Here is a 57,671-nt window from a genome sequence, read left to right as displayed (position 1 = left end):
CGGCTGCAGCAGTTTGTTCTGCACGCCGGAAGGGTCGAAACGCTTGCCCCTTCCGGCGGCCAGCAGGATGCCGACCAGCGGCATCCGCCTAGGCCGAGGCCAGGTCGAACGGCAGCTTGCGCAAACGCTTGCCGGTCAACTTGAACAGGGCGTTGGCGTAGGCCGGCGCCAGCGGCGGCAGGCCCGGTTCACCCATGCCGGTCGGCGCGTCGACCGACGGCACGATGTGCACCGCCACCTGCGGCATGTCCGGCATGCGCGCGACCGGGTAGTCGCTGAAGTTCTGCTGCTCGACCACGCCGTCCTTGAAGGTGATGGCGGCACCCGGCAAGGTGGTGCCGACCGCCATCAGCACCGCGCCCTGCACCTGCGCCTCGATGGTCAGCGGGTTGACGGCCAGATTGCAGTGCACGCCGGCGGTCACGCTGTGCAGCTTGGGCACGCCGTTCTTCACCGAGGCGGTGACCACGTAGGCCACCACGCTGTTGAACGACTCGTGCAGCGCGACACCCCAGGCCTGCCCCTTCGGCAGCACCTTCTTGCCGTAGCCGGACTTGGCCACCGCCAGGTCGAGCGCGGCCAGGTGGCGCTTGGCCTTCTCGCCCATCAGTTGGCGGCGGTAGGCCACCGGGTCCATCTTGGCGGCGTGGGCCGCCTCGTCGATCAGCGTCTCCATCACAAAGGCGGTGTGGGTCGAGCCGACCGAGCGCCACCACAGCACCGGGACGTTGGCCTTGACGTTGTGGACCGACAGGTTCATCGGCACTTGGTAGGGCTCGCCCATGCCCTCGACCATGGTCGAATCGACGCCGTTCTTCACCATCATCGGCTCGAACGGCGTGCCGGTGATGATGGACTGGCCGACGATGGTGTGGTTCCAGGCGACGATGTGGCCCTTGTCGTCCAGCCCCAGTTCGGCGCGGTGCACATGCGACGGCCGGTAGTAGCCGCCCTTGATGTCGTCCTCGCGGCTCCACATCACCTTCAGCGGGCCGGATTTGCCGCTGGCCTTCCAGGCCTTGGCGATATGGGTCGCCTCGACCAGATAATCCGAGGTGGGCACGGCGCGGCGGCCGAAACCGCCACCGGCCATCATCGTGTTGAGCACCACCTGCTCAACCTTGAGGCCGGCGGTGGCGGCGATGGCGCCCTGGTCGATGGTCTGGAACTGCGTGCCGGCCCACACCGTGCAGCCGTCGGCGCGCAGGTCGATGACGCAGTTGAGCGGCTCCATCGGCGCGTGCGCCAAATACGGAAACTCGTAGACGGCGGTGATCCTGGTCGGCGCCGCCGCCAGCTTGGAGGTATCGGCCTGTTTGACCGGCAGGCCGGGCTTTTGCGCCAGCGCCTTGTACTCGGCCAGTTGCTGGTCGCTGCTGATCTTCTCCACCGCGCTGCTATCCCACTCGACCACCAGGGCGTCGCGGCCCTGCTTGGCCGGCCAGTAGCCGTCGGCGATCACCGCCAAGCCACTGCCGCCGCGATCGGTGGCCACTTCCAGCACCTCGATCACGCCCTTGATGGCCTTGGCCTTGCTGGCGTCGAACTTGGCGACCTTGGCGCCGAACACCGGCGGCCGCGCCACCAGCACCACCTTGCTGTCGGGCGCCTTGAAGTCGATGCCGAACTGCTGCTTGCCGGTCGACTTGAGGCGGGCATCGAGCCGCTTGACCGGCTTGCCGATGATGCGGAAGTCCTTGGCGTCCTTCAGCTTGACGCTGGTCGGAACCGGCTGCTTCATGGCGGCGTCGGCCAGCGCGCCGAAGTTGGACTTCTGCCCGGCCGGGCCGCTCAGCACACCCTTGGCGACCGTGACCTGCCCCGGCGCGACCTGCCATTGCTCGGCGGCGGCCGCCACCAGCATGGCGCGCGCCTTGGCGCCGATTTCGCGGTACTGCGTGAAGGAGTGGTTGATGGTGCCCGAGCCGCCGGTCATCTGGATGCCGAAAGCCGGGTCCTTGTACTGCTCGCCGGCCGGCGCCAGCGCGCCGCGCATCTGCGCCCAGTCGGCGTCGAGCTCCTCGGCGATCAACATCGGCAAGGCGGTGTGCACGCCCTGGCCGAACTCAAGCCGGTTGACCTGCACGGTGATGCTGTTGTCCGCCGCGATGTGCAGGAAGGCGTTCGGCTGGAACACCGTCTTGGCGGCCTGCGCGTTGGCGAACTTGTTCGCGCCGGGGATGACGAAGCCCAGCACCAGACCACCGCCGAGCACCGCGCCGGCCTTCATGAAGCCGCGCCGCGACAAGCCCGCCGGCGCCGCCACTTCCGTTTGCATCGATTCCTGATTCAGCCATTCAGTGCGCATGTCATTCCCCTTAGGCGATGGTTTTGGCGGCGTCTTTGATGGCGGCGCGGATGCGTTGGTAGGTGCCGCAGCGACAGATGTTGCCGCTCATGGCGTTGTCGATGTCGGCGTCGCTGGGTGCCTTGTTGGAGCGCAGCAGCGCGGTGGCGCTCATCACCTGGCCGCTTTGACAGTAGCCGCATTGCGGCACGTCGTGCTTGACCCAGGCCTCCTGCACCGCCTTGCCGACCTTGTCCGACTCCATCGCCTCGATGGTGGTGATCTTCTGCCCGACGGCGGCCGAGATCGGCGTGATGCAGGAGCGGATCGGCTGGCCGGCCAGGTGCACCGTGCAGGCGCCGCACAGCGCCGCGCCGCAGCCGAATTTGGTGCCGGTCATGTTCAGGTTGTCGCGCAGCGCCCACAGGATGGGCGTGGCCGGGTCGGCGTCGACCTGCATGTTTTTACCGTTGATATTCAGGGTGATCATCTATTTTGCTCCTTGGGGCGGGGTTCTGATTGGAGGAGTGGAAGCCGGAACAGCATGCGACACGCGTACGGCGGCGCGCCTTGAGGCAGCGGGTGAACCCCGCTTTTGTCATGGACCATCGGTGAAGCCAGGTGCGGCAAAGGGACGCGACGGACCGCCGCCGGCGGCCCGCGAAAAACTGGTTTACTGCTTGATCGATTCGAGCTTGGCTTCCAGCGCCTTCAGGTCGATGGCGCCGGGGATGCGGCTGCCGTCGGCGAAGAAGATGGCCGGCGTGCCGTTGATGCGCAACTTGTGGCCCAGCTCGACCACCGCCTCGTTGGGCGTGGCGCCGCAGCTGGCCGGCGCGGCCGGCGCGGCTTTGCCGGTCAACATCCAGTCGTCCCAGGCCTTGTTGCGGTCGGGCGCGCACCAGATGTTCTTCGACTTGACGAAGGAGTCGTCGGACAGGATGTTGTACATGAAGGTGTAGACGGTGACGTTGTTGAGGTCCTTCATGGTGGTCTGGCGGAAGCGCTTGCAATAGCCGCAGTTGGGGTCCTCGAAAACGGCGATGACGCGCTTGCCATCGCCCTTGACGGTCTTCAGCGCGTGCTGCAACGGCAGGTCGGAGAATTTGATCTGGTTGATCTCATCGAGGCGCTTCTTGGTCAGGTCGACCGAGTTGACGGCGTCGTAGACGTGGCCGGAGAACAGATAGGTGGCGCTCTTATCGGTGTAGAGGATCTCGCCGTTGAAGCGAATCTCGTACAGGCCGCCGTAGGGCGTTTCCTTGACCGAGTCGACCTTGACGCCGTCGCCCAGGCGCGGCTCGATCAGTTTTTTGATGGTTTCCTCGACCGGCGTTTCGGCGCCGACGCAGGACGCGACCAGCGCGGACAATAACAATAGGGCGATCTTGCTCTTTCTCATACCATCTCCGATGACTACTACACGACGGGCGCCGGCAAAGGCCGGCGCGCGCTGGATTACGATGAATGCCGGCCACGCCGGAGCTGATCGGTTCAGCCCTGCTTGCCGAGGGCGTGCGAGATCAGCCGCCGCTTGAGCATGGGCAGTTTATCCAACAAGTTTAATCCGAAATTGCGAACCACGCGCAGCGGCTCCAAATCGGTGCCGAACAAACGCGCCAAGCCGTCGGTGGCCAGCTGCATCAACAGCACGTCCTCCTTGCGCGCGCGGGCATAGCGGGCCAGCACGCGTTGGTCGCCGATGCCGCGCTGCGCCTCGCGTTCGACGATCGTGCGCACCAGCTGCTCGACGTCGGCGAAGCCCAGGTTCATGCCGTGGCCGGCCAGCGGATGGACCACGTGGGCGGCGTCGCCGACCAGGGCCACGCGCGGCGCCACCATGCTGTGCGGGCGCATCAGGCGCAGCGGGAAGTCGCGCACCAGCTCCGGCTGCAGCGGCGTCAGCTGGCCCAGCTTGGCGGCGGCGAACGGCGCCAGGCGGGCCGCCAGCTGCGTGGCCGACTCGGCGCGCAGCGTGGCGGCCAGCGCCTCGGGCGCCGACCAGACCAGCGAGACCATATTACCCGGCAGCGGCAGCAGGGCGACAACGCCCTCGGCGCCGGTGAACCACTGCTGCGCCGCGCCGTGGTGCGGCCGCTCGCAGTGGAAATTCGAGACCACGGCGGACTGGCCGTAGGAGCGGTAGTCCATGCCGATGTCGCACTGGCCGCGCACCCAGGACTGGGCGCCGTCGGCGCCGACCACCAGCGCGGCCTGGATGGCCGCGCCGTCGTCCAGGTGCACGGTGGCGCTGTCGGCGTCGCGCACCAAACCGGTGGCGCGGCCCTGCACCAGCGTCACGTTCTGGGCGAAGCGCAGCGCGGCGTCGAGCGCCTGGTTCAGATTGCGGTCCTCGACGATCCAGGCCAGCGTGCCGGTGTGGGCGCCGTAGGCGTCGAAGCCGAGGGCGCCGGCCTGGGCGCCGTCGCCGTTGACCAGCATGGCGTCGACCGGGGCGACGCGGGCGGCGTCGAGCGCGCCCCACACCTTGAGGGCGGACAGCAAATGGAAGGCGGTGTGGTTGAGGGCGAAGACGCGCACGTCCCAGCCGAGCTCAGCGGGAGCGGAAGCCGCAGCCGCCGACGGGGCCGGCGCCGTTGAAGGACACAGCAGGGTGACACTCTGCCCGGCCTGGGCGAATCCGAGTGCCGCCGTCTTGGCGATGGCGCCGTTGCCGACGATACAAATATCACTCTGGATGAAGCGCCGCATGGAGGGGGAGGATGGACTGTTCATCCGGCCATTATAGCCCTTGTAGCCCGGGAGAATCGACCGCGCCGGCATGGCGGCGCCACGGCCGGCGCCGACGCCCCGCCCCGGCGGTATAAATAGTTTCCACAGTTCCTTGCAATTTCTTTCCGGCCTGCTATAATTCTGCTCCTTGGCCTGGTAGCTCAGTTGGTAGAGCAGAGGATTGAAAATCCTTGTGTCGGTGGTTCGATTCCGCCCCGGGCCACCAAGAACACGCATCACGCAACGCCCACTCATGCAAGTGGGCGTTGTCGTTTCCGGACCTCGCAGTTCTCGGCTGCGGCCTATTCCTGCTACACGGCACGCGCGCCCGCCCCGCCGGCCCCATCCCCAGCGCTGGGGCGTATGCACAAAAAATCATCCCATATCTAGCCGAGCGCTATACACCACCGCAACAGATGCCTTCAAAATGAGTGGCGGCATTGAGCGGACCGATACAAATTCCTCCGTGTTAGTATCAATCTCCCAACGCCAGCCCCTGCGGCGCCCCGCTAGCCGAGCACGACCGGCCGAGCCGGCCAGAATGTCGCAGCAAAAACGCCACCCCATCGCGGGTGGCGTTTTTTTGACGTGGATTTGTTTCCCCAAATGTGAAATATTTTGCAAAAAGTGACAGTTGGTGAGAGTTGAAGCTGGTTAATATAGGCAGAATGGCAATGCTACAGTTTTGCTACTTAATCGGCTTGCGCTGGCCTTTTACACGTGTAAAAAAGCTGCCGAAGCCACTTCATGAAGGCAATGTATGAAATTGAAAGCACTGACTGCTCTGTTGGGTTCCGCTCTGATTTTTGCCAGCCAAGCCTATGCCGGTCCACTGACCGTCGTGGGAGACAAGTACTACAAGAATGGCCAGCCCTTCCACGGCGTGGGGGTCAATTACTTCAATGCCTTCACGCGGAACAATCTGAACTACCAAGATGGCATAAACGAACTGAGTAGAAACAATATTCCGTTCTTCCGCATGAACACGATCGGCTTCTGGCCGAACGATCTGAGGACTGTTTTGAACGACAGCAAGGACGGACTCAAACCGGAAGTGTTGAGGCGCCTGGACGATTTCATGGACTACGCGAAGAATAAGAACGTCGGCGTGGTGATGAACCTGTTCTTCAACTGGACCGGCTTCTCCGACCTTCAGGGAGAGCGCATGCCTGCCTGGGGCAAGGCGGACAGCGCTACCCGCAAGGCCATGGTCAGCATCACGACGCAGCTGGTGAAGCGCTACGAGGGCCATCCTGCGTTGTGGGGCTGGGAATTCGCCAATGAGGGCAGCAGTTTCATCGATCTGAAGGACACCAACCACGTCTACAAGCCGGTTAGTGTCCCGGAGGGCTCACTGCCCCCAGATTCGCCAGATCCGAAAAAGCCAGGCGCATTGCTGGACAAGATCGTCAGGGACGATTATTTGCGGGCCTTGGCGGCTTTCGCGGAAACGGTGGAGAAGTTCGACACGCACAATCCCATCTTCAGCGGCAATAATGTGCCGCGCTACTGCGCCTACAATCTCGTCTTCGGCAAGCCCGCGAGCTGGACGCCGGATACGGAGACAGAGTTCGGCCTCTACCTTTCCAGCAATGAGCCGGCGCCGCTGAAGACATTGACCATGCACTTGTACATAGATCCCGACCCGGACAAACCGGAAGATATAAAACTGTACTTCGGTAAGCACGCGGGTAGTTATAGCCAGGTGCTGGCCGCCGCCATGGCGCAGTCCAAGCGCGAACAGCGCGCCTTCTTCCTTGGCGAGTTTGGCGCCAACGAGAAAGGCAAGCTGATGACTGCGCGCGAGAAGTTCGACGAGGTCACGACGGCCATCCTGGACAACCGCGTGCGCCTGTCCGCGCTGTGGGTCTATGATTTCAGCTATCAGGACTCGACGTTCAATGTGACAGGCGCCAACTATCGCAGCTATCAGTTGGCGAAAGTGCGTGACATGAACACCACGATGAGCGCCTGGGTGGACGCGCCTTAATTTTCCCGGCGCCAGCCCGGCGCGGGCGCAGCGGCGCCAGGTCATCTTCGCCCCCGCCATTGCGCCGCACCAAAGAACGACGGCCCGGTCGAGTATTCGTCCGGGCCGTCAAAGCGCACATGGGTTATTCACGCCCGCGGGCGTGGCCGGCCTACTTCTAGCCCCGCGCGGCGCGGCGCTCGGCTTGACAGGCGTCGAGCTGGCTGCGCAGCTCCTTGATCTCGGCGGCGAAATTGTCGCGCGCGGTGACGGCGCCGACCAATTCCATCTCGGCCGTGAGGCGGGCGTCGGACTCCGCCGCCGAAGCCGCCACATTGCGTTCGATCTGCGAGCGCAGATCGGCCAACTGGTTGTCCTTGCCGTCGATGGCCAGGCGGTCCTTGGCCTTGCCGACCAGGGCGTCGGTGGCCACGTTGCGGGCGTCGCGCAGCTCGGCGGTCAGCCGCGTGATGCTTTCGGCGCGCTCCTCCAGGGTCGCCAGGGCCTCGTCGCGGGCCTCGGTCAGGCTGGCCACCTGTTCCAGCAGGTCCGCCACGTCGTTCTGCGATTGTTCCAGCGCATCCTGGCTGCCGGCGCCGGAATCCACCGCGAATTGCTGGGCCCAGCTGCCCAGCGCGGCGGCCAGCGTCTCCGGCAGATCCGGGATGGGCACTTCCGTCGGTTTGGCGCTGCTGGCGCGCCACGCCGTCAGGTGCCGATGGACGCTGGCGGGAGCGGCGGCGGCGGCGCCAAACAAGTCGGACACGGCTTCGATGGTCACCCGCTTGCCGTCGTTCTGTAAGCTGTTGGCCGCCGCCGCAACCTCGTCGAATGTGACTTCTTGACCTGCCATTGCTGTCTCCGATAGAGCTAGGGTTGTCATTGTTGCCAATTCGAATATCATCGGCAAGGAAAGATCACACGATACAGGATGATCTTGCCTATCAACAAGGGCACGCTGCCAGAACCGGCGGTGCGGTTGACGGCTGTTGTAAAGACCGCGTTTCAGTCGCCTTGGGCGGTGTCGCCAACCCAGGACGAATAATAACAAAAAGACAAGCCTCGTCGCGCCAGGCGTCGAGGTTTTGCTTGCGCCCGCCGCAATAATGGTTCAATATTGAACCATATCGTTCAGTATTGAACCAAATCCGCACAAGCGATCGGAGCCTCCCCCATGAATCTGTTCGTCAGGCTGTTGTATGTGCTGCTCAGCTCCTTCTTCCGTCCCCGCCTGCCGGTCGGTCCGGCCACCAGCGAACTGTCGCTGCTGACCTTTCCCAACGACTTGGATCTCAATCTGCACGTCAACAACGGCCGCTACCTGACCTTGTGCGACCTGAACCGGGTCGACCTGTTCATCCGCTCCGGCCTGGCGCGCATCATGCTACAGCGCGGCTGGATGCCGATCATCACCGAGCACACCATGAACTACCGCAAGTCGCTCGGCGTGTTCCAGCGCTTCACCGCGACCCTGCACCTGACCCACTGGGACGAGCGGCACTTCTACATGACGCACCACTTCACGATCAAGGACAAAATCATCGCCGAGGGCACCTCGAAGGGCGTCTTGAAGGGCAAGCACGGCGTGGTCGCGCCGGCCGAGGTGATCGCCGCGCTGCTCGAAGCGCAGGCCACGGCGCCGGCGAAATAGCCGGCGGCCCGGGCGGGCGGCTCAGGCGCCCCGCCGGTCCGCCAGGCGCAGCGCCTCCAGCCGCGCGCAGACGCGCTCCATCGTCACGCCCACCGCCGCGATCTCGGCCGGCGAGCTGCCCGTCACCATGGCCGTCACCACCTCCGCCTGGACGCGCATGGCGCGCGCCGCCAGGGCCATGCCCCGCTCGGTCAAAAACAGCCGCTTGGCGCGGGCGTCGGCCGGATCGTCCTCGCGGCGCACCCAATCGCGCGCCGCCATCTGCGTCAACAGCATGCTGACGCCGCTCTTGGTGACGAAGCAGCGCGCCGCCAGTTCGCGCTGGCTCAAGCCGGGCTTGGTCGCCAGCGTGGCCAGCACCTCCAGGTCGCCGATGCGCAGATCGATCGCGGCCAGGCGCGCACCGACCACCATCTCGCACAGGTTGTAGGCGCGGACGGCGGACAGCCAGGTTTGCGTGCCGTGCGGCGAGGAGGCTGGTTTCATGGCGGCTCAAAAAGGCGGATGGGTGGATCGGCGGCGGCATACGGTTCGAATTTGAACCAATTTACCACATCGCACGCCACTCAAGCCAGCCGGCCGGCCTTCGACAAAAAACCACAGCAACACAAACCGATTGCCTGACATCCGGTGACAAATATACAATCCTCGCAGCACAACACGGGCGCACGCCGCCGCGCCGCGGTGTGAACATCCGCAAGCGATTCTAGACCCAGGGCAACAGTTTCCCTGAAAAAATGAGATACTGGGGCCGCGACACCCCTCCTTCCTCACTCGAATTCATGCCATGGACTTAGCTCTCCTGCGCGAGCTGTTCACCCCGCCCGCCGACCCATCGTTGCTGGCCTACGGCACTTACGACCCGGCGCTGGTCGCGCTGTCGCTGCTGGTGGCCATCTTCTCCTCCTGGATGGGACTGCAGATGGCCGGCCAGGCCAGCGCCAGCCGCCAGTTGCGCCCGCTGGTCCTGCTCACCAGCAGCCTGGCGCTGGGCAGCGGCGTCTGGGCCATGCACTTCATCGGCATGCTGGCCTTCGACCTGTGCACCCGCGTCGACTACGACCCGGCCACCACCCTGCTGTCGCTGCTGCCCAGCGTGGTGGCCTCCTTCGTCGCGCTGTCGCTGATCTCGCGCAAGCGCCTGACCGGCTGGGGCCTGTTGGTCGGCGGCGTGCTGGTCGGCGCCGGCATCGGCGCGATGCACTACACCGGCATGGCCGGCATGCGCATGAACCTGGCGCTGCACTACGATCCGTTGATGTTCGGCCTGTCGATCGTGGTGGCGGTGGTGCTGGCCACGCTGGCGCTGTGGGTGCGCTTCGGCCTGCGCGGCCTGCGCGGCCTGAGCGAGGGGCGCGCCCTGCTGGCCGCCGCCACGGTGATGGGCTGCGCCATCGCCGGCATGCACTACACCGGCATGGCGGCGGCGCGCTTCATCGGCCAGGTGCCGGCCGGCGCCAACGGCTCGTCCAACGGCCTGTTCCTGGCGCTGGCGGTGTCGCTGATCACGGTGGCCTTCTCGGTGTTCGTCATGGCCACCAACGGCATGCTGCGCTACCGCCAGTTGTTCCACAGCCTGCGCGAGAGCGAGGCGTGGATGCGCGCCCTGCTCACCACCACCGTCGACGGCGTCGTCACCGTCGACGGCGACGGCGTGATCCACGAGTTCAACGCCTCGGCCGAGCGCATCTTCGGCTGGCAGCGCGGCGAGATCATGGGCCGCAACATCAGCCTGCTGATCGCCGACCCCGAACGCTCCGACCGCAGCGGCCTGCTCAACTACCTGCGCACCAGCGACGCCGGCATCCTCGACAAGGGCAGCGAGGTGCTGGGCAAGCGCAAGGACGGCAGCGTGGTGCCGATCCGCCGCGCGCTGGGCCACGCCCGCCTGGCCGAGCGCGACCTGTTCGTCTGCTTCATCACCGACATCAGCGAGCGGCGCGCCATGGTGCAGGCGCTGCACGACAACGAGCGGCAGTTCCGTTCGCTGATCGGCAACATCCCCGGCATCAGCTACCGCAGCCTGGTCGAGCGCGGCCACCCGCTGCTGTTCATCAGCGACGCCGTCGAGCGCGTCACCGGCCACCCGGCGGCCGACTTCCTCGGCGCCGCGCCGCGCCGCCGCTTCGCCGACTTGATCCACGAGGACGACCGCGCCCGCCTCGACGCGGCGATCGAACACGCCATCGCCAACGACCAGACCTTCCTGGTCGAGTACCGCCTGCGCCACGCCGACGGCGGCATCCGCTGGCTGTGGGAGAACGGCGCGCCGGTGCGCGACGACGCCGGCGCGGCGCGCTGGCTCGACGGCGTGGTGCTCGACATCACCGAGCGGCGCCTGATGGAGGACGAGCTGCGCCTGGCCAAGGAAAAGGCCGAGCAGGCCGCCGCCGCGCGCGCCTCCTTCGTCGCCAACATGAGCCACGAGATCCGCACGCCGATGAACGCCATCCTCGGCTTCACCGACGTGCTGCTCGACGGCGAGCTGGCGCCGGAGCAGCGGCGCCAGCTCGACACGGTGCGCAACGCCGGGCGCGCGCTGCTGCGCCTGCTCAACGAGGTGCTCGACACGGCCAAGCTGGACAAGGGCGCCGTCGAACTCGAACAGAGCGACTTCAGCCTGCTCGGCCTGATCGACGAGCTGGCCTCGACGCTGGGCGCCGGCGCCCGCGCCAAGGGCCTGACCCTGGACCTGCGCTACGACCCGGCGCTGCCGCCGGCGTTGCGCGGCGACGAGCTGCGCATCCGCCAGGTGCTCACCAACCTGCTCGACAACGCCATCAAGTTCACCGCCAGCGGCGGCGTCAGCCTGCACGCCGGACGGCAGGACGGCCAGTTGCACCTGCTGGTGCGCGACACCGGCATCGGCATCGCGCCGCAGCGCCTGGGCGCCATTTTCGACCCGTTCACCCAGGCCGACGCCTCGATGACGCGGCGCTACGGCGGCACCGGCCTGGGCACCACCATCTGCAAGCAGCTGGTCACGCTGATGGGCGGCCGCCTGTGGGCCGACAGCGTCGAGGGCGAGGGCAGCACTTTCCACGTGCTGCTGCCGCTGGTGCCGGCCGAGCTGGGCGTCGAACGCGAGCGGGCCGGCGCGGCGATCGAGCTGCCGCCGCTGCGCGTGCTGGCGGCCGACGACGTGGCGCAGAACCTCGAACTGCTGCACCTGCAACTGAGCCGGCGCGGCCACAGCATGGTCGGCGCCAGCGACGGCGCCATCGCCGTCGCGCTGGCCGCCAAGGAGGACTTCGACGTGATCCTGATGGACATGCAGATGCCGAACATGGACGGGCTCGACGCCACCCGCGCGATCCGCGCGCAAGCCGAGCGCGACGGCCGCCAGCGCGTGCCCATCATCGCCATGACCGCCAGCGTGCTCGACGCGCACCGCCGCGCCAGCGTCAACGCCGGCATGGACGGCTTCGCCGCCAAGCCGGTCGACTGGCCCGGCCTGGCGCAGCAGATCGCCCGCGTGCTCGGCCTGGCGCCGCAGGCCGCCACGGCGGCGCCGGCGGCGCCGGCGCAGGTGCTGAACCAGCGCCTGGGCCTGCGCCGCTGGGCCGAGCAGGAGCCGGCCTACCGGCGCGCCCTGGGCCACTTCGAACAGCACTATGGCGGCGTCGACGCCACGCTGGCGCAGCATCTGCACGACGCCGCCCCGGCGGCGGCGCAAACGCTGGCGCACAAGGTGCGCGGCGTGGCCGCCAACCTGGGCCTGGAGCAGTTGGCGGCCACGCTGGCGCAACTGGAACAGGCCTGCGCCGACGCGGTCGCGGCGAACCCTGCCGCCGACCTGGACGGCGCCACGCCGGACGGCCGGGCGCTGCTGGCCACGCTGGGCGAACAACTGGCCAGCGCGCGCGCCGCCATCGCGCTGCTGCGCCCGGCGCCGGACAACCCGCCGGCCGCCGCCGGCGACGCCGGCGACACCAGCCCGGGCCGGGTCGAACGGGCCCGCCGCGCCGGCACCCTGCTGCGCCAACAGTTGGCCCGTGGCGCCCTCGACGACGGCGCCCTGGCCGAGCTGCGCGCCACCTTGGGCGGCGCCGCCGGCGCCGGCCTGGACGCGCTGCAACGCGCCGTCGACGACTTCGACTTCCAGCTCGCCCAACTCCACCTCGACACTTTGCTGGCCGGCGTCGCGCCGGCCGCCACGGAAGCACCGCCATGAGAAACCCGCAGCTCAAGCCCCTGATCCTGGCCGTCGACGACGAGGCCAACAACCTGCAGCTGCTGCGCCAGATCCTGCAGAACGACTACCGCCTGCTGTTCGCCAAGGATGGCGCGCGCGCCATCGAACTGGCGCGGCAGGAGCAGCCCGACCTGGTGCTGCTCGACGTGATGATGCCCGGCATGAGCGGCTACCAGGCCTGCCGCGCCCTCAAGGCCGACCAGGCGAGCGCCCACATACCGGTCATCTTCGTCACCGCGCTGACCGACACCGAGGACGAGGTCGAAGGCTTCGCCGCCGGCGCCGTCGACTACATCACCAAGCCGGTCAGCCCGGCCATCGTGCGCGCGCGCGTGCGCACCCACCTGACGCTGGTGCACATGGACGAGCTGCGCCAGAGCCGGCTCGACATCGTCCAGCGCCTCGGCCTGGCCGCCGAGTACAAGGACAACGAGACCGGCCTGCACGTGATCCGCATGAGCCACTTCGCCCGCATCCTCGGCGAGGCCTGCGGCATGAACCAGGACGAGGCCGACGAACTGCTGCACGCCGCGCCGATGCACGACGTCGGCAAGATCGGCATCCCCGACCACATCCTGCGCAAGCCCGGCAAGCTCGACGCCGAGGAGTGGGCCATCATGCAGACCCACCCGTCGATCGGCGCCGAGATCATCGGCGAATTCCAGACCGGCCTGCTCGGCCTGGCGCGCCGCATCGCCCTGAACCACCACGAGAAATGGGACGGCAGCGGCTACCCGAACGGCGTGAGCGGCGAGCAGATCCCGCTGGAGGCGCGCATCGTCGCCATCGCCGACGTGTTCGACGCGCTGACCTCGACCCGGCCCTACAAGCTGGCCTGGACGGTGGAGCAGGCGGTCGCCTACCTCGAAGAGCAAAAAGAGCGCCACTTCGACGCCCGCCTGGTCGACCTGTTCCTGAGCCGCCTGCCGCAGATCTGCGAAGTCAAGGAGCGCTGGGCCGAGCACTGAGCGCGCCCCCGCCACCATGACCAATCACCTCTTGCCCCCCGGCCGCGCCGCGCGCCCCGCCGCGCCGCCGCCGCCGACGCGCAGCGACACCGACACCGATACCGATACCGACATCGACACCGGCGCCGATGCCAGCGCCCACGCCGGCGCCATCGACATCGTCTACCTGTGGGTCGACGGCAGCGATCCGCGCTGGCAGGCCAGACGCCGCGCCGCCCTGGCGCGCGCCGACGGCAGCGCGCTGCCGGCGCGCCACGGCGACGTGCAGGGACGCTACCGCGACAACGGCGAGCTGCGCTACAACCTGCGCGCGCTGCAGCGCTTCTTCCCCGGCCACGGCCACGTCTACATCGTCACCGACGGCCAGCGCCCGGCGTGGTTGCGGCCCGGCCCCGGCCTGAGCCTGGTCGACCACCGCGCGCTGCTGCCGGCCGAGGCGCTGCCGGTGTTCGACTCCGGCCACATCGAATCGTATCTGCACCACATCCCCGGCCTGGCCGAGCGCTTCCTCTACCTGAACGACGACGTCTTCCTCGGCGCCCCCTTCGATCCGGCGCTGTGGTTCGGCGCCGCCGGCGTGGCCGTCTACAAGGAGGACGCCACCCTGCCCGACTACGCCGAACCGCAGCCGCACGAGAGCGCGCTGGTCAACGCCTCGCTGCTGTCGCGCCGCTGGCTGTTGCAACGCGACCCCGGCTACCGCCACGTCGCCCGCATCTTCGCCCACTCGCCGCGGCCGATGCTGACCAGCGCGCTGCGCCGGCTTGAGGGCGAGGCGGCGGAGTTGTTCGACCAGGTGCGCAGCACGGTGTTCCGCTCCTGGGCCTCGCCGCCGCTGCTGCCCGACCTGGTGCCGCGCTGGATGCTGCAGACCGGCCTGGCCGTGCTGCGCCAGGCCGACTCGCTGTACGTTTGCAGCGGCGACGCCGACGCCGACGCGCAGTTCGCCGCGCTGGCGGCGCGCTTCGGCCGGCTGCCCTTCTTCTGCATCAACGACACCAGCGACGACGCCGCCGCCGACGCGCCCGAGCTGCTGCGCATCGCCGCCACGCTGGCGGCCCTGCTGCCGACGCCGTCGCAATTCGAGCGTTCCACGCCGCCGCGCCGCAGCGGCCCGGCCTTGCGTTGCGACGCAACAACGGCCGCCGCCGATTAAGAGCAACTCTAAAAACCCATCGTTCAAGGGCAGCTCTAAAACCCCGTCGTTTAAGGGCAGCTCTAAAACCCCGTCGTTCCCGCGAAAGCGGGAACCCATACGCCGCATCCCGTCTAGCGCCGCATGGATTCCCGCCTGCGCGGCGCTCCGCCGATGCGGAACGACGACTTCAGCTCACTCGACGCACCTTTAACCGACCGAACCGCTAGCCTAGCGTTTGGCAAGTTCGTCGCCACAGCGGCATTTTTGATCTGGATCAACGAAATATTTGATCTATCTCACTACACTGAAGCACGATATATTGTCGTCATATTGCCTTCGTTCACCACCACGACCACGGCCGGCCCGCGCCGCGTCGGCCCGCAACGCAAGCCCACCGGCCCCGTCCACGATGCTGCCAGCCTACATTTCCCATCCGGATTGCCTGAAACACACGATGGGCGAGCAACACCCCGAATCGCCCGCGCGCATCGGCGCGATCAACGACATGTTGCTGATCAAGGGCCTGCTCGATTTCATGCAGCCCTTCGACGCCCCGCTGGCGACGGAAAGACAACTCGCCCAGGCCCATTCCAAGCTGCACCTGCACACCATCGCCGCGCTGTCGCCGGTCGACGGCTCGGTGCAGGTCGACCCGGACACCAGCATGAACCCGCACACCCACCGGGCGGCCTTGCGCGCCGCCGGCGCCGCCGTGCTGGCCACCGACCTGGTGCTGACCAAGGGCGCCGGCATCGCCTTCTGCAACGTGCGCCCGCCCGGCCACCACGCCGAGCGCGACGCCGCCGGCGGCTTCTGCTTCTTCAACAACGTCGCCGTCGGCATCCGCCACGCCCTCAATGTGCACGGCCTGGAGCGGGTCGCCCTGATCGACTTCGACGTCCACCACGGCAACGGCAGCGAGGACATCCTGCACCACGACGAGCGCGTGCTGATGTGCTCCATCTTCGAGGACAAGATCTACCCCTTCAGCGGCAACCGGCCGCGCGGCCCCAACATGCTCAACGTGGCGCTGCCGGCGCGCTCGGGCGGTGAACCGATGCGCGCCGCCGTCGGCGAACAATGGCTGCCGGCGCTGGAGCGCTTCCGGCCGCAACTGATCTTCGTCTCGGCCGGCTTCGACGGCCACCGCGACGACGACATGGGCAACCTCGGCCTGGTCGAGGCCGACTACGCCTGGCTCACCCGGCAGATCGTCGCGGTGGCGCAGCGCCACTGCCAGGGCCGCATCGTTTCCTGCCTGGAGGGCGGCTACGAGCTGTCCTCGCTGGCGCGCAGCGCCGCCGCCCACGTCAAGGTTTTGCTGGGACTGGACGACTAGTCCGCCCGGCCCACATTTTTAAAGCGATTCGACGATGGAAATCCACTACCTCAGCCCCCTGTTCTCGCCCAAGTCGATGGTGGTCTTCGCCGGCAAGGCCGACCAGCCCGACAGCCAGAGCGGCTACGGCCGCAGCATCCGCGCCCAGCTCGAACAGGGCGGCTTCGCCGGCCCGGTGACCTTCCTCGACGTCGGCATGAGCGGCACCCTGGCCGACCTGGCGCAATCGCGTGCCGACCTGGCGATCATCGCCCTGCCCAACGAGGAACTGGCCTTCGCGCTGGAGGTGGCCGGGCGCATCCAGTGCCGCGCCGCGCTGGTCATCTCGGCCGGCGTGCCGGCGGCGCTGGCCAAGGAGCTGCACGCCATCGCCCGCAAGCACGACATCCACCTGCTCGGGCCGAACTGCCTGGGCTACCAGCGGCCGCGCCTGAACATCAACGCCAGCGTCGCCGGCCACCTGGCGCAGCCGGGCAGCCTGGCGCTGATCTCGCAGTCCGGCGCGCTGACCGCCGCCATCCTCGACTGGGGCAGCAAGAACGCGGTGGGCTTTTCCACCGTCGTCTCGCTCGGCCCCAACACGGCGGTCGACCTGGCGCAGACGCTGGACTTCCTCGCCACCGATCCGGCCACCCAGTCGATCGTCATCTACATGGAGGGGCTGACCGACGCGCGCCGCTTCCTGTCGGCGCTGCGCGGCGCCGCCAACACCAAGCCGGTGGTGGTGCTCAAGGCCGGCAACGCGGCGGCCGCCTCGCTGGCGGCGCTGACCCACTCCGGCAGCATCGTCGCCAGCGACGAAGTGTTCGACGCGGCGCTGCGCCGCACCGGCGCCGTGCGGGTGAAATCCTTCGTCCAGCTGTTCTCGGCCGCCAAATGCCTGGCCTCGCGCTACCGCCCGGTCGGGCCACGGCTGGCCATCGTCACCAACGGCGGCGGCCCCGGCGTGCTGGCGGCCGACTGGATCGGCGAACTGGGGCTGCAACTGGCCCGCCTGTCCAGCGCCGGCGCGCAGGCGCTGGCGCCGCTGCTGCCGCCCCAGGCCACGCTGAGCAACCTGCTCGACCTGTCCGAGGAAGCCGGCCCGGAACACTTCTGCAGCGCCATCCAGGCCTGCGCCCGCGACGCCCAGGTCGACGGCATCCTGGTGATCTACTCGCCCAAGCTGGGCGGCGACCCGGCCGCCGTGGCCGAGGCGGTGAGCGCCCTCAACGCCGGCCTGGGCAAGCCGCTGCTGACCTGCTGGATGGGCGACGAGAAGGTCGCCGCCGCGCGCCAGATCATCAACGGCGCCGGCCTGGCCACCTTCCGCACGCCGGAGGCGGCGGTCGACGGCTTCAGCAACATCGCCTCCTTCTACCAGAACCAGCAACTGCTGCACCAGACGCCGCCGCCGCTGTCGCAACTGGCCGAGCCGGATCTGGAAGGCGCCCGCCTGCTGATCGAAAGCGTGCTGGCCGAGCGGCGCAAGGTGCTCACCGAGATGGAGTCGAAGGCGCTGCTGGCCGCCTTCCACATCCCCATCACCCAGACCATCCTGGCGCGCAGCGCCAGCGAGGCGATCCTGATCGCCAGCCAGCTGGGCTACCCGGTGGCGCTGAAGATCGACTCGCCCGACATCTCGCACAAGTCCGACGTGCAGGGCGTGGTGCTCAACGTGCTCAACGCCGCCGCCGTGCGCGACGTCTACGCCGACATGATGGTCACCGTGCGCCGGCTCGAACCGGACGCCCGCATCAACGGCGTGACGATCCAGAAGATGGCCGGCAAGCGCAACGGCCGCGAGCTGTACATCGGCGTCGTCACCGACCACCTGTTCGGCCCGGCCATCAGCTTCGGCGCCGGCGGCACCATGATAGAACTGATCAACGACCGCGCCATCGAACTGCCGCCGCTCAACCTGTTCCTGGCGCAGCGCCTGATCGGCCGGGTGCGCGCGGCCGACATGCTGGGCGAGTGGCGCGGCGCGCCGCCGGCCAAGCGGGAGGCGATCGAACACATGCTGCTGCGCGTCTCGGAGATGGTGTGCCAACTGCCGCAGCTGCGCGAGATGGACATCAACCCGCTGATCGTCGACGAACACGGCGCGCTGGTGGTCGACGCCCGCATCGTCGTCGACGCGGCGCCGCCGTCGGCGCACGGCTACGACCACCTGGCCATCCTGCCCTACCCGTCGAACTACACGCAGGACTGGCCGATGCGCGGCGGCGGCCAGTACACGCTGCGCCCGGTGCAGCCGGACGACGCCGCGATGCTGCAGGACTTCGTGCGCGGCCTGTCGGAAAAGTCGCGCTACTACCGCTTCGCCTCGTCGCTGCGCGAGCTGTCGGTGCCGATGCTGGCGCGCTACACGCTGATCGACTACGACCGCGAAATGGCGCTGGTGGCGGTGCAAACCATCCGCACGCCCGGCCCGGACGGCGACTTCGTCGAAACCGACAGCATCATCGGCGTGTCGCGCTACATCGCCAATCCGGACCGCAGCAGCTGCGAATTCTCGCTGGTGGTGGACGACCGTTTCAGCGGCCAGGGCCTGGGCACCCGGCTGATGCTGGCGATCATGGACGTGGCGCGCGACAAGGGCCTGAGCCAGATCGACGGCCTGGTGCTGGTCAAGAACAGCGGCATGCTCAAGCTGATGGCCAGCCTGGGCTTCCACATCGAGTCCTACGAGGAGGACCCGGACTTCCGCATGTGCAGCAAGGCGCTGTGACGGCGGCGCGAGCCGGCGTTTTTCCGTACGGACAGATTCGTCAAAGGCAAGCGAACAAATTCGGCAACAACCATCAGAGACGCTATAATTGTCGATGAAGAGCGCAAAACTAGCTGTCCCGGGGGACCATAGCTAGCGGCGGAACACCATCGATGCCCCGGAATTTGTGTCGTGTGAGACCTCTTCTCCTGCGCTGCACAGGGTCACCAACAAGCAAGGTATAAGGCGAGGTCTCCTCGCCTTTACTTTTTTGCGGGCCGGAGATAGACACAATCACCATGCCGGTGCTTAAAGGCACGAGCAATGCCATAGCGATTTCATTTGCAGCCTCGACGATGTCTTCGGCCGGCAGCTTATGCGCAGAGTCCAACTCCCGCACGTCATCATGACCACGATCCCTCCAGTTCGTCTTCTGCTGCTTCTTTGCCCTCATCAGATTTCCATATTCTTCGGCCTGGCGGCTGCGATCGAGCGCGACCTCGTCAGCCGGCCAACGATCTTAGCAAGGTCTAGGGGCGGACAATTTGATACTGCTTACGGTCCCGCCATCCCATTGCATCGCCGACTAGACGACTGGTCTATTTTTACTGTATGATGCGATCCATGAACACTGAACACCACGACGTCCGCCAGCACATCCTCGACACGGGCAAGTCCATCATCACCGGCAAAGGCTTTGCCGCCGTGGGCTTGAACGAGATCCTGACGACGGCCGGCGTGCCCAAGGGTTCCTTCTACCATTACTTCAAGTCGAAGGAGCTGTTCGGCGAGGCGCTGCTGGAAAACTACATGGCCGGCTATCTGGCCGAGATGGACGTGCTGCTGGGCCAGCCCGGCCTGACCGGCGCCGAGCGGCTGATGGCTTACTGGCGCAGCTGGACCGGACCGCAGGAGCAGGCTTGCAGCGATTGCCGCTGCCTGGTGGTCAAACTGAGCAGCGAAGTGGCCGACATGTCCGAAGCGATGCGCCTGGCCCTGCTGAACGGCACCAACCAGATCATCGCCAAACTCGGCGCCTGCATCGCCCAGGCGCAGGCCGACGGTTCGCTGCGCGAGGTCGGCGCGGCGCCGCAGATGGCGCTGGCGCTGTACCAGCTGTGGTTGGGCGCGGCCATGCTGACCAAGCTGCGGCGCGAGCCGAGCGCGCTGCACGGCGCCTTGCAGGCCACGCTGGCGATGCTGCATCTGCCGGCGGCCACGCCGGGCTGAATCGACGCGACACGAAAGAACAGAAGCAAAGAAGCACCGCGCCGGCCCGTCGCCGGCGCGTTTTTTTCACCCTCACGCTAGACGACCAGTCTAATTTAGGAGCGCAGCATGCAGAATTTTGAATTCCACAACCCCACCAAGATCGTTTTCGGCGCCAACACGGTGGCCAAGCTGGCCAAGCTGGTGCCGGCCGAGGCCCGCGTCCTGATCCTGTTCGGCGGCGCCAGCGCCGAGAAGACCGGCACCTTGGCCGAGGTGCGCGCCGCGCTGGGAAGCCGCGTGGTGCAGGAGTTCGGCGGCATCGAGCCGAACCCGAGCTACGAGACGCTGATGGGCGCCGTGGCCAAGGTGCGCGCCGAAAAACTCGACTTCCTGCTGGCCGTCGGCGGCGGCTCGGTCATCGACGGCACCAAGTTCGTCGCCGCCGCCGCGCTGTACGACGGCGAGCCGTGGGACATCGCCCAGAGCGGCGGCGCCAAGGTCGCCCAAGCGCTGCCGTTCGGCACCGTGCTGACCTTGCCGGCCACCGGCTCGGAGATGAACAACGGCGCCGTCGTCACCCTCAAGGCGACGCACACCAAGCTGCCCTTCCGCAGCGCCCTGCTGTTCCCCAAGTTCTCCATCCTCGACCCGAGCAAGACCTTCACGCTGCCGACCAAGCAGATCGCCAACGGCCTGGTCGACGCCTTCGTCCACACCGTCGAGCAGTACCTGACCTATCCGGTGCAGGCGCTGGCGCAGGACCGCTTCGCCGAGGGCCTGCTGCAAACCCTGATCGAAATCGCGCCGCAGGCCGTGGCCGACAGCGGCGACTACGCCACCCGCGCCAACCTGATGTGGACGGCGACCCTGGCCCTGAACGGCCTGATCGGCGCCGGCGTGCCGCAGGACTGGGCCACCCACATGATCGGCCACGAACTGACGGCGCTGTACGACATCGACCACGCCCGCACCCTGGCCATCGTGCTGCCTTCGCTGCTCAACGTACAGCGCGACACGAAGCGCGCCAAGCTGCTGCAATACGCTGAGCGGGTCTGGGGCATCGCCAAGGACAGCGGCAGCGAGGACGAACGCGTCGACGCCGCCATCGCCCGCACCCGCGACTTCTTCGAGGGCCTGGGCATCGCCACCCGCCTGTCCGGCTACGGGCTGGGCCGGGAGGCGGTCGAAGCGGTGCTGGTCCAGCTGGCCGAACACGGCATGACCAGCCTGGGCGAGCACCGCGACATCGACCTGGCGCGCAGCCGCGTCATCCTCGAAGCGGCGCTGTAAGCCGGCCGGCACACTCACACGCACACCCACACTCACAAGACAGGAAACGCTATGAACATCTTGATGGTACTGACCTCGCACGAGGAACTGGGCAACACCGGCCGGAAAACCGGCTTCTGGCTGGAGGAATTCGCCGCCCCCTACTACGCGCTGAAGGATGCCGGCGCCACGCTGACGCTGGTGTCGCCGCTGGGCGGCCAGCCGCCGCTCGATCCGAAGAGCGACGAGCCGGAATCGCAGACCGCCGCCACCGTCCGCTTCAAGGCCGACACGGCGGCCCAGGCCGCGCTGGCCGCGACCGGCAAGCTGGCCGAGGTCGCGGCCGCCGACTTCGACGCCGTGTTCTACCCGGGCGGCCACGGCCCGCTGTGGGATCTGGCCGAAGACCGCGCCTCGATCGCCCTGATCGAAGCGATGGTGGCCGCCGGCAAACCGGTCGCCGCGGTCTGCCACGCGCCCGGCGTGCTGCGCCACGTCAAGGCGGCCGACGGCTCGCCGCTGGTGCGCGGCAAGCGCGTCACCGGCTTCACCAACAGCGAGGAAGACGCCGTCGGCCTGAGCCAGGTGGTGCCCTTCCTGGTCGAAGACATGCTGAAGGAACACGGCGCCATCTACGCCAAGGGAGCGGACTGGGCCTCGTTCGTGCAGACCGACGGCGTGCTGATTACGGGGCAGAATCCGGGCTCCTCGGAAGCCGTCGCCGCCGCCTTGCTGAAGCTGCTGGCCTGAGAGAAACGCAAAGAAACGCAAAGAAACGCAAGGGCAAGGCGCGCCACGCTCCGGGCGGCGCGTTTTGCCCGGCGCCGGCCGGGCGGCGCTAGGCCGCCGCCCGCCTTCATGCTAACCTGTCGGCTTCCCGTTTCCGCCCCGACCAGGAGTGCACCATGTCCCCATTGCGCCGCGCCACCACGATGATTTTACCGCTCTGCCTGCTCGCTTCGAGCGCCTGGGCGCTGTCGCTGGCCGAGCTGTCCAACCAGGACGCCAGCGGCGGTCTGAAGGCGGCGCTGGAGAAGGGTTCGCTGGCGGCCGTCGGCAAGCTGGGCGTGGAGAACGGCTTCATGAACAACGACAAGGTCAAGATCCCCCTGCCGCGTCTGCTGGAACAGGCCCGCCCGCTGCTGCGCATGGCCGGCAAGGGCCAGCAGTTGGACGAGCTGAGCCTGGCGATGAACCGCGCCGCCGAGGCCGCCGTGCCGCTGGCCAAGCCGCTGCTGCTCGGCGCCCTCAAGTCGATGACGGTGAGCGACGCCAAGAACATCCTGATGGGCGGCGACACCTCGGTCACCGACTTCTTCCGCGAAAAAACCGGCGCCAAGCTCGGCGTGCAATTCCTGCCCATCGTCAAAAAAGTCACCGACCGCTCCAACCTCTCGGCGCAGTACAACAACGCCATGGGCCAGGCCTCCAAGCTGGGCCTGGCCGGCGGCGGCAACAACACGGTCGAGGACTACGTCACCCAGCGCGCCCTCGACGGCCTGTTCGTCATGATCGGCGAAGAGGAAAAAGCCATCCGCAAGGACCCGATCGGCAGCGGCAGCAAACTGATCGGCAAGGTGTTCGGCACGCTGAACTAACCGGCCGCCTCCACGAATTACTTTCACTCCGGCACGAGTCCTTGCGTGGGGTAAAATAGCCTGCAATTTTGGCAAATGAATTGTCAAGGTCGCCAGACACATCACGAACCAACACACAACACCCGCCCGCCCAAACCCGCAGGCGGATTCAACCGACTCCGCACACGATGATTGTTGCCGCCCGCCACATCCTGAAGCACTCCATCCGCGCCCGGCTGATCGCCATGACCGGCGCCATCGTCGTCGCCGTGGTCTGCCTGCTGACGTGCGTGATGGCACTGCTGGGCGCCAACAGCCTGCGCCAGGAATCGGACGTGCAACTGGCACAGAGCCTGCGCCAGAGCGCCGCCCTGCTGAGCAACTTCCTCGACGTGCGCGAAAGCGCGCTCGACCAGTGGGCCGTCCATCCGCTGGTCGACGCCATGTTCGGCGACCCCGAGGTGGCCGGCATCTTCGTGCCCAACCTGCACAACTTCTTCAGCAAGATCCGCGGCCAGGAGCCGTGGCTGAGCCAGGTGTTCCTGATCCAGGACCAACAGGTGATCTACAGCGACGACCAGCGCTTCGAATTCAGCCGCGACGGCAACGGCGTGGCCGCCGGGCTGGAGCTGATCGCCCGCCTGCCGGCGCGCGGCGCCAGCGTGCTCGACCTGCGCCGCCTGCGCGCCGGCCCGTCGCAGCAGGTGCTGCTGCTCAAGCGCCCGGTGCTCAAGGACGGCCGGCCGCTGCCCGGCGCCAGCGTGGTGCTGCTGCTCGACTTCGGGCAGATCCAGCAAAAGCTGTTCGGTCAGCTGCAGATCGGCCACAGCGGCTTCGTCTCGATCGCCGCCAGCGACCTGTCGGGCAGGGTGGTGCTGCCGCTCCAGCCGGGCTTCAGCAGCGCCGAGCGCAGCGACTTCTGGAAAGCCAGCGCCGCCTGGCGCAGCTGGAGCGACATCCCCGAGCGCTACGGCTCGATCGCCTTCCGCCGCCAGCACCTGGACGGCACCCCCTTCGCCATCGTCGGCGTCGCCTCGCGCGACGACATCCGCGCCTCGGTGCTGCGGCTGGTGTTGCTGGCCGGCGCGCTGGGCCTGCTGGCCCTGGTGTTCGGCATCTGCTGCGCGATCTATTTCGCCGGCCGCCTGACCGGCCCGATCCTGACGCTGACCTTGAAGGCCGAGCAACTGGCGCGCTACCACGCCGGCGAATCCGACGACGCCGCGCCGGCCGGCAAGATGCCCAAGCTGGACGGCCTCGACCGCCACGACGAACTGGGCCGCCTGGCCCACAGCTTCGCCCGCATGCAGGCGGCGATCCACGACAAGATCGCCCTGATCGAGAACCAGAACCAGCTGCTCACCACCAAGGACGCCCAGACCCAGGAGCTGAACCAGTCGCTCGAACGCAAGGTGCTCGAGCGCACCGGACAGTTGCAGCAGGCGCTGCGGGCGCAACAGGCCGTCAGCGAGCAGTTGCAGGAAAAGAACCGCGAACTCGACCGCCTGTCGATCACCGACCGCCTGACCGGCCTGTGCAACCGCCTGCGGCTGGACCAGGTGCTCGACGACGAGATCAAGCGCTACCAGCGCTGCGGCAACCCGTTCTCGCTGATGCTGCTCGACGTCGACCATTTCAAGCGCGTCAACGACACCTTCGGCCACCAGGCCGGCGACATCGTGCTGGCCGAAATGGCCGACCTGCTGGCCAAGGGCACGCGGGCGGTCGACGTGGTCGGCCGTTGGGGCGGCGAGGAGTTCCTGCTGGTGTGCCGCGACACCGAACTGGAGGGTGCCGCCCTGCTGGCCGAGAAGCTGCGCGAACAAATCGCCGGCCACGTCTTCCGCGTCGGCGGCGGCAAGACCTGCAGCTTCGGCGTGACCAGCGTGGTCGCCGACGACACGCTGGCGCAAATGATCGCCCGCGCCGACCGCGCGCTGTACCGCAGCAAGGCCGGCGGGCGCAACCGCGTCGAGCTGGAGGCCGGCCAGCGCAACGGCCAAGCCGCCGCCAGCGACCTGGCCAGCGCCGCCGACCAGAGCGGCCAGGTGCCGGCGTGAGCGCGCGCCGCCCGGCCGGCGGCGGCGCCCGGCCGGCGCCGGCGTTGCCGCCGCTGTTGCCGCTGCTGCCATTGCTGCTGCTGGCGTTGAGCGCGACGGCGCAGGCCCGCTCGCTGGCCGAGATCCGCCGCAGCGGCGAGCTGCGCGTCTGCATCGCCTCCGACCACCCCGCCTCGGCCGTGTTCGAGCCGGCCGGCTGCCGGCAGAACTGCAAGGTCAGCGGCAACGTCGCCGAGCAGACCGGCGCCTTCGCCAAGGCCATCGGCAAGCGGGTCAAGCCGAAGTTCGAACGGCTGTACTGGGACGAGCAGTTCTTCAACCAGGACGGCCGCACCGTGCGCGAGGCCAGCTACACGCCGCAGGCCCTGGCCTCGGGCAAGTGCGACCTGTACCCGGCCAACCTGGTGCAAAACGAGTGGCGCCTGAAAAAGCTCGACTTCGTCATCCTCTTCCCCAGCCGGCTGATGGCCATCGTCTCGCGCCAGAAGGCGGCGCAGATCAAGGGCGTGGCCGACCTGGCCGGCAAGCTGGCCGGCGTCAACCGCGACACGGCGGCGCTCAACTGGGTCGAGCAGCAGAACCGCGGCGCCTTCGCCGCCAACCCGGTCAAGGTCGACTACCTGCTGTCGCCGGCGCTGTTCAGCGCCGTCGACGCCGGCGCCGTCGACTTCATCCTGATCGACGCCGACATCGCCATCTGGGCCGGCGCCCACCAGCTCAAGCACGCCAGCGTGGCCTTCCCGGTCGGCCCCACCGACCTGATCGGCTGGGGCTTCCGCAAGGACGACAAGGACCTGCAAAAGGCCGCCCAGAAATTCTTCGACGACAGCCGGCGCCAGCCCGACTCGGCGCTGAACCAGATCTGGAAGCGCCACTTCGGCCGCAGCCTGACCGCCTTCATCGACCTGATGGCCGCCTTCCAGTAGGCCGCCGGCGGCGCCGGCGACGGCGAAACCACAGCCCGCCCGCCGGCGCGCTGCGCGGCGCCGCGCGGCGGTGACAGCGCCGGCGATTGCAGGTACCATCGAACTCACACCGCCCAGCCCGTCCATGCGGGCCAGGCCCGGCAATATCATTCGTACAACCATGCATTCCGCTCATGGAGGTCGATCCTGTGGCTGCGCCGAACGATATCGCGCACTGGCGGGCGCAAATCTTCGCCCGGCTGCTGCTGGCCATCCTGGTCCTGGGCCTGCTCACCGCCGTGCCCAGCGCCCTGCTGGCGGCCAGCGAGGGCATGTGGGCGATCGTCGTCAGCGATGTCGTCGCGCTGCTCTGGATCGCCACCATCTGGCGCTGGACCAGCCTGCCCTACCGCAGCCGCGTGCTCAACTTCCTGGCGGTCGCCTTCCTGATCGGCGTGGTGCTGCTGCTCAAAATCGGCCCGGTCAGCCAGATCTATTTGATGGCCATCCCGGTGCTGGCGGCGCTGCTGCTGGGCCTGCGCCCGGCGCTATGGTCGCTGGCCGCCGCCGCGCTGGCGGTGATGGTGCTCGGCTACGAGGCCAACGGCCAGTTGCACTTCGAAGGCGTGCCCGACTACGCCTTCCTCAAGTCGGCCATCGTCACCCTCAACTTCCTCTTCATCAGCGCCGTGCTGACCTTGTCCTGCGCCGTGCTGCTGCGGCACCTGGCGCGCTCGCTCGACCAGCTGGGGGCCAGCACGCTGTCGCTGGAACAGGGCCAGGAGCGGCTGCAGATCCTCAACGCCGAGCTGCGCCTGACCTCGGCCGCCGTGGCGCGCCTGAACGACATGGTGCTGATCGCCGAGGTCGACGCCGCCGCCGGGCCGGCCGGGGTGGCCGGCGCGGACCGCGCGGCCGAAGCGGCCGACGGCGGCCAGCACATCATCTTCGTCAACCAGGCCTTCGAGCGGCGCACCGGCTACCGCCGCGACGAGGTGCTGGGGCGCGGCCTGCGCCTGCTGCGCGGGCCGGACACCGAGCCGGAGACGCTGGCCCGCATCGCCGCCGCGATGGCGCGCAACGAGGCGGTGCGCGCCGAGCTGCTCAACTACACCAAGGCCGGCGAGGCCTACTGGGTCGAGACCGAGCTGGTGCCCTTCGCCGACGAGGGCGGCAACAACACCCACTGGGTCGCCGTCGAGCGCGACATCAGCGAACGCAAACGCTCCGAGGACGACATCCACCGCCTCGCCTTCTACGACGTGCTGACCGGCCTGCCCAACCGGCGCCTGCTGATGGACCGGCTCGACAAGCTGCTGGCCAGTTCGCAGCGCGGCGGCAGCATCAGCGCGGTGATGTTCATCGACCTCGACCACTTCAAGTACATCAACGACGCGCGCGGCCACGCCACCGGCGACGCCCTGCTGCGCAACGCCGCCCAGCGCCTGAGCGGCTTGATGCGCAAGGCCGACACGGTGGCGCGCATCGGCGGCGACGAGTTCGTCGTGCTGCTGGCCCACTTGGCGCAGGACGTCGCCGGCGCCAGCCACTCGGCGCTGCTGGTGGCCGAAAAGATCCGCCGCGCCATCGCCGACTGCTTCGAGATCGAAGGCCAGTCCTACCAGTCCAGCGCCAGCATCGGCGTGACCCTGCTGCCGCAGCGCGGTCAGACGGCGCAAGACCTGCTGCGCGAGGCCGACACGGCGATGTACCGCGCCAAGGCGGACGGCCGCAACGGCATCGCCTTCTTCGAAACGGCGATGCAGGCCGACGTCGAACAGCGCCTGACGATGGAGCGCGACCTGGCCGCCGCGCTGGCCGGCGGCGAGTTATGCATGCACCTGCAGCCGCAGGTCGACCGCGCCGGCGCGGTGGTCGGCGCCGAGCTGCTGATGCGCTGGCGCCGCGCCGACGGCAGCATGGTGGCGCCGGCCGTGTTCATCCCGGTGGCCGAGGAATGCGGTTTGATCCGCCCGCTCGGCCTGTGGGCGCTGCAGCAGGCCTGCGCCGCCGTGCTGCGGCTACAGGCGGCCGGCCGGCCGCTGCCGCTGTCGGTCAACGTCAGCCCCAGCCAGTTCCGCCAGGACGACTTCGTCGCGCAGGTGCGGCGCACGCTGGCCGCCAGCGGCGCGCCGGCCGCCCTGCTGATTCTGGAGGTCACCGAGGGCCTGCTGATCGACAAGCTCGACGAAACCATCGCCCGCATGCACGAACTGGCCGCCATGGGACTGCGCTTTTCCATCGACGATTTCGGCACCGGCTATTCCAGCCTGGCCTACCTGAAGAAGATGCCCTTGTACGAGCTGAAGATCGACCGCAGCTTCGTACGCGACACGCCGGACGACGCCAGCGACAAAGCCATCGTCCAGGCCATCCTGGCGATGGCGCGCCACCTCGGTCTGCGCGTGGTGGCCGAGGGCGTGGAAACGCAGGCGCAGGCCGACTTCCTGACGGCCAACGGCTGCGATTGTTTGCAGGGATATCTGTACGGCCACGCCATGCCGCTGGAGACCTTGCTGGCCAGGCTGGCGGACGGTCCGGCGCGGGCGGCGCAAGCCGCCTGCGCCGGTTAGCGCCGCCAAGCGGCGACGCGAGGCGCGCCGGGCACTTCGCCGCCGACACGGCGGCCCCGCCCGCTGCGGTCCGCCGCTTGGCGGCAGCTTAGCAGCCGCTCGTTGGCCGCTCGTTGGTTGCTCATTGGACGCTCACTGACCGCTCACTGACAGCTCACTGACAGCTCACTGGCCGAGCAGCACCGGCTGGCCGGCGCCACGCAAGCGGGCCGGCGCGGCAGGCCGCGTCGCCGCCATGTTCAGCCGGAAGGTGCTGACCACCTGGGCCAGGATACCGGCCTGGTCCTGCAGCGAGGCGGCGGCGGCGGCCGCCTCCTCGACCAGCGCGGCGTTCTGCTGGGTGACGGTGTCCATTTGCGTCACCGCCTGGTTGATCTGCTCGATGCCCGAGGTCTGCTCCTGGCTGGCCATGCTGATCTCGCCGATCACCTCGCTCACCCGGCGCACGCTGGCGACCACCTCGTCCATCGTCGCGCCGGCCTGGTTGACCAGCTTGCTGCCGGCGTCGACCTGCTCGACCGAATCGCTGATCAGGGTCTTGATCTCCTTGGCCGCCGCCGCCGAACGCTGCGCCAGGTTGCGCACCTCGGAGGCGACGACGGCGAAACCCCTGCCCTGCTCGCCGGCGCGGGCCGCCTCGACCGCCGCGTTCAACGCCAGGATATTCGTCTGGAAGGCGATGCCGTCGATGACGCCGATGATGTCGACGATCTTCTTGGCCGAGGCGTCGATCGAGCCCATCGTGTCGATCACCTGGGTCACCACGGCGCCGCCGCGCAGCGCCACGTCCGAGGCCGACACCGCCAGCTGGCTGGCCTGGCGCGCGTTGGCGGCGTTCTGCTTGACGGTGCTGGTCAGCTCCTCCATCGACGAGGCGGTCTCCTCCAGCGAACTGGCCTGCTGCTCGGTGCGCGAGGACAGGTCGAGGTTGCCGCTGGCGATCTGGCCGGAGGCGGTGGCGATGGTGTCGGTGCCGCTGCGCACCTGGCCGACGATCAACACCAGGCTGTCGGTCATGCGCTTCAGGGCGCGCAACAACTGGGCCGTCTCGTCGCCGCCCCGGGCGTCGATGTGACAGGTCAGGTCGCCGCCGGCCACCGCCTCGGCGATGCCGACCGCCACCATGATCGCGCCGACGATGCGCTTGACCAGCAGCAGTCCCATGGCCGCCACGGCGGCGATGATCGCCAGCGCGATGCCGCTCGACAGCAGCTTGGCGCGGGCCAGCGTCGCCTCGGCGTCCTTGGCGCCCTGGGTGCCGAGGTCGGCGTTGAGCTGACGGTGGGCGTCCATGGTGTCGCGCAGCTTGGCCAGCACCGCCTGCTGCGACAACAACAGGTCGCGCGCCTCGTCGCCCTTGCCCTCGCCGGACAGCGCCAGCACCTTGCCGCGCAGGACGTCGTATTCCTCAAGCGCCTTGCGGTCGGCCGCCAGGGCGGCCTTGTCGCCGTCGCCGGCCAGGTTCTCCTTCTCGTACTTGTTGAAGGCCGCGATGGTCTTGGCGTGGGCCTCGCCCATCGCCTTGCTCATCTCGGCCTTCTTGGCCGGATCGCTCAGCGCCATGTATTGCCACACCTGGGTGCGCAGCTGGGCCACGGCGACGAAGGCCTCGTCCAGCGTCAACAGGCTCGGCACGGTGTTGATGTTGGCGAAATTGGCGCCGTTGTACACCACGTTCATCTGGTACATGCCCAGGCCGGCCATGGCGGCCAGGCCGATCACCACGGTGATGATCAGGATGTATAAGCGTTTGGCGATAGTCATCTCAATTCCCATCTAGTCGGATTGGCGTTCACCGAGCGACCGGACGAGTCCGGCGCTCTCAAGGAAGACACTGCGTCCAAGGCCAACGGGGATGGGGGTGAGAATTGGTGAATATCTTGAAAATTGAGATTACACCTGGGCAAGCGCGGGCATCAAGACATTTCGTTGCCGCCCCGGCGCGCCACGGGCGGCGCCGAATCGTCCCGGGGCGCGCCATGTTGCAACGCATCCACAGCGGCGCGGGCGCCGCCGGCGGCGGGCGCCCAAGTCCGCTAGCGCATGCCGAAGGGTCGGCCGCGCACGCCGTCGTAGACCGCGTCGAACACGCGCAGGCGCTCCAGATGCGCGACGCCGCCGGCACCTATAAACGCGCCCAGATGCAGCACCTGGTCGGCCGCGTCGGCGCCGCCGAAGGCCGGCCAGCGCGGCAGGCCGGCGCCGTTCGGATTGCCGCTGCGGGCGAAGTTCACCCAGTACCGCGCCATGCTGTCGGCCAGCGCGCGGTCGCCGTCATGCCAAGACCACGGCGCCTGTGGCAGATGGTCGAACATGTACCACAGCTCGGCGAAGTGGCTGGCGCCCCAGCCGGCGTAAGGCGACGCGGGCGGGAACGGCGGCCGCTGCGAGAAGGCGTAGTAGTACGCCGGCCGGCCGCCGGCCGCCGCCTGCAGCCTGGCCCAGGCCCACATGTCCCAGCCGAAGCGCAGGTCTCGCTCCAGGCCCAGGCGCGCCTCGCGCGCCTGGGCGTCGTCGGCCGCCGGGTAGGCCGCCAGCAGCGCCGGTGGCAAGCGGCCAACGCTGCGCTCGACACCGGCGGCAAAGTCGGCGGCCGTCACAGCGGCCACGTCGACCAGGGAGCGCGCCTCCTCGGCGTTGGAGCCGAGCAGCAGCGGCACGTCGTGCTGGCGGCCTTGAACGTAGGCCTCGTAGGGCGTCAGTGGCAGCACATGGGCGTCGACCACCGGGTGGGCCAGCGCTTCGGCGTCGCCGCCCAGCAGCCGTGTCGCAGGCAGCGCGCGCAGCTGCGCCAGCGTAGCCGCGCCGCGCGTCTCGGCGAAGGCGGCGCCGGCGCGCTCGGCGTTGGCCTGCTGGTAGCCCGGCGCCAGTTGCAGCGGCTCGAAGATGCCGCCGCTCTGCGCGATGGCGCCGTGGAACAGGCCGCGCGCCGACGGCGCCGCCAGCAGCGCGCTGACCGACATCGCGCCGGCCGACTGCCCGGCGATGGTGACCCGGCGCGGATCGCCGCCGAAGGCCGCGATATTTCCTTGTATCCAGCGCAGCGCGGCGATCTGGTCGAGCAGGCCGTAGTTACCCGAGGTTTGATGGGGCGATTCCAGAGTCAGCGCCGGATGGGCGAGAAAGCCCAACGCGCCGAGCCGGTAGGCCAGCGTCACCACCACCACACCCCGGCGCGCCAACGCGTCGCCATGGTAAAGCGCCATGCTGGCCGAGCCATTGTTGTAGCCGCCGCCGTGGATCCAGACAATCACCGGCAGCGGCCCGCGCGCCCGTTTGGCCGGCGTCCAGATGTTCAGGTAGAGACAATCCTCGCTGACCTCGGGCGGCGTCTCGCCCGGCATCGACACGCCCTGCTGCATGCAGGCCGGCGCGAAGGAGGTGGCCGGACGCACGTCCGGCCAGGGCGGCACCGGGGCCGGTTCGCGCCAGCGCAACTCGCCCAGCGGCGCGGCGGCGAAGGGTAGGCCGCGATACACGTCCAGACCGGCGGCACGCTCGCCGCGCACGGCGCCGGCGTCGGTGCGCACGACGGCGCCAGGCGCCGCGCCGACGATGTGAAAGGGGGCCAGCAGCACGGCCAGCATGGCCAGGGCGCGACGGAACTTGAACATGACGTCTCCTCACGTTGAACAGGCGGCCAGTGTCGCGCCACGGCCCGCGCCGGGCCAGACCGATTCGTCCCAAGCTTGCCTCGGCTCGTCACAAAAGCCCGTACTTGGGGCACTGCCGGGCGTTCCGAGGGAATTTCCGGCACCGTTGCGAAACCTTTGGAACGCCTTTACGCGGCCTTTGCGGCGCCTTTGCGAGGCCTCTGCGGGAGCGTTTCTGGACGGCCGGCCGCGCCCTGCTAGAATCATCGGCATGCTGACCCTGCCCATTTTTCAGTCTCAAGCCACGCCGCGCCGAGGCCCGCCGTGGCTGCGCCGGCAGGCCTACGCCTATGCGTATTGGTTGGCCTTCCTGCTGGTACTCGAACCGGGCAACGTGCTGCGCGCCCATCAGGCGGGGCACGCGCTGGGCTGGGCCGACGAGGTGCTGCGCATCGCCGTGGCCGCCCTGCTGGGCAGCGCGGCGACGCCGCTGCTGTTGGTGGTGTCGCGCCGTTTTCCGCTGTCCGGGCCGGGACGTTGGCGCCATCTGTTGGCGCAGGGTGCCGCCGCCGCCGCGCTGGCCTTCGCGCTGATCGCCGTCGCCGGCCTGCTGGCGGCTTGGTTCTACCAGGGCCGCTGGCTGCCGACGCCGGCCCAACTGGTCGACCAGCTGGTGGCCGACTTCTCCTTGCTCCTGTGCGTGCTGGCGGCTTATCTGGCTTTCGCCCACGCGGCGCAGTTGTTCCGCCGGCACGGTGCGGCGGTTGCTATGGCGGCCACCACTACGGCACCGGGGATGGCGGCGACTGCGGCAAAGGTCACGGCGACTGCGGTGACGGCCACGCCAACGCCGGCGACAGCTGGGTTGTCACCTCCCGCTTCGCCCCATTTGACGCGGGTTGAGATCAAGGCACTCGGACGCATCAGCCATCTCGACCTGGCGACAGTCGACTGGATCGAAACCCAGGGCAACTATGTGGCGCTGCACGTGGGTACGCAACAGCATCTGGTGCGCGACACGCTACTCAATTTGGAGGCGCGGCTCGATCCGCGCCGCTTCGTCCGCATCCACCGACGCATGCTGGTCGCGCTCGACCGCATCGAGCAGATCGAGACGGCGGCCAACGGCGACGCCGTCCTGCATCTGGCGCAAGGGACCGCGCTGCGCGTCAGCCGCAACCACCGCGCCGCCCTGCGCACGCGCTGGCAGCAGCCTGATGTTCTGCTATAATTGCGCGCCTTGGCCTGGTAGCTCAGTTGGTAGAGCAGAGGATTGAAAATCCTTGTGTCGGTGGTTCGATTCCGCCCCGGGCCACCAAGAACATGTTTCACGCAACGCCCACTCATGCCAGTGGGCTTTTTTCCGTATGCAATACCAAGTCCTCCACCCCGGTAAATTTCTGACAGGATAGCGGCGGATGAAGCGGCGTGTGCGCATTTCTCCAACGCGGCGGCAGCAACCACTCATGCGTGACATTCTTACCTTTTCAATCGCCTGCGTCAGGGGTCGATATCTTTCGCAAGCGTATCGCTTCGTACTTGAGCTGCCGGCCGATGGCACACTGGGCGATCTGGCCTCATTCATCATTGGCACGGTCAATTTCGATGGCGATCACCTGTCATATTTTTACCTGGCGAATGGACCTCGCGGCAGAAAGACTTGGTTCACCGCCGATGGCGAATGGGCCGGGGGCGACAACGACATATGGCGTATCCATCTTGGCGACATCTTCCCTCTTGGGCGAAGCAAGAAGCTGTACTACGACTACGATGTCCGCTCGCCATGGTGTTTTGAAATTCGCAAGAAGGGCAAGGCAACAAAAAGTCTGCTCGGGCGGGAATACCCCCACCTTGTTTTGCAAGAAGGCGTGAAGCCCTTGGAATACGGCCCTGACGGGGACGCCGCCGACGCTGGCTAGGCGCACAGCGGCAGTGTGCGGCGGCGGCGGCCACGCCTTGCTTGTTTGACCGCCCATAACTCTTCCAGATCCGCCACGATGGCAGCCCGCCTGGTCTGCGTCGTGGCATTGACGACGGGCAGGCAAGGCGACAGCGCTGGCGGCGTCAGCCCCGGCTCAGCACCGCTATCTTTTACAACCTTGATCCGGATCGTATTGAGTATGAATTTTTCCGATGTATTGACCGTTTTGAACGAGGCCTCGGCATTCGAATTATTTCGCTTGCGCGCCGCCATCAGCGTGGCCCTTGACGAACCGGCTCGCGTGCGGGCGATACAAGCGCGCCTGACGCTGGGACAGTCGATCGAGTATTTCGATGCCAGGGCCAACACCCTGCGATGCGGAACAATTCGCGAGTTGCGCCGCAAGACCGTGTTGATCATCGATCGCGACGACGGCAAGCGCTGGCTGATTGATTACCCATCGATCAATCTGAACGGCGCGGATGTGCAAATCCGCCAACCGGCGCCACGCGGTTTGAACCGCCACGAGATCGCTGTCGGCGACGTCGTCGGCTACCTCGATCGCAATGGGCTAGAGCGCAGCGGCAGGGTTACCCGCCGCAACGATAAGACTGTCAGCATGGTCGTCGGCGACCAGCAATGGCGGGTCGACTACAGCCTTTTGCATCGCGTCATGGAGGCCGACATCGTCGAAGTGGGCGGCATGGCTGAAATAGAATGCATGGCCGCCGTGAACTAAGCGTTCAGGCGGATTGGCTCGCCAGCTTTCCACGACAGTTGCCGCCCGGCGGCCCCAATGGCTTGCCGCTGCCGACGGCGGGCGCACTCCGTCAAACACCGGTCGCGCCGCCCATGCCACACTGGGCAACGGCCGCACTGGCCAGCAGTTAGAATACCGGGCGGCACATTTCTGAACAACAACTCGGCTCGGCGCCACCATCCCATGAAAATCCTCGAGTATGCTGAATTCACCGCACCCAGCAATAGGGCGCGATACGACAAGGTTCGACAAGCCATCGAGCGCGACGACTTCCGCTCGGCCGATGTCAAGAAGCTGTCGAATCTAACGCACGGCAAGTTCTTTCGCGCCAAGCTCGACTATGCCGACCGCCTGCTGTTCACCACCATACGCTTCAATGGCGAGGTGTACGCGCTGATGCTGGAGGTGATCGAGCAACATGCCTATGACAAATCCCGCTTCCTGCGGGGCGCCAGCGTCGACGACGACAAGATTCCGGCGGCCGAGCTGGCCGAAGCGATCGCCGCCGCCGAAACGCTGCGCTACCTCCATCCGGAACGCAGGCAGGTCAACTGGCTCGACAAAGTCATTTCCTTCGACGACGCGCAACACAGCATCTACCATAAAGCGGCGCCGCTCATCATCGTCGGCAGCGCGGGCAGCGGCAAGACCGCGCTCACGCTCGAAAAGATGAAACATGCGCAGGGCGAGGTCCTGTATGTCACCCATTCGGCCTATCTGGCCCAGTCGGCCCGCGACCTGTACTATGCCCAGGGATACGAACGGGAGGGACAGGAAGCGAACTTCCTTTCTTACCGCGAATACGTCGAATCGATACGCATTCCCGCCGGCCGCGAGGCCGGCTGGCGCGAATTCTCCGCGTGGTTCGCGCGCATGCGCCAGCAATTCAAGGGCATCGACGCGCACCAGGCATTCGAGGAGGTGCGCGGCGTGCTCACCGCCGACGCCACCGGCGTCCTGAGCGGCGCGCAATATGCCGCGCTGGGCACGCGGCAATCGATCTTCGCGTCGGCCGAGCGTCCCGCGCTATACGATCTGTTCGAAAAATACAGGGCCTGGCTGCACGAGGCCGAACTATTCGATCTGAACCTGGTATCGCACGAACGGCTGCGCCAGGTCCAGCCGCGCTACGACTTCATCGTGGTTGACGAAGTGCAGGATCTCACCCCGATCCAACTGGCACTGGTACTCCAATCGTTGAAGAAGCCGGGCCAGTTCTTGCTGTGCGGTGATTCGAACCAGATCGTGCACCCGAATTTTTTCTCTTGGAGCAAAATCAAGTCCTTGTTCTGGCGCGACCCAGACTTGGCGGAGCGGCAACAGTTGCAAGTGTTGCGCGCCAATTTCAGGAACGGCAGGCAGGTCACGCGCATCGCCAACACGCTGCTGAAAATCAAACACCGGCGTTTCGGTTCGATTGACCGCGAGAGCAATTTCCTGGTCGATGCCGTCAATCAGGAAGCCGGCATCGTCAACCTGTTGGCCGACAGCGACAACGCGCGGCGCGACCTGAACGCGCAAACCCGCCGTTCGACCCGCTTTGCGGTGCTGGTGCTGCGCGACGAAGACAAGGCCGAAGCGCGCAAGCACTTCGACACGCCCTTGATCTTTTCGGTGCACGAAGCCAAGGGACTCGAATACGACAGCATCGTGCTGTACCGCTTCGTTTCCGACAACCGCGCCCAGTTCAACGAGATCGCCGACGGCGTCAGCGCAGCCGACCTCGTTGGCGACGATCTGACGTACAGCCGGGCCAAGGACAAAAACGACAAGTCGCTCGAAATCTACAAGTTCTACGTCAACGCCTTGTATGTGGCCCTGACCAGGGCGATCCGCAACGTCTACCTGATCGAGTCCGATAGCGCGCACCCTCTGCTAGGTTTGCTCGCCATCGGGCAGGCGCGGACGGACGAAAAAATCGCGGCGCAGGCATCGAGCCTCGAAGACTGGCAAAAGGAAGCGCGCAAGCTTGCCTTGCAAGGCAAGCAGGAACAGGCCGAGGCGATCGAGCGCATGATTCTGCAGACCACCCCCGTGCCATGGCCGGTATTCGACGAGGCCAGGCTGCGCGAGACGCTGGCGAAGGTTTTCGGCGAACAGGCGCCGGGCAGCAAGCACAGGAACCAGCTATACGAATACGCCAGTTGTTTCGACGAACCGGTGCTGGCCGATTGCCTGGTGCACGCCGCCGGCGTCGAGCAGGCGCGCAATTTTCGCCAGCTCGGCGTAACGCTTGGCCGGCGCCCCTACCTGGCGTATTTTGCGCGCAATATCAAAGACATTCTCCGCTTGTGTGACAAGCATGGCGTCGAACATCGCACGTCGATGAATCAAACGCCGTTGATGGCGGCGGCGGCGGCCGGCAACATCGCGCTGATCGAGGCTTTACTCGACCGCGGAGCCGACACCGGCGCGGTCGACCATATTGGCCGCAACGCCCTCCACTGGGCAATGGCGACGGCGTTCCGCGATGGCGCCTATGCCAAGGCATCGTTCGGCGCCGTCTACCGGTTGGTGGCGCCGGCCTGCATCGACGTGATGGCGGGCGAGCGCCTGATACGCATCGACGCGCATCAGTCCGAATATCTGCTGATGCAAACCATGTGGGCCTTGTTCAAGTCCTGTTTCGGCAATGCCGACGCCAGCGACCGCGGCAGCTTCGACGCCGCCATGGTGCTGAGGGCTTACGCAACGCTGCCGGCCGGCCTGCTGCCACCGGAACGTCGCAAGCGCGCCTTCATTTCCAGTGTATTGGCACGCAACGAGATCGATCGCGACTACGCATACAACCGCCGCCTGTTCAAACGCCTGGCGACGGGGTGCTACCAATTCAACCCTGATCTGGCGATACGCCGGCGCGGCGCCCAGGGCGACGAGTGGGTGCCGGTGTTTTCGGCCCTCAACCTGCCCTTGATTAAGGAGTTGGCGGCCCCAGGCTACGACCGGCATATCGATGCCTTGCTCATGTTCGCCAAGCTGCCCGCCCCAGCCGAAGCGATTATTCGGCACCAGGCGGACCGGCGGACCTGACACCCGGCTTGAAAACTGCCGTGCCGGTGGCGCGATTGCGCCACCGGCCACCCGGAACATCGGTGGCGCGACGCCCACTCCCGCCAGTGGGCGTTGTCGTTTCGGCGATGCGCCGTGCCGGCGGCCTGGCCGAAGGTCCCACCACATGGGTGGCCGTTGCCAAGCGCTGGCTTCGCCCGCCATCGCAGCCCGCCACGCCGTGGACGCCGGCGGGCACCCGGGCGCGCGGCAAAAACAAACGCCCGCGGCGGGGAACTCAAGCGCCGCGCGCCGGTCGAACCTTGATCGCACCGCCACCGTCCGACACCGCTCGGCCGGCGGCCCGCCACCACGTCGCGCTCAACCCAAGGGGCTTCCATGCAAGCACAATTGACCAACTGGAGCGATGCCATCCTGGCTTCGCTAGCCACCGCATCCGCCTTGCTCTTTTCGTCCATTCCCCGGATCATGGGATTCGCCGTCATCCTGATCGTCGGCTGGATCATCGCCGCCGTCGTCGCCAGGGCGCTGGCAGCGCTGCTGCGGACGGCCCACTTCGACGGTTTTTCCGAGCGCGCCGGCCTGTCCGGCCTGCTGCAACGCGGCGGCGGCAAGCAAAGCGCCTCGGCGATCGTGGCGGGCATCGCCAAATGGTTTATCCGCCTGATTACCCTCATGGTGGCCTTCGATGCGCTTGGCTTGCCCGCCGTATCCGATGTGCTGCGCCAACTGCTGATGTGGCTGCCCAATTTGGTCGTCGCGCTGGTCGCCTTGATCATCGGCGGCATCGCGGCCAATGCCCTCAGCGAGGTGGTGCTGAACGCCGCCGTCAAAGGAGAACTGGAGAATCCGCCGCTGCTCGCGGCGGTGGCGCGCAATGCCGTGTGGGCGTTTGCGATTGTCGTCGCCATCAACCAGATCGGCGTCGCCGCGACACTGGTGAACATCTTCTTCATCGGCGTGGTCGGCACGTTTGCGCTGGCCTTGGGCTTGTCATTCGGTCTCGGCGGGCGTGACGTGGCCGGCGCCCTCCTGCGCCGTTGGCAAGCGCGCCAGCAAGGGCAAGCCGGCCACCTGCTGCAAGGCGCCGGCGAGGCCGCCAATCAAGACCAGTCCTACCCAAGCGAGTTCACCGGCAACGAGCGGCGCCGCTCGCTGGGCGACCGCCGCAGCGAGTACGCCGGACGGGCCTGAAGCCGCCGCCGCGCTCAATGCCGCAGGAAATCGAGCATGAGTTCGGTGACTTGGCGCGGCCGCTCCAGCATCATCCAGTGGCCCGCCTCCTCCACCCGCTCGTAGCGCCATTTCCCGCTCACATCGCCGGCCGAGGCTTGCATTTGCGCCTCGGTCAAGAAATGGTCGCGCTCGCTCCACACGCCCAGCACCTTGCAGTTGACTTTGAGCGCGGGCGGCGCCGGCGTGCCGTCCGGCGCCGGCATCACCGGCCGCGAATTGGCGCGATACCAGTTGAGCGCCGCCGTCAGGGTGCCCGGACGCGCAAAGTGCTCGATCGCCGCCTCGATGTCGCCCTCGTTGCGGCTCAGGCCGCGCAACAAGGCCCAATCGTTTTTCCGCAACTGCGCCTCCGCCACGCCCTCGAATTGGAAGAACAGCGAGTACCAGGATTTTTCGCGCTGCTCGATGCTGTTGAATTCCGGGTTCCACGGCGCGCCCACCGACAGCACCATCAAGCGCTCGACCCGGGCCGGGTAGTACGCCGCCAAATACCAGCTGACGACGGCGCCCCAATCGTGGCCGACCACGCGCGCCTGTTTGATGTCGAGCACGTCGAGCAGGCCGACCACATCGCCCAGCACCTTGAACAGGCTGTAATCGGCCACGGCGGGGAGCATCGGCGCATCGCCAAAGCCGCGCAAGTCCGGCGCGACGACGCGGTAGCCGGCCCGCACCAGCGGACCTACCTGCCGGCGCCACACCTCATGCGAGTCGGGGAAGCCATGCAGCAGCAGTACCACCGGCCCTTCGCCGACGTCGAGCACGGGGAAATCGAGGCCGTGGACGCGGACGGTCTTGACGGCGATGTCATCCGATTGTTCGGCATCCAGCGTCCCCGCATGCGCTGTCGCCCCCATCAAGGCGAAAACGAAAACCAGGCTGGCCAGGCGCGCCAGCCAAGCATGCGGGGGCCAACGGCAACTGCCTGGCCGACTCGTAGCGATCATGTTCATTTGTATATCCCTTTTGGTGAACTCGTGAATGAAACTCGGCCCAGATTGCCATAGGGTCGACACGGCCGGCTACGACAATGTGATCGATTGGGCAAGTTATGGGACGAGTTCAGCCGCCAGGGACGAAACGCGGGCCGGCGGGGACGAGCTTGCGCCGGCCGGCGCCGCTCTCTCAGGCAAACATGGCCTGCACCTGTTTGAGGTAGCTGGTGCTGACGCGCACGCTGTCGCCCTGCGCCAGGCGCAAGGTGTAACTGCCGTCGCTCTCGCTGCGCAAGCCGGCGATGGCGCTCCGGCGCACCAGGGCGGTGCGGTGGACCCGGACGAAATCCTGCGCGGACAAGCGCGCGGCGATCGCCGTGATGGTGGTGCGGTGCAGCACCCGGCGCGCCGCGAGATGCAGCTCGACGTAGTTGCCGGCCGTGCCGATCCAGACGATGTCGTCGACCGCGACGCGCTCCAGTCCGCCGGCCGTGCGCACCACCAGTTGTTGCAGCAGCGGCGCGCCGTGGCCGGCCACCTCGGCCGCCCGGTCGCGCAGGTAGTCGAGCAGGGCGCCGTTCATTGCCGCCTGTTGATTCAGTTCCAGCGTCTGCGCGGCGCGCTTGAGCATCAGGTCGAAGCGCTCGTCGTCGTAAGGCTTGAGGACGTAGTCGAGCGCGAAGACATCGAAAGCGCTGAGCGCGTGCTCGTCGTAGGCGGTGACGAAGACGATCAACGGCGCCGCCGGCCCCTGGCACAGCTCACGCGCGAACTCCAGGCCGGACTGGCCCGGCATCTGAATGTCGAGCAGGATCAGGTCGGCCGGCGCGCGCCGCAATTGTTCCCTCGCCTGTTCGCTCGAGCGGCAAGGCGCGAGCAGGCGCCACTGCGGCCGCCTGGCCAGACTCCATTCCAAATTGGCGAGCGCCGGCAATTCGTCGTCGACGATCAGTACGGTCTTAGGCCGGGCCGGGGGCGTCGGCGGGAAAGCGCAGGTGGACGGTGTAATGGTGTTCATTGGCCTCTATGCTCAGGTCGGCGCGCGGCCCGTACAGAATGGCCAGACGCTCGCGGGTCATGTTCAGGCCGAGGCCGTGTCCGGCGCGCGGCGGCGCCAGTAGCGGATTGGCGATGCGCAGGCTGACCATGCCGGCGACGTATTCTAGCGCGATGTCGATGCGGCAGTTGTGCTGGTGCGGTTCGACGCCGTGTTGCACGGCATTTTCCAGCAGCGGCTGGAACAGCAGGGGAGGACAGGCGTGGCGCGCCCAGTCGCGCTCTTCGATCGACCAGAGCAGGGTCATGCGCTCGCCGTAGCGCAAGCTTTGCAGTTCGAGGTAGACGCGGAGGAAATCGAGCTCGTCGGCAACGCTGGGTTGTTTGCCCTTCCCCACCGCCAAGGCGTAGTGCAGCAGTTCACCCAGCTTCCCCAGCGCGTGCTCGACCAGCCCGGCGTCGGCGGTGCGCACCAGGGCGCTGATGCTGTTGAGGGCGTTGAACAGGAAATGCGGTTTGAGCTGGCCTTGCAACAGGCTCAGGCGCAGTTGCAAGTTTTCCGTCAGCGCGCGCTGCGCCGACAGTTGCTGACGCTGCCCCCGCCACCAGGACGTGTACATGGCCTGCGCCAGGAATGCCAAGCCCACCACGAAGATGTTGTACCACCACGTCATGCGTCCGCCCCTGGCCAGCATGGCGGCAAAATCGCCCGCCGGACGGCCTTCGCGCAACAGCAACAGCAGGACGTCGACGCCGGTCAGGAAGGGCAGGAACAGCGCCATCGACAGCAACAGCGCCAGCAACAGCCGCGACGGCCGCAATATAGTCTCTTGCCAACGGGTGAACAGCAGCGCCAAGATCCAGCTGGCCAACACCAGCGGCAGGTATTGCGGCAGCAAGGTCAACAACAAGCTGCGCAGCGATGCCGGATGCCCGCCGTGGCTGGCGTCGACGTAGGTGGCGAAGGCCTCCAGCAGCGCCAGCAATTGCCAGCCGAGCAGGATCAGCAGACATCGCCGCCAGTGGCGCAGGCGCCGCGCCATGCCGGCCAACGGCGCGGGCCAGGTCCGCGCGCGGGCGACCGGGGCGGCGGGCAAGGCGGTTTCATTCATCATGGTGTGACACCGGGTAAGCCAGGCGCAGGCGGACAAGGGCGCCGTCGACGGTCGCGCTCAGCGTGGCGGCGGCGCCGTACAGCATAGCCAAACGCTCCGCCATGACGGCCAGCGCCCCGCCCTCGCCCCCGCCGGCGCCGCCGCCGTGTGGATAGGCCACCTCGACCCGCACCCGGCCCGGGCCGCCGCAGCGCTCCCGCACGATGCCGACGACAATGGGAAACGCCGGCGTGCCGCCGGCCAGACATGCGCCGAGCGCCTGCTCCAGCATCGGAAACAGCAGCAGCGGCGGACAGCGGTAATCGGCCCAGTCGCATGGCTCGATCCGCCATTCGACCAGACCATCCCCGCCGTGGCAAATGCCTTGCATATCGACATAATCGCGCATGAACCGCACTTCGTCGGCGACGCTCTGCCAGTCCGACTGGCTGGCGCGCAGCGCATAGCGCAGCAGGTCGCTCAGGCGCGCCAGCGCCCGGGTTGCCTGCTCGCGCTGCGCCGTGCGGTTCAGCTTGCCGATGCCGGCCAGCGCGCTCGACAGGAAATACGGTTCCAGCTGGCCTTGTAGCAGGCGCAGGCGGAGTGCCAGATTGCCTTGCTGCGCAGCTTGCCACGCCAGCGTCTGCGCGTGCGCGTGACGCCAGGTGCTGTAGGCCAGGTGGGCGGCATAGGCGATGCTCAGCATCAGCGCGTTGAACCACCAGTTGAGCGCGCTCTGCCGCTCGATCAGGGCGATCGGCGTGACGAGCGGTTTGCCGTTGAAAACGCTGTCCATCGCGCTTTGCCAGGCGCACAACAGCGGCACGAAAACCAGCAGCGTGGCGAGGTAGGCGAGCAGCAAGCGGGCAAGGCGCGGGCGGCTTTGTTCGGCGCGATCAAAACCAAGCGCGAGGACCAGGCTGAGCGCGCTCAGCGGCAAATGCAGCAACACAAAACGCAGTAGCGTCATCGCCAGCGACGCGTGGGCGGCGGCGGGCGGCGCGTCGCTATGGCTGGCCAGCGCGCCCAACAAGGCCAGCATGTTCCACAGCAATGCCGCCGCGAGGAACGGCGGCCGCCACCCGGGCGGGTTGGCTTTGCCGGGTGGCATGACCGGGGCGGCGCACCGGCTTGGCATGGTTGGCATGGTTGGCATGGCCGGGGGCGGTCAGGCCTTGCCGCCCTGCTTCAGCCACATGCCAAACTCCTTCATCACCTCGACGACGGGGCGCAGGCGGGCGCCGTCCACGGTGAGTTGATACTCCACCTTGATCGGCGAGGTCGGGTAGACGGTGCGCTTGACCAGGCCGGCATCTTCGAGGGCGCGCAGGTCGAGCGTCAGCATGCGCTGCGAGATGCCGGGCACGTCGCGGCGCAGCTCGTTGAAGCGCTTCGGCCCGTCGACCAGGTAGGACACCAGCAGCAGGCGCCAGCGGCCGCCCAGCAGGCGCATCGCTTCTTCCACGGAACATCCGCTCACATTATTTTTCATCGTGCGCACAGCATATCAGATGCAGGTATATTTTTTGTACCTATAGGACAAACTACTGCCTTCTTACATTTTTAGCCCAGGTATATAAAATAGCTTCCGCCACTTCCGCCACGGCAGTGGCGCATCCGACCCAGCTATAGGAGATTGCGCATGAAACTGTATTACATCCCGGGGAGTTGCTCGCTCTCCCCGCATATCGTGCTCAACGAGCTTGGCCTCGACGCCACCCTGGTCAAGGTCGATCACCGCCAGCACCGCACCGAGGACGGCGCCGACTATCTCGGCGTCAATTCGCTCGGCTACGTCCCCATCCTGGAGCTGGACGACGGCAGCCGCTTGCGCGAAGGCCCGGCGATCGTGCAGTATTTGGCCGACCTCAAACCGGAGCTCGGCCTGGTGCCGCGCAATGGCACAATGGAACGCTATCGCCTGCAGGAGTGGCTCAGCTTTCTCACCTCGGAGATACACAAGGGTTTCATTCCGCTGCTCTACGCCGGCTTGGCCGGCAAGTACGTGGAGACGGTCAAGCCGAAGCTGCAACAGCGCTTCGCCTGGATAGACGAGCAACTGGCCGGCCGCCAATATCTGCTGGGCGACACGTTCACCGTCGCCGACGCCTATCTGTTCGCGCTGACCGGCTGGGGCCAGGCGCACTGGCTGAAGTCCACCTTCAAGGCCGAGATACATTTCGACCAGCTGAGCAATCTGCAAGCCTGGTATGACGCGGTGCGCCAGCGTCCGGCGGTTCGGCAGGCGCTGCAAAAAGAAGGGCTTGAGTAAGCCAGCCCCGACGCAAACCCCGCTGCGCCGGCTAAGGCCGCCGCCGCTGCGGCGGGGGCGGGGGCGGGGGCGGCGCGCAGCGCCACGGCCTCACCACATCAAATCGTCGGGGATCTGGAAGGCGGCGTAAGGGTCGTCGGCGTCGACCTCGGCGCTGGCCTTGTTGACGCGCACCACCAGCGCGGCGTCGCGCTCGGCGATCTTGTCGGCGATGATGCGCGGCACCAGTTCGAACACGCCGGCCAGGCAAACGATCACCAGCCGGCCCGCCACCAGGTGCCCCTGCACGGCGGCCGAGACGTAGATCCGCTCGATCTTGCCGCCGTGGGTGAAGTTGTAGGCGATGTCGCCGTTGCCCTTGCCCTGGCGGTTCTGCTGCACCATCTGGGCGATCTGCGCGCCGATGGCCTTTTGCGTGGCGGCGGCGTCGCGCTGGGCGTTCAACTCGCGGGCCCGCTCGGCGTTCTTGCGCTGCACCTCCTGCGCCGCCAGGCGCACCTCGTCGACACTCTGCGTGCCGGTGCGGCGCTCGACCTTCTTCTGCTTGCTCTTGTCCTGGTTGGCCAGTTTGACCTTGGTCTTGTCGACCAGGCCGGCCTTTAAAAACTGCTCTTGTAGGGAAACCATGTGTGCTGCTCCGTAGTGGGTCCGCCGTCCCGGGCGGCTGCGCCGGGCGGTGGAAAGACTCTAGCATAGCAAAAATGTCGCCGCCGCAGACCAGCGATCGCCGCCCGGCCGCAGTCTGCCGCGCGGCACACGGCGGCGGCGGCCGGTCACGCACTATCTGGGCGCGCTCGCGGCTTGTCGTTATGCAGCCATCATAATTGTTAATTCGATAAAAATTGTGTACATTTTTTTATTATTAAAATAATATTCACTCAGTTCCATCCCATAAACCATGAACAGGAGTAACAATGAAACGACTCGTCCTTCTCGCTCTCCTCGCTGCAAGCGGCCTGTCCCAGGCGGCTGAACTGTACAACAATGGTCCCGTTGTCGACCTCAACGGCCGATCGGTGCTGGAGTCGCCCTCGACCACCCTCGGCTTCGGCGTCAACAGCGGCGGCGGCCTGGCCGTGGCCGACGACTTCAGCGTCGCCGCCGGGGTGAAATGGAATGTGTCGAGCCTCGACTTTTATGGCTATCAAACCGGCGCGATCGGCTTCACCTTCCAGAACGCCACCTGGAGCATCGTCTCCGGCGACGTCAACAGCGGCACCGTGGTGGCTTCCGGCGTGACGGCGGTGAGCAACGGCGGACGGGTCGGCTACCGCGTCACCGAAACCACGCTGACCAACAAACAGCGCGCCATCTTCGACGCCCACGCCGACGTCAGCGACTTCTCGCTCGACGCCGGCCACTACTGGCTGCGTTGGAGCCTGAGCGGCTCCGGCACTTCCGGTCCATGGCAGCCGCCGACCTCGGACGCGCGCGAAGGCAACGCCCTCCAGGCCGGCAGTGGCGACCCGTTCGCCACGCTCAGCGACAGCGGTTCCGGCCAAACCGTGGAACTGCCGTTCGCCCTGCAAGGCAGCATCACCGCGGTGCCGGAAGCGGACACCTATGCGATGCTGCTGGCCGGCCTGGGCCTGGTGGGCGCGCTGGCGCGCCGCCGCAAACAAAGCTAAGCACCGCCTGGCCGGCGGCCGCAACGCCGGGCCGGCAACGCCAAACCAACAACGCCAACCCTCGCGGTTGGCGTTGTCGTTTGCGGCCGGCGGACGGCACCCGGCGCGGTGGCGCGTCGTCCGGGCACAGGCGGGAGGGATAGGCGTCGGGTGGTTCCAGGCTTTCTTTACATCGCCAAAATAATTGCCAATTAGATAAAGTTTGTGTATATTTTTTATTATTAAAACAATATGCATTCAACCCCGCCTCATCAACCATGACCAGGAGTAGCAATGAAACGACTCGTCCTTCTCGCCACCCTCCTTGCAAGCGGCCTGCCCCAGGCGGCTGAACTGTACAACAACGGTCCCGTCGTCGACGGCAACGGCAGATCGGTGCTGACGCTGCCCGCGACCACCCTCGGCTTCGGCGTCAACGGCTACGGCGGCCTGGCCGTGGCCGACGACTTCAGCGTCGCCGCCGGCGTGAAGTGGAATGTGTCGAGTCTGGACTTCTATGCCTACAAACCCAGCACCTTCACCCTCCCCTTCCCCGTCAAGACCGCCACCTGGAGCATCGTTTCCGGCGACCTCAACAACGGCACCGTGGTGGCCTCCGGCGTGACGGCGGTGAGCAACGGCGGACTGGTCGGCTACCGCGTCACCGAAACCACGCTGCACAACCAACAACGCGCCATCTTCGACATCCACGCCGACGTCAACGACTTCTCGCTCAACGCCGGCCACTACTGGTTGCGCTGGAGCCTGAGCGATGACGGCTATGGCCCATGGCAGCCGCCGACCGCGGACGGCCGCCAAGGCAACGCCGCCCAGTCGGGCAACGGCAAGCCATTCAGCACGCTCACCGACAGTGGTTCCCAACTCAGCTTGGAGCTGCCGTTCGCCCTGCAAGGCAGCGTCACCGCAGTGCCGGAAGCGGACACCTACGCGATGCTGCTGGCCGGCCTGGGCCTGGTGGGCGCGCTGGCGCGCCGCCGCAAACCAGCCTAGTCTCCGCCTGGCCGGCGGCGGCAACACCAAGCCGGCAACGCCAAAGCAACCACGCCGACCCTCGCGGTTGGCCTGGTCGTTTGCGCTCGGCGGGTGGCACTCAGCGCGGCAGCGCGTCGACCGGGCACAGGCGGTAGGGATAGGCGTCGGTGCCGACGTAGGCCGGATAGCTGCGGCAGCCGGCCGGCTCGTAGCGCAGCCCGTAGTTGCGCAGATGCGGCTGCATCTCGGCGTCGAAGGCGCGGTCGGCGGCGGCCAGGTCGACGCGGTATTGCGGCTGCAGCTCCAGGGTGCACCACTGCCCGGCCGGGACGTCCGGCAGATGGCGCACGTCGACCTGGAAGCGCACCTTGCGCAGCATCCGCTCCAGACGGGCGCAGCCGGCCGCGCTGTCGGTCAGGCCCAGCGTGCGCGCCAGCGCGGCCTTCTTCTGCGCGCCGGCGTCGCGCTCGTTGCGGGCGGCCGGCAGCAGCACGTAGTGCGGACCGGGGCGGCTGGCCACCTCGGCCCGCAGGCGCTGCAGATAGGCGGGCGACTCGGGGAAGCCGGCGCCGACGGCGATGAAGGCGGTCTGCGGCTGGAAGAAGCGGATCATCCAGGCCAGCGTCGGCCGGGTCATGAAGACCACCGTGTCCTGCGGCTTGGCGAAGGCCGGGGTGTCGGCGCGGAAGCTCTGCGCGGCCCAGCCGGCGTGGCCCCAGGTGACGAAGGGCAGCGTGTGCAGGGCGCAGGCCAGCAGAGCCCAGCCGGCCAGGCGGCGCGCAGTGGCGGCGCCCAGCATGGCGTGCAGCGCCAGCCAGACCAGCAAGGGCGCCAGCAACTCGACCGGCACCAGGTAGCGGTAGATGCTGAACAGCTTCACCCAGATCAGATAGGACAGCACGAAGAAGGCCAGCGTGAAACGGGCCGGCGCGGCGAGCGGCGCGCGCGCGGCGGCCGGCGCGGCCGACGCGGCGGCGCCGGCGCGGCGGCGCCACAGCGCCAACAGCGGCCAGGCCAGCAGCACCAGGTAGGCGAGCGGCCAGATCCACTGGCGCAGCGGCACCTCGGCGACGCGGCCAATGTCGGCGCTGAAGACGACGGGCCACAGCAGGGCCTCGACGGCGCTCTTCGGCAGGTGGCCGTCGTCGATCACGCCCAGCGTCTGCGCCAGCGGGCTGTGGAAGATATTGTTAAATTGCGGGAACAGCGGGTTGCCGAACAGGGTCCACATCTTGTGGAACCAGAAGCCGGCGGTGACGGCCATGCCGGCCAGCACGCCAAGGCCGAAACCGAAGGCCAGGCGCAGCCGCCGCCAGAACGACAGCGGCACGGCGAACAAGGCCAGGCACAGCGCGACGGCGAAGCTGGCGTTGGTCAGCTTGAGGCCGACGCCCAGGCCCATCACCAGGCCGGCGCCGGCCACCGTCAGCGCGGCGGCGGCGCCCCGGCGCAGCAGGCGCGGCCAATGGCGCAACAGCAGGTAGAGGGCGGCGAGCACCAGCAGCGAGGTCAGGTTGTCGCCCATCGAATTGCCCAGCTCGGACAGGAAGCCGGCGCCCAGCACGCCGGCCCCGGCCAGCAGCAACGCCAGGCGGGCGCCGCCGCCGGGCGCCGGCGGCAGCAACAGGCGGGCGATGGCCAGCAGCAGCACGAAGTTGAGGCCGTGCAGGGCGCCGAGGACGAAGCCGGCGAGCGGTCCCGGCAGCCAAGTGGTCATGGCGTAGTAGGGCACGTCGAGCAGCGGGTTGAAGTAGCTCTGGAAGCCGGCCGGCGAGATGTCGATGGCGAGGCGGTCGTTGAACCAGGCGTGGACGTTGTACAGGTGGTAGTTGCGCATGTCCCAGCCGTCGTCCTGGCCAAGCAGCAGCGACAACAGGCCGAACAACAGGGGCAGCAGCAATGCGGCGCGGCGCGGCGCGCGCGGGTGGTTCAGGAAGGCGCTGCGGCGCCCGAACCAGGCCTCCAGCTTGCTCAGGATGGGCGTCATGGGTGTCGTTCCGGGTGGGGGTTTAGTCGGCGGCGGCGGCCGGCACGGCCAGGTAGGCGAAGCGCTTCTGCTCGATGCGCGCCTTGGTGACGGCGTCGAGGATGATGCCGCAGGCCAGCAGGATCACTCCGAACAGCATGATCGCCGTGCACAGCACGGCCGTCGGCAGGCGCGGCACCAGGCCGCTGGCCAGCCAGGTGCGCAGCAGCGGCAGCGCCAATACGCCGGACAACAAGGCGCAGGCGGCGAAGCCGATCGAGTAGAAGGCCAGCGGCCGCTCCGACTTGAACAGGCGGGCGATGGTGCCGAGGATGCGGAAGCCGTCGCGGTAGGTGTTGAGCTTGCTGAACGAACCGGCCGGGCGCGCCTTGTAGACCGTCTCGACCTCGGCCACCGGCATGCGCAGCGCCAGGGCGTGGACGGTCAGCTCGGTCTCGATCTCGAAGCCGGTCGAGTGGGCGGCGAAGGATTTCACGTAGCGGCGCGAGAACACCCGGTAGCCCGACAGGATGTCGCTGAAGGTGCGGCCGAACAGCGCCGAGACGGCGCCGGTCAGCAGGCCGTTGCCGAAGCGGTGGCCGAAGCGGTAGGCCTCCTGCTGCTCGGCGACGCGGCTGCCGACCAGCATGTCGAGGCCCTCGGCCAGCAGGCGCTCGACCATGCGCGGCGCCACCGCCGCGTCGTAGGTGTCGTCGCCGTCGACCATCACATAGGCGTCGGCCTCGATGTCGGCGAACATGCGGCGCACCACGCTGCCCTTGCCCTGGGCCGGCACCAGGCGCACCACGGCGCCGGCGGCGCGGGCGATGGCGGCGGTGTCGTCGCTGGAGTTATTGTCGAACACGTAGACGCGCGCCTGCGGCAGGCAGGCGCGGAAGTCGCGCACGATCGCGGCGATGGTGGTCGCCTCGTTGTAGCACGGGACGAGGATGGCGATGCGCGGCTGCTGTGGTGCGGTCATGGGGCTGGGGCGAGAAGGCAATCCGCGATTATAGTTCGTTTCGAGCCAGCCATCCACGCCGGGCGGGCGGCGCCGCCGGCCTGTCGCGGCGCCGCGTTTTTTCTCGTTCCGTCCGGCGCGCGCGGCGTCCGCTCGGCTACCATGGAGGTCCCGCCACCTGCCCCACCCCCGCCACGATGAGCGAACCGGCCCGCGACCAACTGCTGCTGCACGACGCCCTGGCCAGGGCGCTGGCCAACCCCACCGACGGCCAGCGCTGGCAGCAGCTGTGCGCCCGCTACCAGCACTGCGCCGCGGCGGCGCCGCGCCAGGCGGTGCTGGCGCGGCTGCGGCGCGAAGCCCCCGACGGCGTGGCCGGCTTCCTGCGCGCCACGCTGCTGGCCCATTTGACCGGCGAGCGCGGCCACGTCGAACGGGCCGCCGCGCTGGCGCTGTCGATCGAACCGCTCGACGTCGAGCGCCTTTACGCCTTCGTCGCCTACGAATGGGGCGACGCGCTGCGCGACGGCGCCGACCGCGCCGGCTTCGTCGGCCGCCTGCGCCAGGCCCGCGCGGCCGAGCTGGTGGCGCGCATGGGCCGCGAGCTGATCGCGCACACGGCCGTGCCGCTGGCGCCGCGCGCCGTCGAGCGCATCGACCGGGTGGCGCTGGTGACGCCCTTCCTGGCCGGCGCCGGCCACACCCCCAGCGTGCTGGCGCTCGAACACGCCGCGCTGCTGCGGCAGGCCGGCCTGCAGGTGCGGCTGTTCGCGCCGCAGGACCAGGCGCAGATCGAGCAGGGACACTATCTGGGCCATCCCGGCCAGCTGGTCGGCAACACGCCGGACCTGGCCTGGCTGGGCGCGGCGCTGCCGGCCGGCATGTCGGCCTCGCTGAGCGATCCGGCCTTCTCGTTGCTGGAGCGCTGGCGCGCGATGCTGGCCTTGATCGGCGACTTCGACCCCGACCTGGTGCTGTTCGTCGGCCTGCAGTCGGCGCTGCTGGCGCCGCTGTACGCGGCGCGGCCGGTGCTCGGCCTATGCATCCACTCGACGCCGCCGATGGCGCCGGTCGACGTCTGGCTCAGCGCCGCCGACTGCTGCGGCGAAGGCGCCGGCGCCGAGGTGTGGGGCGCGGCGCTGCCGCCGGCCTGGGGCCGGCACTACCCCTACCGGCTGCGTTACCGGCCGGCGCCGGCCCGGCCGCGCGCGGCGCTCGGACTGGCGGACGGCCAGCTGGCGCTGGTGACGGTGGGGGTGCGGCTGGGCGAGGAGATCGGCGGCCCGTGGGCGGCGCGCATGGCGGCCTTGCTGGCGCGCCGCGCCGACCTGGTGTGGCTGCTGGTGGGCGGCGACGGCGCGCTGCCGGCCGCCCTGGCGCAGGTGCCGGCCGGCCAGCTACGCCTGCTGCCGCAACAGGCCGGCGTGGCCGACATCCTGCCCAACTGCGACCTGTTCCTCAATCCGCCGCGCATGGGCGGCGGCTTCAGCGTGGCCGAGGCGATGGCGCAGGGCCTGCCGGTGTTGGCGCTGGGCGGCAGCGACGGCGGCGCCAAGGTCGGCGCGCTGGCGGCGGCCGACCTGGACGACTACTTCGTCCGCCTCGACGCCTATCTGGCCGACGCCGCGCTGCGGGCGCGCGACGGCGCCGCGCTGCGTCTGCGCTTCGAGCAAAACATGGACCTGGCACAGGCCGGGCCGGCGCTGTTGGCGGCCGGCGAGCTGGCGCGCCAGCGCTACCTGTTGCGCCGCGCCGCGCTCACGACGCCGCCAGCTTCTTGAAGCGGGCCGGCACGCCGACCGCCAGCGTGTCGGCGGCGACGTCGGCGTTGACCACGGAGCCGGCGCCGATGAAGGCGCCGTCGCCGATCCGCAGGCGTTCGAGCACGGTGGCGCCGATCGCCACGGTGACGCCGCGCCCCAGCGTCGACAGGCCGCCCAGGTTGCTGCCCGGTTGCAGGCGCGAGAAGGCGCCGACCATGGTGTCGTGGCCGACCGTCACGCCACGGTTGACGAAAACATGCTCGGCCAGCCGCGCGCCCGGTCCGATCACGCTGTTGGCGCCGACGAAGACGCCGGGCGCCAGCGTGGCCAGCGGCGAGACGTAGGCGCTGGGGTGGACCAGGGTGGTGAAGGGCAGCGCCCAGCGTGCCGCCACCAGCCCGGCCAGTTCGGCGCGGGTGGGGGTGGTCGGGCCGAGCAGGTAGAGCTCGTCGGCGCCCGGCACGAAAGTGTCGACATGGTCGAGCAGCGGCGTCTGGCCGAACGGCGCCAGCGCCGCCAGGCGCTCGGCCAACGGGCGGTCGCGCTCGCCCATCTGCTCAGCGTGGTGCAGCACCACGCGGCCGATGTCGAGGCCGTTGGCCATGGCGCAGTCGAACAGGTCGGACAGGATGTTGCTGCTGCCGAAGATGACCAGGCGCGGCCGGCTCATGGCGCGCTCCGGGGCATGGCCGGCGCACCGGCCGGGGCGACGCGGGTTGCCGGGCTTGAGGCAGGTGGGAACAGTGAGAACAGTGAGAAAGGTACGAACGGTGCGAACGGTGCGCAAGCTGCGGAAGTGATGGAAGTTGCTGGACGTGCCGTCATGCTGTCTCCTCGTGCGCCGCCGGGATCGGCCTGCCGACCAATGTACGCCGGCCGCGAGGCGGCGTCAATCGGCGCCGGGAAGGGGCTGGACGCGCCATCAAACGGCGCGCTAAACGATAACCGGCCCTGGCGCGCCAAGGCCGCCAAGCGGGACATCAAGGTGGCGTGCCCGGGCGGGCAGCAAGGTGGCACACGCTTGCCAAGCGCCGCGCGCTGGGCCATGATGGGAGCATGAAAAACCACCCCTCCCCCGCCCTGTCGCGCCTGTTGAGCGCCACCCTGCTGGCACTGGCCGGCGTCGCCTGCGCCGCGACGCCGGCACCGCCGGCCAACTCCGCCGCGCTGTGGACGCAAATCCAGGCCGCAACCGCCGACGCCGCCTGCGACGGTCCGCAGCACTGCCACAGCATCGCCATCGGCAGCAAGGCTTGCGGCGGCCCCGAGCGCTATCTGGCCTGGTCGAGCAAGCACGACGACGGCAGCCGCCTGCGCCAGTTGGCGGCGCACCACGCGGCGCTGAGCAAGGACGAGGACGCGCGCGCCGGCATGCTGTCGAACTGTATGATGGTGCTGGACCCCGGCGCCAGCTGCCAAGCCGGGCGCTGCGTGCTGAACCCGCCGGGCATCGGCGGGCGCGACGCCAAGTAGGCGGCGCGGCCGCCACAAGCCGGCCGCCCCCCACCACACCACACCATAGCGCCACGCCAGCGGCGCCGCGAGGGCCGCGCCACGCGGCCCTGGAAAAGGCCGTGGGCCACCCGCCGCCACGATGAAAAAAGGCCGCGGCATACCGCCCGCGGCCTCCTCTGCGGGGACGCCGCCGGCGCCCCCGTTTCCCTTGCGCCGCCTACAGCGCGTTGGCTTCCTTCTGCGCCGAGTCGCGGAACTGCGGCAGCGGATCGGTGGTGTCGACGTCGAGCGCGGTCACGCCCTTGCCGACACCGTTGACCAGGTAACGCACGGCGCCGGCGTAGCGTTTTCCGGCGGGCAGGCCCGACCAGCTCAGCGTGACCGAAGCGGTGCCGCCCATGTAGGCGGTGTTGGGCATCAGCGCCTTGAAGTTGCCGCCGGTCGAGGTCGGCGTCACCACCCACGACGACAGCGCATACGTGGCTTGGCCGTTGGCCGGTTTATAGCCCTTGACGCAGACCTTGTAGTCGCCCGCCGCCGGATTGCTCAGCTGGACGTTCTCGTTCGAGCCGGTGCTGCCGCTGCTGCCCAACAGGGCGCCGTTGCGGTAGACCGCCAGGTCCAGGTCGGACTTGTTGCCGCCGCTGGTGTCGGCGTCGAACAGGGCGAAGCGGGCCAGCAGCGCGCCGGCCGGAACGCTGACCGTGTGCACGTTGACGCCGGTGGCGCCGCCGGCGACGCAACTGGCCGCCGCGGTGCTGTTGTTGGCCTGGCCGATGCTGCGGCTGTCGGTGGTGGCCGGGATCAGGCCGCCCTTGACGCTGGACATCGGGCCGGCGAAGCCGGTGCCGATGGTGATCAGCTTGCTGCCGCTGCCCGCTTCGCTCTCCACCGAGGCGATCGCCGACAGCGCCGTGCCGCGCGCCACCAGCGGGCTGCGCACGCGGTGGCTGCCGTCCGACCAGGTCAGCGCGCCGTAGGCCCAAGTGTCGAGCTCGGCCGTGGTGCGGGTCAGCTTGACGCTGTAGCTGGCCTTGGCGCCCGGCGCCAGGGTCAACGTGCCCGGCTGCACTTCGACCTGGTAACCGGCCAGGCTGGCGTTGACGTTGTAGGTGGCGCTGGCGGCGCCGACGTTGGTGACGGTGCGGGTCAGCGTTTGCGTGCCGAGCACGGCGGCGGCGGTCAGCGACGGCAGGTTCAGGTTGTGGGCCTGGACGCTGCCGGCGCGCTTGCAGTCGGCCGCCGTGTAGATGCCGGTGTAGGCGTTGGCGCCGCACAGGAAGCGCACGTAGTCGTCTTCGCTCAGGTCGTAGACCAGGCCGGGGTCGGCCGCCGTGCTCGGCGCGATATGGCCGGCGCCCTGGCCCCACGGCAGTTGGCCGCTGTCCTTGGCGCTGGCGTCCCAGGCTTGGCTGCCCTTCAAGCCGTCCGAGTAGGTGTCGCCGGCGCTGGTCATCAAGGCCGACTTGATCATCGCCGGGCTCCAGTCCGGATGGCGCTGCTTGAGCAGGGCGGCGATGCCGGCCACGTGCGGGCTGGCCATCGAGGTGCCGGACTTGAAGCCCCAGTCGGCCACCGGGGCGGTGCCGCCGGCGGCGACGGCGTTGCGCTGATCGCGGCTCAGGTCGGCGGTGACGGCGGCCAGGATGTCGCTGCCGGGGGCGGTCAGGTCGGGTTTCAGGATGTTGGCGTTGGCCACGTTCGGGCCGCGCGAGGAGGAGCCGCTCATGACCGGCGCCGGGCCGGTCTGGCCGAACACCGCGCGCAGCTCGCCCAGCGCGGCGCTGGCGCCGGCGTTGCCGCTCATGTAGGCCTTCAGCGCGCTGCCGTCGACCAGCGCCAGGTGCACGGTCGACAGCGAGTGGCCCTGGTTGAGCACGGTGTTGGCGCCGCCCGCGACGTTGGCGATGATCACGCCGGCCGCGCCGGCCAGCTTGGCGTTGGCGCTCTTGTTGACCAACACGTTGCCGCCGCGGTCGCAGACCAGGATCTTGCCGGCCACCTTGGCCGGGTCGAGGTAGACGTCGAAGCTGTCGCCGTCGGCCTTGCCGAAGCAGCGCGCCAGGTTGTCGCTGACGGCCACGCCGTCGAAGCCGGCGTTCTTGGCCAGCAGCAGCGGCGCGCTCGGGCTGTTGGCGTTGCCGGAGGCGCCGGTCAGCTTGCTGCCGTTGCCGAGGATGGCGCTGGCGACGTAGCTGCGGTCGTGGGTCGAGTTGCCGACCGTGGTCAGCCACGGGCTGATGTGCGACACCGGCGCCGGGGCGGTCGAGGTCGGGCCCTGGTTGCCGGCCGAGGCGGCGACGAACACGCCGGCGTTGGCGGCGTGCAGGAAGGCCACCTCGGTCGGGTCGCTGAACTTGCCGCCGCCCAGGCTCGAACCGATCGAGAAGTTGATGACGTTGACGCCGTCCTTGACCGCCTGCTCGATGGCCGCCACGCTGCTGGCGGTCGGGCAACCGTTCTTGCCGGTGCCGGCGTCGGTCCAGCACACCTTGTAGGCGGCGATGCGGGCGCGCGGCGCCATGCCGGAGATGCGGCCCAGGGCCAGGCCGCCGCTCAGCACCTCGACGTTGGCGTTGCCGCCGGCGGTGCTGGAGGTATGGCTGCCGTGGCCGCCCTGCCCTTCGGCGCCGGCCACCGAGTCGCGCGCCGACAGGAACTCGGTCCAGTGCAGCGCCTGGCCGGCGCTCGGGAAGGAGCGCGCGCCGATCAGCTTGTTGTTGCAGTTGTTGGCGCCGAAGCCCTCGCCGGTCTCGCAAACGCCCTTCCAACTGGCCGGCGGGGCGTCGTAGACGCGGCTGGCGCCGCTGTGGCTGGGCGTGCCGTTCTGGTCGACGCGGTCGGCGTAGCTCGGATTCTCCGGCCAGATGCCGCCGTCGACGATGCCGATGACCATGTTCTCGCCGGCCGCGCCCTGGCCGCCCAACTGCGACCACAGGCCGCCGCTCTTGTCGAGGCCGAGGAAGCTCGGCGTGTAGGCGGTGTCGAGTTCGAGCAGCGAGTCGGCGCTGATGTTGGCCACGGCGGCGTTCTTTTTCAACGCGCGCACTTCGGCGTCGGTCAGCAGGGCGGCGAAGCCGTTCAGCACGACGTTGTAGCGGTGGGTGATGGTCGCCGCGCCAAGCGTGCCGACCACGTCGGCCTGCTTGCCGTCGAGGTAGTTGAGATAGCTTTGCACGGCGCCGGCGTCGACGTCGAGGCGCTGGCCTGCGGCCGGCATGGTGGCGTCGAGGCCGGCGATGTCGCCGGTGTAGGAGGCGGCCGGCTTGTCGACCAGCTGGACGATGTAGGAGCGGCGGGTTTCGTCGGCGCCGGCGCTGTTGGCCAGCAGGGACAGGGCCAGCATGACGCCGGCGGTGATGGGACGCAATTGCAGATTCATCGAGTGTGTTCCTTCAACTTAAGCGGTCGGATTGGTGGCGGTGGCGGTGGCGGTGGCGGCGGCGGTGCTGCGGCGGCGCGCCAGCAGGCCCAGGCCGGCCAGGCCGGACAACAGCATCAGATAGGTTTCCGGCTCCGGCACGGCGCTCAGGTTCAGGTTGTCGATGGCGAACTGGGCCTGGTTGCCGGCCGGGTTGTAGCAGGTGCCGCCGCCGCTGCCGAACAGGCAGGCGCTGATGGTCAGCCCGCTCAGCGTGGCATTGCGGAAGCCGTTGTTCAGGCCGGCGCCGCTGAAGACGAACTCGCCCTTGCCGTTCTGGCCGGGGAAGCTGAAGGTGCTCCGCACGCTGCCGCCGCCGACAAGGTTGCCGGTCAGCACCAGCTGGCCGTAGCTGTAGTCGACCAGGCCGCCGATCGGCGCGATGAAGGCGAAGTCCAGACCGGACAGGTGGAAACCGAGGTGGTCGTCGCGGCTGATGTTCAGGCCGCCGTCGTTGATACCGCCGTAGTAATTGCTCTTGTTGCCGGCCGGGCAGGCGGCGACGTCGCAGCTCGCCGCATCGCGGCCGTTGATCAGGATGCCGGCCGCGCCGCCGCCGTCGCCGGCGCCGATCAGGCTGTCGAGCACGCGCAAGGTGTAGCCGGCCTCGCCGAAGGTCTCGCCGCCGCCGTAGGTGGTGGCGCCCTGCGACTCGAAGTCGATGACGGCGGCGGCGGCCGGCAGGGCCGCCAGCAGCGCCAGCGCGCCGGCGGCGGCGCCAAGCAGGTGTTTCAGGCCAGGCGCGGTGGGCGCGGAACGGCGGGCTTGCATTGCTTCGGTCTGGTTCATTTCTCTTGCCTTATGGGTTTAGGGGCCGACGAGGATGGGCAGGTCTGGCGCCTGCTGTACTTTTTAACAAAAGTAACAAGGAATATAGCAAGTGAAGCAACATTGCGTGAGCAAAAAGAAACGTTGATAATTAATATTTTTTGCATAAATGGAAAAGTTTATTTCGCTTTCCCTATGAAAACATTTCAGCTTTCGGCTGTAAGTTCCACTGCAAAATTCAACGTGGTGTTGCGGATTTACAAAATTTTGAACGGGGGGCTTTGCGTCGCACGTCACAAGGGGCCACGGCGTGCCGCCCGTGGCCCCTCAATCGTCCTCAGCGGGCGCGGGGG

45 protein-coding genes and 2 tRNA genes (1 of these 47 only partly in view) are annotated in these 57,671 nt (G+C 68.0%); 26 read left to right on the top strand and 21 right to left on the bottom strand.

Annotated elements, in window-relative coordinates; genetic code table 11:
• The 5 genes from H7U20_RS21730 to H7U20_RS21710 all read right to left on the bottom strand — a co-directional run.
• Positions 1-84 carry the 5' portion of a nucleotidyltransferase family protein gene (locus tag H7U20_RS21730; protein WP_199761228.1) on the bottom strand. 495 nt of this gene lie to the left of the window's left edge, so only the first 84 of its 579 coding nucleotides appear in the window; the start codon lies at positions 82-84; the stop codon falls past the left edge of the window.
• 4 nt (positions 85-88) lie between these two features.
• Positions 89-2,308: a xanthine dehydrogenase family protein molybdopterin-binding subunit gene (locus H7U20_RS21725; protein ID WP_199761227.1), complete on the bottom strand. Its 2,220-nt coding sequence runs from the start codon at positions 2,306-2,308 to the stop codon at positions 89-91.
• A 10-nt stretch (positions 2,309-2,318) separates the two neighbouring features.
• Positions 2,319-2,777: a (2Fe-2S)-binding protein gene (locus H7U20_RS21720; RefSeq protein WP_199761226.1), complete on the bottom strand. Its 459-nt coding sequence runs from the start codon at positions 2,775-2,777 to the stop codon at positions 2,319-2,321.
• A gap of 183 nt (positions 2,778-2,960) precedes the next feature.
• Complete coding sequence (locus H7U20_RS21715; protein ID WP_199761225.1) at positions 2,961-3,689, bottom strand: DsbC family protein; 729 nt, start codon at positions 3,687-3,689, stop codon at positions 2,961-2,963.
• Positions 3,690-3,781: 92 nt separating this feature from the next.
• The gene (locus tag H7U20_RS21710; RefSeq protein WP_199761224.1) at positions 3,782-5,023 is read right to left on the bottom strand and encodes an FAD-dependent monooxygenase; all 1,242 of its coding nucleotides are present in this window, start codon (positions 5,021-5,023) and stop codon (positions 3,782-3,784) included.
• Between the two features lie 147 nt (positions 5,024-5,170).
• Between H7U20_RS21710 and H7U20_RS21705 the strand changes: the two genes are divergently transcribed.
• Positions 5,171-5,246, top strand: a tRNA-Phe gene (locus H7U20_RS21705).
• A 534-nt stretch (positions 5,247-5,780) separates the two neighbouring features.
• Positions 5,781-7,010 (top strand): cellulase family glycosylhydrolase, encoded by a 1,230-nt coding sequence (locus H7U20_RS21700; protein ID WP_199761223.1) that lies wholly within the window; start codon positions 5,781-5,783, stop codon positions 7,008-7,010.
• A gap of 157 nt (positions 7,011-7,167) precedes the next feature.
• Here H7U20_RS21700 and H7U20_RS21695 read toward each other — a convergent pair whose 3' ends face one another.
• Entirely contained in the window at positions 7,168-7,842 is a 675-nt protein-coding gene (locus tag H7U20_RS21695) for a DNA-binding protein (RefSeq protein ID WP_199761222.1), read from the bottom strand.
• 321 nt (positions 7,843-8,163) lie between these two features.
• On the opposite strand from H7U20_RS21695, the gene H7U20_RS21690 reads away from it, so the two are divergent.
• Entirely contained in the window at positions 8,164-8,640 is a 477-nt protein-coding gene (locus tag H7U20_RS21690) for a thioesterase family protein (protein ID WP_199761221.1), read from the top strand.
• A gap of 21 nt (positions 8,641-8,661) precedes the next feature.
• On the opposite strand, the gene H7U20_RS21685 is transcribed toward H7U20_RS21690, so the two are convergent.
• A complete protein-coding gene (locus tag H7U20_RS21685; RefSeq protein WP_199761220.1) occupies positions 8,662-9,126 on the bottom strand; it encodes a MarR family winged helix-turn-helix transcriptional regulator in 465 nt (154 codons plus the stop codon).
• Between the two features lie 301 nt (positions 9,127-9,427).
• On the opposite strand from H7U20_RS21685, the gene H7U20_RS21680 reads away from it, so the two are divergent.
• From H7U20_RS21680 to H7U20_RS21660, 5 genes are all read left to right on the top strand, one after another.
• Positions 9,428-12,814: an MHYT domain-containing protein gene (locus tag H7U20_RS21680; RefSeq protein ID WP_199761219.1), complete on the top strand. Its 3,387-nt coding sequence runs from the start codon at positions 9,428-9,430 to the stop codon at positions 12,812-12,814.
• Positions 12,811-13,803 carry a response regulator gene (locus H7U20_RS21675; protein ID WP_199761218.1) on the top strand — a complete coding sequence of 331 codons (993 nt, stop codon included), beginning with the start codon at positions 12,811-12,813 and terminating at the stop codon, positions 13,801-13,803. Before H7U20_RS21680 ends, H7U20_RS21675 begins: the two co-directional genes overlap by 4 nt.
• 16 nt (positions 13,804-13,819) lie before the next feature.
• Positions 13,820-14,959 carry a Stealth CR1 domain-containing protein gene (locus tag H7U20_RS21670; protein ID WP_199761217.1) on the top strand — a complete coding sequence of 380 codons (1,140 nt, stop codon included), beginning with the start codon at positions 13,820-13,822 and terminating at the stop codon, positions 14,957-14,959.
• Positions 14,960-15,350: 391 nt separating this feature from the next.
• Positions 15,351-16,280: a histone deacetylase family protein gene (locus H7U20_RS21665; RefSeq protein ID WP_199761216.1), complete on the top strand. Its 930-nt coding sequence runs from the start codon at positions 15,351-15,353 to the stop codon at positions 16,278-16,280.
• A 34-nt stretch (positions 16,281-16,314) separates the two neighbouring features.
• On the top strand, positions 16,315-18,993 hold the full coding sequence (locus H7U20_RS21660) for a bifunctional acetate--CoA ligase family protein/GNAT family N-acetyltransferase (protein ID WP_199761215.1): 2,679 nt from the start codon (positions 16,315-16,317) through the stop codon (positions 18,991-18,993).
• Positions 18,994-19,102: 109 nt separating this feature from the next.
• Here the strand turns inward: H7U20_RS21660 and H7U20_RS21655 are convergent, their stop codons facing one another.
• Complete coding sequence (locus tag H7U20_RS21655) at positions 19,103-19,426, bottom strand: hypothetical protein (protein ID WP_199761214.1); 324 nt, start codon at positions 19,424-19,426, stop codon at positions 19,103-19,105.
• A gap of 170 nt (positions 19,427-19,596) precedes the next feature.
• On the opposite strand from H7U20_RS21655, the gene H7U20_RS21650 reads away from it, so the two are divergent.
• From H7U20_RS21650 to H7U20_RS21620, 7 genes are all read left to right on the top strand, one after another.
• Positions 19,597-20,202 carry a TetR/AcrR family transcriptional regulator gene (locus tag H7U20_RS21650; RefSeq protein ID WP_199761213.1) on the top strand — a complete coding sequence of 202 codons (606 nt, stop codon included), beginning with the start codon at positions 19,597-19,599 and terminating at the stop codon, positions 20,200-20,202.
• 108 nt (positions 20,203-20,310) lie between these two features.
• A complete protein-coding gene (locus H7U20_RS21645) occupies positions 20,311-21,474 on the top strand; it encodes an iron-containing alcohol dehydrogenase (RefSeq protein ID WP_199761212.1) in 1,164 nt (387 codons plus the stop codon).
• Positions 21,475-21,525: 51 nt separating this feature from the next.
• Positions 21,526-22,203: a type 1 glutamine amidotransferase domain-containing protein gene (locus tag H7U20_RS21640; RefSeq protein WP_199761211.1), complete on the top strand. Its 678-nt coding sequence runs from the start codon at positions 21,526-21,528 to the stop codon at positions 22,201-22,203.
• Between the two features lie 155 nt (positions 22,204-22,358).
• Positions 22,359-23,051: a DUF4197 domain-containing protein gene (locus H7U20_RS21635; protein WP_199761210.1), complete on the top strand. Its 693-nt coding sequence runs from the start codon at positions 22,359-22,361 to the stop codon at positions 23,049-23,051.
• A gap of 167 nt (positions 23,052-23,218) precedes the next feature.
• The gene (locus H7U20_RS21630) at positions 23,219-25,090 is read left to right on the top strand and encodes a GGDEF domain-containing protein (RefSeq protein ID WP_199761209.1); all 1,872 of its coding nucleotides are present in this window, start codon (positions 23,219-23,221) and stop codon (positions 25,088-25,090) included.
• On the top strand, positions 25,087-26,016 hold the full coding sequence (locus H7U20_RS21625; protein WP_199761208.1) for a type 2 periplasmic-binding domain-containing protein: 930 nt from the start codon (positions 25,087-25,089) through the stop codon (positions 26,014-26,016). The genes H7U20_RS21630 and H7U20_RS21625 overlap by 4 nt, the downstream gene beginning before the upstream one ends.
• Positions 26,017-26,189: 173 nt before the next feature.
• Positions 26,190-28,568 carry a putative bifunctional diguanylate cyclase/phosphodiesterase gene (locus tag H7U20_RS21620; protein ID WP_233410976.1) on the top strand — a complete coding sequence of 793 codons (2,379 nt, stop codon included), beginning with the start codon at positions 26,190-26,192 and terminating at the stop codon, positions 28,566-28,568.
• A 165-nt stretch (positions 28,569-28,733) separates the two neighbouring features.
• On the opposite strand, the gene H7U20_RS30810 is transcribed toward H7U20_RS21620, so the two are convergent.
• A complete protein-coding gene (locus H7U20_RS30810; RefSeq protein ID WP_199761207.1) occupies positions 28,734-30,332 on the bottom strand; it encodes a methyl-accepting chemotaxis protein in 1,599 nt (532 codons plus the stop codon).
• Between the two features lie 272 nt (positions 30,333-30,604).
• Positions 30,605-32,182: a carboxylesterase/lipase family protein gene (locus H7U20_RS21610; RefSeq protein WP_199761206.1), complete on the bottom strand. Its 1,578-nt coding sequence runs from the start codon at positions 32,180-32,182 to the stop codon at positions 30,605-30,607.
• Positions 32,183-32,432: 250 nt separating this feature from the next.
• Here H7U20_RS21610 and H7U20_RS21605 point away from each other — a divergent pair, with 250 nt between their 5' ends.
• The 6 genes from H7U20_RS21605 (at position 32,433) to H7U20_RS21580 (ending at position 39,045) form a co-directional block, all read left to right on the top strand.
• Positions 32,433-33,392: a LytTR family DNA-binding domain-containing protein gene (locus H7U20_RS21605; RefSeq protein WP_199761205.1), complete on the top strand. Its 960-nt coding sequence runs from the start codon at positions 32,433-32,435 to the stop codon at positions 33,390-33,392.
• A gap of 11 nt (positions 33,393-33,403) precedes the next feature.
• A tRNA-Phe gene (locus H7U20_RS21600) sits at positions 33,404-33,479 on the top strand.
• 148 nt (positions 33,480-33,627) lie between these two features.
• Complete coding sequence (locus H7U20_RS21595; RefSeq protein ID WP_199761204.1) at positions 33,628-34,080, top strand: hypothetical protein; 453 nt, start codon at positions 33,628-33,630, stop codon at positions 34,078-34,080.
• A gap of 78 nt (positions 34,081-34,158) precedes the next feature.
• Positions 34,159-34,821 carry a hypothetical protein gene (locus tag H7U20_RS21590; protein ID WP_199761203.1) on the top strand — a complete coding sequence of 221 codons (663 nt, stop codon included), beginning with the start codon at positions 34,159-34,161 and terminating at the stop codon, positions 34,819-34,821.
• A gap of 204 nt (positions 34,822-35,025) precedes the next feature.
• A complete protein-coding gene (locus tag H7U20_RS21585; RefSeq protein ID WP_199761202.1) occupies positions 35,026-37,872 on the top strand; it encodes a UvrD-helicase domain-containing protein in 2,847 nt (948 codons plus the stop codon).
• A 369-nt stretch (positions 37,873-38,241) separates the two neighbouring features.
• Complete coding sequence (locus H7U20_RS21580; RefSeq protein WP_233410975.1) at positions 38,242-39,045, top strand: mechanosensitive ion channel family protein; 804 nt, start codon at positions 38,242-38,244, stop codon at positions 39,043-39,045.
• A gap of 14 nt (positions 39,046-39,059) precedes the next feature.
• Here the strand turns inward: H7U20_RS21580 and H7U20_RS21575 are convergent, their stop codons facing one another.
• The 5 genes from H7U20_RS21575 to H7U20_RS21555 form a co-directional block, all read right to left on the bottom strand.
• Positions 39,060-40,034, bottom strand: coding sequence for an alpha/beta fold hydrolase (locus tag H7U20_RS21575; protein WP_199761200.1), 975 nt, complete (start codon positions 40,032-40,034; stop codon positions 39,060-39,062).
• A 178-nt stretch (positions 40,035-40,212) separates the two neighbouring features.
• Complete coding sequence (locus tag H7U20_RS21570; RefSeq protein ID WP_199761199.1) at positions 40,213-41,040, bottom strand: LytR/AlgR family response regulator transcription factor; 828 nt, start codon at positions 41,038-41,040, stop codon at positions 40,213-40,215.
• Entirely contained in the window at positions 40,982-42,133 is a 1,152-nt protein-coding gene (locus tag H7U20_RS21565) for a sensor histidine kinase (RefSeq protein WP_199761198.1), read from the bottom strand. Before H7U20_RS21565 ends, H7U20_RS21570 begins: the two co-directional genes overlap by 59 nt.
• Positions 42,123-43,142 (bottom strand): histidine kinase, encoded by a 1,020-nt coding sequence (locus H7U20_RS21560; RefSeq protein WP_233410974.1) that lies wholly within the window; start codon positions 43,140-43,142, stop codon positions 42,123-42,125. Before H7U20_RS21560 ends, H7U20_RS21565 begins: the two co-directional genes overlap by 11 nt.
• A 138-nt stretch (positions 43,143-43,280) precedes the next feature.
• Positions 43,281-43,604, bottom strand: a complete 324-nt coding sequence (locus tag H7U20_RS21555; protein WP_199761197.1) for a winged helix-turn-helix transcriptional regulator — start codon at positions 43,602-43,604, stop codon at positions 43,281-43,283.
• A gap of 150 nt (positions 43,605-43,754) precedes the next feature.
• Here H7U20_RS21555 and gstA point away from each other — a divergent pair, with 150 nt between their 5' ends.
• Positions 43,755-44,384 (top strand): glutathione transferase GstA, encoded by a 630-nt coding sequence (gstA, locus tag H7U20_RS21550; RefSeq protein WP_199761196.1) that lies wholly within the window; start codon positions 43,755-43,757, stop codon positions 44,382-44,384.
• Between the two features lie 90 nt (positions 44,385-44,474).
• On the opposite strand, the gene H7U20_RS21545 is transcribed toward gstA, so the two are convergent.
• Positions 44,475-45,011, bottom strand: coding sequence for a DUF2058 domain-containing protein (locus H7U20_RS21545; protein ID WP_199761195.1), 537 nt, complete (start codon positions 45,009-45,011; stop codon positions 44,475-44,477).
• 287 nt (positions 45,012-45,298) lie between these two features.
• Between H7U20_RS21545 and H7U20_RS21540 the strand changes: the two genes are divergently transcribed.
• Together H7U20_RS21540 and H7U20_RS21535 are read left to right on the top strand one after the other, a co-directional pair.
• Positions 45,299-46,012, top strand: coding sequence for a PEP-CTERM sorting domain-containing protein (locus tag H7U20_RS21540; RefSeq protein WP_199761194.1), 714 nt, complete (start codon positions 45,299-45,301; stop codon positions 46,010-46,012).
• A gap of 273 nt (positions 46,013-46,285) precedes the next feature.
• The gene (locus tag H7U20_RS21535; RefSeq protein ID WP_199761193.1) at positions 46,286-47,002 is read left to right on the top strand and encodes a PEP-CTERM sorting domain-containing protein; all 717 of its coding nucleotides are present in this window, start codon (positions 46,286-46,288) and stop codon (positions 47,000-47,002) included.
• A 100-nt stretch (positions 47,003-47,102) separates the two neighbouring features.
• On the opposite strand, the gene H7U20_RS21530 is transcribed toward H7U20_RS21535, so the two are convergent.
• The gene (locus H7U20_RS21530; protein ID WP_199761192.1) at positions 47,103-48,971 is read right to left on the bottom strand and encodes a hypothetical protein; all 1,869 of its coding nucleotides are present in this window, start codon (positions 48,969-48,971) and stop codon (positions 47,103-47,105) included.
• Between the two features lie 22 nt (positions 48,972-48,993).
• Positions 48,994-49,932 carry a glycosyltransferase family 2 protein gene (locus tag H7U20_RS21525; RefSeq protein ID WP_199761191.1) on the bottom strand — a complete coding sequence of 313 codons (939 nt, stop codon included), beginning with the start codon at positions 49,930-49,932 and terminating at the stop codon, positions 48,994-48,996.
• Between the two features lie 176 nt (positions 49,933-50,108).
• On the opposite strand from H7U20_RS21525, the gene H7U20_RS21520 reads away from it, so the two are divergent.
• Positions 50,109-51,692 carry a glycosyltransferase gene (locus tag H7U20_RS21520; protein WP_199761190.1) on the top strand — a complete coding sequence of 528 codons (1,584 nt, stop codon included), beginning with the start codon at positions 50,109-50,111 and terminating at the stop codon, positions 51,690-51,692.
• On the opposite strand, the gene H7U20_RS21515 is transcribed toward H7U20_RS21520, so the two are convergent.
• Entirely contained in the window at positions 51,670-52,344 is a 675-nt protein-coding gene (locus tag H7U20_RS21515) for an acetyltransferase (protein ID WP_199761189.1), read from the bottom strand. The two genes, H7U20_RS21520 and H7U20_RS21515, sit on opposite strands and share 23 nt — an antisense overlap.
• A gap of 386 nt (positions 52,345-52,730) precedes the next feature.
• Between H7U20_RS21515 and H7U20_RS21510 the strand changes: the two genes are divergently transcribed.
• Complete coding sequence (locus tag H7U20_RS21510; protein WP_199761188.1) at positions 52,731-53,147, top strand: hypothetical protein; 417 nt, start codon at positions 52,731-52,733, stop codon at positions 53,145-53,147.
• Between the two features lie 199 nt (positions 53,148-53,346).
• On the opposite strand, the gene H7U20_RS30805 is transcribed toward H7U20_RS21510, so the two are convergent.
• Positions 53,347-56,511 (bottom strand): S8 family serine peptidase, encoded by a 3,165-nt coding sequence (locus H7U20_RS30805; protein WP_304621728.1) that lies wholly within the window; start codon positions 56,509-56,511, stop codon positions 53,347-53,349.
• 18 nt (positions 56,512-56,529) lie between these two features.
• Positions 56,530-57,339 (bottom strand): NF038120 family PEP-CTERM protein, encoded by an 810-nt coding sequence (locus tag H7U20_RS21500; protein ID WP_199761187.1) that lies wholly within the window; start codon positions 57,337-57,339, stop codon positions 56,530-56,532.
• Positions 57,340-57,671 lie beyond the last annotated feature (332 nt).

It is taken from the genome of Rugamonas violacea (assembly GCF_016461825.1).
GTDB lineage: Bacteria > Pseudomonadota > Gammaproteobacteria > Burkholderiales > Burkholderiaceae_D > Rugamonas.
This window is presented reverse-complemented; position numbering and strand designations above follow the sequence as displayed.

Bases quoted from the DNA above. Each gene is read 5' to 3' on its own strand.
- H7U20_RS21725 (WP_199761227.1), bottom strand. From the start codon at position 2,308: ATGCGCACTGAATGGCTGAATCAGGAATCGATGCAAACGGAAGTGGCG.
- H7U20_RS21720 (WP_199761226.1), bottom strand. From the start codon at position 2,777: ATGATCACCCTGAATATCAACGGTAAAAACATGCAGGTCGACGCCGAC.
- H7U20_RS21715 (WP_199761225.1), bottom strand. From the start codon at position 3,689: ATGAGAAAGAGCAAGATCGCCCTATTGTTATTGTCCGCGCTGGTCGCG.
- H7U20_RS21710 (WP_199761224.1), bottom strand. From the start codon at position 5,023: ATGAACAGTCCATCCTCCCCCTCCATGCGGCGCTTCATCCAGAGTGAT.
- H7U20_RS21700 (WP_199761223.1), top strand. From the start codon at position 5,781: ATGAAATTGAAAGCACTGACTGCTCTGTTGGGTTCCGCTCTGATTTTT.
- H7U20_RS21695 (WP_199761222.1), bottom strand. From the start codon at position 7,842: ATGGCAGGTCAAGAAGTCACATTCGACGAGGTTGCGGCGGCGGCCAAC.
- H7U20_RS21690 (WP_199761221.1), top strand. From the start codon at position 8,164: ATGAATCTGTTCGTCAGGCTGTTGTATGTGCTGCTCAGCTCCTTCTTC.
- H7U20_RS21685 (WP_199761220.1), bottom strand. From the start codon at position 9,126: ATGAAACCAGCCTCCTCGCCGCACGGCACGCAAACCTGGCTGTCCGCC.
- H7U20_RS21680 (WP_199761219.1), top strand. From the start codon at position 9,428: ATGGACTTAGCTCTCCTGCGCGAGCTGTTCACCCCGCCCGCCGACCCA.
- H7U20_RS21675 (WP_199761218.1), top strand. From the start codon at position 12,811: ATGAGAAACCCGCAGCTCAAGCCCCTGATCCTGGCCGTCGACGACGAG.
- H7U20_RS21670 (WP_199761217.1), top strand. From the start codon at position 13,820: ATGACCAATCACCTCTTGCCCCCCGGCCGCGCCGCGCGCCCCGCCGCG.
- H7U20_RS21665 (WP_199761216.1), top strand. From the start codon at position 15,351: ATGCTGCCAGCCTACATTTCCCATCCGGATTGCCTGAAACACACGATG.
- H7U20_RS21660 (WP_199761215.1), top strand. From the start codon at position 16,315: ATGGAAATCCACTACCTCAGCCCCCTGTTCTCGCCCAAGTCGATGGTG.
- H7U20_RS21655 (WP_199761214.1), bottom strand. From the start codon at position 19,426: ATGAGGGCAAAGAAGCAGCAGAAGACGAACTGGAGGGATCGTGGTCAT.
- H7U20_RS21650 (WP_199761213.1), top strand. From the start codon at position 19,597: ATGAACACTGAACACCACGACGTCCGCCAGCACATCCTCGACACGGGC.
- H7U20_RS21645 (WP_199761212.1), top strand. From the start codon at position 20,311: ATGCAGAATTTTGAATTCCACAACCCCACCAAGATCGTTTTCGGCGCC.
- H7U20_RS21640 (WP_199761211.1), top strand. From the start codon at position 21,526: ATGAACATCTTGATGGTACTGACCTCGCACGAGGAACTGGGCAACACC.
- H7U20_RS21635 (WP_199761210.1), top strand. From the start codon at position 22,359: ATGTCCCCATTGCGCCGCGCCACCACGATGATTTTACCGCTCTGCCTG.
- H7U20_RS21630 (WP_199761209.1), top strand. From the start codon at position 23,219: ATGATTGTTGCCGCCCGCCACATCCTGAAGCACTCCATCCGCGCCCGG.
- H7U20_RS21620 (WP_233410976.1), top strand. From the start codon at position 26,190: ATGGAGGTCGATCCTGTGGCTGCGCCGAACGATATCGCGCACTGGCGG.
- H7U20_RS30810 (WP_199761207.1), bottom strand. From the start codon at position 30,332: ATGACTATCGCCAAACGCTTATACATCCTGATCATCACCGTGGTGATC.
- H7U20_RS21610 (WP_199761206.1), bottom strand. From the start codon at position 32,182: ATGTTCAAGTTCCGTCGCGCCCTGGCCATGCTGGCCGTGCTGCTGGCC.
- H7U20_RS21605 (WP_199761205.1), top strand. From the start codon at position 32,433: ATGCTGACCCTGCCCATTTTTCAGTCTCAAGCCACGCCGCGCCGAGGC.
- H7U20_RS21595 (WP_199761204.1), top strand. From the start codon at position 33,628: ATGCGTGACATTCTTACCTTTTCAATCGCCTGCGTCAGGGGTCGATAT.
- H7U20_RS21590 (WP_199761203.1), top strand. From the start codon at position 34,159: ATGGCAGCCCGCCTGGTCTGCGTCGTGGCATTGACGACGGGCAGGCAA.
- H7U20_RS21585 (WP_199761202.1), top strand. From the start codon at position 35,026: ATGAAAATCCTCGAGTATGCTGAATTCACCGCACCCAGCAATAGGGCG.
- H7U20_RS21575 (WP_199761200.1), bottom strand. From the start codon at position 40,034: ATGATCGCTACGAGTCGGCCAGGCAGTTGCCGTTGGCCCCCGCATGCT.
- H7U20_RS21570 (WP_199761199.1), bottom strand. From the start codon at position 41,040: ATGAACACCATTACACCGTCCACCTGCGCTTTCCCGCCGACGCCCCCG.
- H7U20_RS21565 (WP_199761198.1), bottom strand. From the start codon at position 42,133: ATGATGAATGAAACCGCCTTGCCCGCCGCCCCGGTCGCCCGCGCGCGG.
- H7U20_RS21555 (WP_199761197.1), bottom strand. From the start codon at position 43,604: ATGAAAAATAATGTGAGCGGATGTTCCGTGGAAGAAGCGATGCGCCTG.
- gstA (WP_199761196.1), top strand. From the start codon at position 43,755: ATGAAACTGTATTACATCCCGGGGAGTTGCTCGCTCTCCCCGCATATC.
- H7U20_RS21545 (WP_199761195.1), bottom strand. From the start codon at position 45,011: ATGGTTTCCCTACAAGAGCAGTTTTTAAAGGCCGGCCTGGTCGACAAG.
- H7U20_RS21540 (WP_199761194.1), top strand. From the start codon at position 45,299: ATGAAACGACTCGTCCTTCTCGCTCTCCTCGCTGCAAGCGGCCTGTCC.
- H7U20_RS21535 (WP_199761193.1), top strand. From the start codon at position 46,286: ATGAAACGACTCGTCCTTCTCGCCACCCTCCTTGCAAGCGGCCTGCCC.
- H7U20_RS21530 (WP_199761192.1), bottom strand. From the start codon at position 48,971: ATGACGCCCATCCTGAGCAAGCTGGAGGCCTGGTTCGGGCGCCGCAGC.
- H7U20_RS21525 (WP_199761191.1), bottom strand. From the start codon at position 49,932: ATGACCGCACCACAGCAGCCGCGCATCGCCATCCTCGTCCCGTGCTAC.
- H7U20_RS21520 (WP_199761190.1), top strand. From the start codon at position 50,109: ATGAGCGAACCGGCCCGCGACCAACTGCTGCTGCACGACGCCCTGGCC.
- H7U20_RS21515 (WP_199761189.1), bottom strand. From the start codon at position 52,344: ATGAGCCGGCCGCGCCTGGTCATCTTCGGCAGCAGCAACATCCTGTCC.
- H7U20_RS21510 (WP_199761188.1), top strand. From the start codon at position 52,731: ATGAAAAACCACCCCTCCCCCGCCCTGTCGCGCCTGTTGAGCGCCACC.
- H7U20_RS30805 (WP_304621728.1), bottom strand. From the start codon at position 56,511: ATGAATCTGCAATTGCGTCCCATCACCGCCGGCGTCATGCTGGCCCTG.
- H7U20_RS21500 (WP_199761187.1), bottom strand. From the start codon at position 57,339: ATGAACCAGACCGAAGCAATGCAAGCCCGCCGTTCCGCGCCCACCGCG.